The following is a 55385-nucleotide window of genomic DNA, read 5'->3' on the forward strand; positions in this document are numbered from 1 at the left end:
GACAGTTGGTCGACCATGCCGTTGAAGACCGAGGCGATCTCGCCGAGCAGGCCGTCGGCGTCCTCGGGCAGGCGGGTGCGGAAGTCGCCGTCCCGGACCGCTGTCAGCCCGCCGAGCAGCTGACGCAGCCGAAGCTCGTCGACCTCGGCGCCCCCGGACGTCGTACGGGAGCCGCCGGTCATCGCTTCGCTCATGTCACCCTCGTTGTCCTGCGGAATTGTGCGGACTGTCCTGTGGTGACCTCGCGAACGGCTTCGGTCGGGAGACCGGGATCGAGGTCATGAACGGGACAATCACGGTCGATGTCCATCCGGATTCTAGAGCCGGTGCTCGTGGCGTTCAGCCCCGTGTTCCCGGGTGATCCGGGAGGTCACGAGGACTCGCGCAGGCCGTCCCGCCGCTGCGCGCCCATCGCGGCGACGGCCTCCCCGACGTCGGCGTGGACGATCAGGGAGGACCACACGCCGGTCACCCGCAACACGCGGGCGGGCAGCTCCTGCACGGCGGCCAGGCGCAGCACGCCGCCCTGGTCGAGCACGGCTGCGTTGAGCCGTAACAACACGTGCAGGCCGCGGCTGTCCATGAAGGTCAGCCCGGCCAGGTCGAGCACCATCCCCGCCCCGGGACGCCGTTGCCGCTCGGCGTAGGACTCCAGTCGCGGCGAGTTGCTGGAGTCCAGCTCGCCCGCCACGGTCACCAGTACGCCGCCGGGCAGGTCGTGGCAGCTCAACGTCAGGGGTGTCATGCCGCCTCCGCGCGCTGGACCACGCGCGCACCCGCCGGTCGCGGCCGGCGGACGGCGTCATGCATGACGAGCCGGCGGGATCGGCTCAGCCACATGACCGCCGTCGTGCACCGGAGCAGGTCTTCCGCGCCGTGGCGGCGGTGTGCCCGGTGCCGGCCCGCGATCGCCCGGCCTGGAACCCTGGCCTCGCCGTGCGCGCGTGATGCTGCTCCGGCAGGGGCTCAATCGCGATCAACTCCTCCTGCGCCGCGGCGATCCGTGCTCGCCCCCCACCCTTTCCCCCGGAGCGGTGGCCGGGCAGCACGCCGGACGAAGGATTCGCCGCACCCCTGTCCACGGAACGAAACCGGCGCCGGACGGGCGAGGGGGATCAGCCGCGTCGTGGCGCCGCCGGGGCGTGCAGGGTGTCGCCGGGAGCGCGGCCGAAGGCGGCCCGGTAGAGCTGGGCGAACCGGCCGGGATGGAAGAAGCCCCAGCGGGCGGCGACGGCGGTGACCGTGGTCGCGCCGGGATCGGCCTCCCTCAGCTCGGCGTGCGCGTGTGCCAGGCGGGCCTGGCGCAGGTAGCCCAGCGGGGTGGTGTCGAGGTGCCGGCGGAAGGCGTACTGGAGGGCGCGGGGGCTGACCCGGGCGGCGGTGGCGATCTCGTCGAGGCCGATCGGCAGGTGGGCGTGGTCGTCGATGAAGGCCGTCGCGCGGCGCAGCGCCTGGGGACGGGCCTCGCCGGGGGCGGCGGCGTCGTCGGCGTTGGTGGGCAGGGCGGTGAGCACGCTGGCGGCCAGGAGCTGGCCGGCGGTGGAGACGACGAGCGGCTCGGCGGCCAGCTCGGGATCGGTGAGGACGTCGTCGCGCAGGTAGGCGAGCGTACGGCGCAGATGGCGGCCCGCGGAGGCGGAGACCGGGCGGCTTCCCACCAGCCGCACCGGCTCGGCCCTGCGGCCGGGAAGGGTGCCGGCCACCTGCTGCAGCAGGGCGGCGTCGAACATGACGATGTCGTAGCGGGAGCGGCGGATCTCGCCGGTGTAGGGCAGGTCGGGCGGGGCGAACAAGACCGTGTCGCCCGGGCCGAAGATGTCCTCGTCCTGGCCGGCTATCTGGTGGGCGATGCTGCCCGACTCGACCGCGCACAGGCACACCTTGCCGAGCGGGTTGACGTCGTAGCGCATGGCGTACTCGAGGTGGAGCTGGTCGACGCTGACCGAGCCCATGACCTGGCGCGAGATCCAGGTGCGCGGGCTCTTCACGTCGGCGCCGATGCGCATCTTGGCGTACGCCTTGCTGAGGAACTCCTCGGTCTCGCCGATGTCACGGCTGTCGAAGACCTCTGGCTCCATCTGACCCTCCCACTTCTCCCATCCGATTCGGGAGCCCGCACCTGCCGAGCTCCGCGCAAATCCTCTCAGGTCGGTACGACAGTGGCCTAGACATCGGCGGAAGCAGGCCCTCGACCAGGCACGATCGCGTTTGGTATACCATTTTCGGGTGACTTCCTGGACTATCGCCAACGTGCGCCCTTGGGGCGCCGCGCCCGTGGACCTGACCATCGACGGAACCGAGATCACCGGCGTGCGCCCGGCCGGTACGGCCCGGCCCGACAGCGAGAGCGTCGACGGCCGCGGCCTGCTCGCCCTGCCGGGATTCGTCAACGCGCACGCCCACGTCGACAAGAGCTGGTGGGGGCAGCCCTGGGTGTCGTACGGCGGCGAGCCGACCACGCAGGGCCGGATCGCCCACGAACGCGCCGAACGCGACCGCTACGGCATCCCGGGCGTGGACGGGACGGTGGCGGTGCTGCGCGAGTACCTGCGCCACGGGACCACCGCCACCCGCACGCACGTGGACGTCGACCTCGGCCTCGGCCTGCGGGGCATCGAGGTCGTCCGCGAGGCCGCGGACCGGCTGGACGGGGCGATCGACGTCGAGATCGTGGCCTTCCCGCAGGATGGCGTGATCCGCCGGCCGGGCGTGCTCGACCTGCTCGACCGGGCCGCGCAGGCGGGTGCGACCAGCATCGGCGGCCTCGACCCCGCCGGCATCGACCGCGACCCGGTGGCCCAGCTCGACGGCCTGTTCGAGATCGCCGAGCGGCGCGGCGTCGGCCTGGACATCCACCTGCACGACGGCGGCGAACTGGGGGCCTTCCAGTACGAGCTGATCATCGACCGCACGCTCAGGACGGGCCTCCAGGGCCGGGTGACCGTCTCCCACGGCTTCGCCCTCGGGGAACTGGCCCCGGACCGGCAGCGCGCCCTGCTCGACGACGGCGGCGAGGCCGGCATCTCCTGGGCGACGGTCGCGCCCGTGCGCACGGCGCCCCTTCCCTGGCGGGGCATGGCCGAGCGCGGGATCGGCATCGGCCTCGGCACCGACGGGATCCGCGACCTGTGGTCCCCGTTCGGGGACGGCGACCTGCTGCGCATCGCCCTCGGGTTCGCCCGCCTGCACGGGCTGCGCACCGACGAGGAGCTCACCGCCGCCGTCGAGCTGGCCACGACCAAGGCGGCGCCGTTCGTGCACCGGGAGCGGCACGACCTGGTTCCGGGGGCGCGGGCCGATCTCGTGCTCATCGACGCCCAGAACGTGCCGGACGCGCTCGTACGGGTGCCGCCGCGGGCCCTCGTGGTCGCCGGTGGCCGGGTCGTCGCCCGCGACGGCGAAGTCCTCCTGAACGCCTGACCCGCAGGACGGGCTCGGGACGACCCCGGTTCAGGGGCGGGCGGCGGGCTCGTGGCGGGTCGCGTGTTCGCGGGTGAGGCGGTCGCTGGTCTCCACGTGCCGGGCGACGAGTTCGCCGACGCGGGCCGCGTCGCGGTCGGCGATCGCCTCGTAGAGCTCCCGGTGCTCGTCGGCGACGAGCCGGAGGTCGTCGTGCCGCCCCAGCAGCCAGCGCATCCGGCTGCGCAGGACCTGCCCCAGCTCGATCAGCAGGTCGTTGCCCGCGATCACGGTGGCCGTCTCGTGGAAGTCGGCCGCCGCCCGCCGGGCGCGTACGGCGTCGCCGGCCCGCGCCGCCCGCAGCTCCGCGTCGAGGTCGGCGCGCAGCCGGCGCAGGCCCTCCGCGTCGTGCCGCCGCGCCGCGAGCTGGAACGTCACGGCCTCGAACGCCGAGCGCACCTCGATGAGGTCGGCGACGTCGCGGGCGGTGAACTCGCGCACCACGGCCCAGGTGCGGGGCCGCAACGTCACCAGCCCCTCGGCGGCCAGGGTGGCCAGCGCGTCGCGGACGGGCACCCGGCTCACGCCGAGCTCGGTGGCGAGATCGCGTTCGACGAGCTTGCTGCCCGGCGGGCGGACGCCGTCGAGGATGTCGTCGCGCAACCGCCGGATGACGCGTACGGACTCGGGCTCGAACCCGCCTCCTGCCACCATGACCTCAGTCTCCCACCGGGCCCGGCTCCCTCGCGTCGAGGTGCCGGGCCTGCTGCTGGAGGTGGGACAGCATGACCTTGCCCGCGGGCGTCAGGGCACGGGCCTCGGGCAGGGTGGCGCCCACCGAGCGGCGTACCGAGGGCAGGGGCACCTGGAGTTCGAGGAGCTGGGGGTCGGTCCTGACGAACAGCGCGGGCAGCGCGGCGATCATGTCCGTGCCGAGCAGCAGGGAGCGGATCGTCAGGATGGACGTGCACTCGGTGCGGTCGGGCGGCAGCGGCAGCCCGTCGCGGTGGAACACCTGCTCCAGCTCCCGCCGCAGCGAGGTCTGCTCCAGAGGCAGGATCCACGGGTAGTCCAGCAGGTCGGCCAGTACGCGGGCCTGCCCGCCCGGGTGCCCGGCGCGGGCCACCAGCAGCACGGGCTCGTTGTAGAGCGGGATCTGGCGCAGGTCGGGGCGGTCCTCGATCGGGTTGAGCCGGCCGAGGATCAGGTCGAGGTCGCCGCCGGTCAGCTGGGGCACCAGCGAGTCGAACGTGCCCTCCTTGACGATCACGGTGATGCCGGGCCGCTCGGCCTTGAGCGCGGCGATCGAGCGGGGGAGCAGCACGTTCGTGGCGGCCAGCAGGGTGCCGACGGTGACGGTCCCGGCGGTGCCGTCGGCGAGGCCGGCGATGCGCTCGCCCGCGCGGCGCAGCTCGGCCTGTACGGCGCGGGCGTGGTCGATGAAGGCCTCACCGAAGAGGGTGGGGGTGACGCCGCGCGACCCGCGGGTGAACAGCTCCACGCCGAGGATCTGCTCCACCTCCCGCAGCCCCCGGGTGACGGCGGGCTGAGCCAGGTGGAGGTGCTCGGCGGCGCGCAGGACGCCGCCCTGCTCGGCGATGGTGGTCACGAGCACGAGGTGTCGCAGCTTGAGCCGGCCGTTCAGCAGGTCCAGCGGGCGAGATATCACGAAAACATCATATGACCAGGACGTACGTGCGCTATTTCGCTATATCGGCGGTGACCGGCTGGTCGCCCAGGCGTTCGGCGTCGTTGCGGGGGATCAGCAGCGCGGCGACCAGGCTGATGACCGTCACCACGGTCAGGTAGGCGGTGATCGACAGCGAGGTCCCGGTCGAGGCGAACAGCGAGGCCGCCACCAGCGGCGTGATGCCGCCGCCCAGCAGCGAGGCGAGCTGGTAGGCCACCGACGTGCCGGAGTAGCGGATCGCGACCGGGAAGAAGCTGGCGGTCAGCGTGCCCTGCGGCGCGTGCGTCATGGCCAGCACCGCGCCCATCACCAGCATGAACACCACGATGAGCGGCTTGTTGCCGGTGTTGACGACCGGCAGGATCGCCAGGGCGCCGGCCAGCAGCACCACCGAGCCCCAGGTGAAGACGGCACGCAGGCCGTGCCGGTCGCCGAGGTGGGCCCACAACGGCGCGGTGACCAGCCAGACGGCGGCGCCGCCGATCACGCAGCTCAGCAGGAACGTCCGCGACAGGCCGGCCGCGGACTCGCCGTAGCCGAGGATGTAGACCATGAAGATGTAGGCCAGCGCGCTGTTGCCGATGATCACGCCGATCGTGTGCACCACCTCGCGCCAGTGGTCGCGCAGCACCACCGCGATCGGCAGCTTGACCGGCTTGCGCCGTTCGACCAGGCCGGCGTACTCGGGGCTCTCCTCGATGCGCAGCCGCAGGTACAGGCCGACCGCCACCAGCACGATGCTGAGCAGGAACGGCACCCGCCAGCCCCAGGCCATGAAGCTCTCCTCGCCGAGCAGCGAGGACGTGCCGAGGAAGACGGCGTTGGCGCAGAGCATGCCCGCCGGGGTGCCCATCATCGGGAACGCCCCGAACAGGCCGCGCCGGCCCTTCGGCGCGTGCTCCATCGTCAGCACCACCGCGCCGCCGAGCTCGCCGCCCAGCCCGATGCCCTGGGCGATCCGCATCACCACGAGCAGCACCGCGGCCCAGATGCCGAGGCTGGAGTACGTCGGCAGCACGCCGATCAGCGTCGTGCCGATCCCCATGATGAGCAGCGAGACGACGAGCGTGTTGCGCCGCCCGATCCGGTCGCCGAAGTGGCCGAACACGATGCCGCCGAGCGGACGGGCGAGGAATCCCACGGTCATGGTGCCGAAGGAGGCGATGGATCCGGCGACCGGGTCCAGGGCGGGGAAGAACTGCTTGTTGAAGACGAGGGCCGCGGCGGTGCCGTAGAGGAAGAAGTCGTACCACTCGATGGCGGTGCCGATGAAGGCGGCCCGCGAGACGCGGCGGGCTGCCAGGCGGCGATCTGTGTCCATCACTCTGTGCCTTCCAAATGGGGGTACGGAAGAGGATGCACGCAGGGGGTATGCCAGAACGAATACCTGTTCGGTCGAGTTGTATAGCAAAACTGATATATGACGAAATTCAGATAGCTGGGCGATATTTCGGTATTGGACTGTTATGTCCGGAGATCAGCAGAATGGCGGTCATGAAGCCCGCGCACTACGTCAACGGCGTCTTCACGACGGCGGGGACGGACTTCCCACTCATCTCGCCCGTCGACGGACGCATCGTCGGGACCGTCCCCGAGGCGTCCCGCGAGACCGTCGACGAGGCGGTCCGGGCCGCCCGCGCCGCCCTCGACGGCCCGTGGGGAGCCACCGGCGTCGAGGAGCGGTGCGCGTACCTGCGCCGGATCGCCGACGGGATCGAGGCCAGGTTCGAGGAGTTCGTCGCGGCCGAGGCCGCCGACACCGGCAAACCGCGCGAACTGGCCGCCACGGTCGACATCCCGCGCGCCGCCGGCAACTTCCGCGCTTACGCCGACCTCGCCTACGGCCGGCCCGAGCGCGCCTACCCCACCAGCGTCCCGGCCTGGAGCGGCAGCGGGCAGGCGCTCAACTACACCGTGCGCCGCCCGCTCGGCGTGGTCGCCGTCATCTCGCCGTGGAACCTGCCGCTGCTGCTGCTCACCTGGAAGGTCGCGCCCGCCCTGGCCGCGGGCAACGCCGTCGTCGCCAAGCCGTCGGAGGAGACCCCCTCGACCGCGACGCTGCTGGCCGAGGTGATCGACGCGGCGGGCCTGCCGGCCGGCGCGTTCAACCTGGTCCACGGCCACGGCGCGGGAGCGGCCGGCGAGCACCTGACCGCCCACCCCGGCGTGGACGCCATCGCCTTCACCGGCGCCTCGGCCACCGGCAGCGCCATCATGCGCAACGCCGCCGCGCACGTCACCCCGGTCTCGTTCGAGCTGGGCGGCAAGAACCCGGCCCTGGTCTTCGCCGACGCCGACCTGGAGGAGGCCGTCGAGGGCACGATCCGGTCCAGCTTCACCCACTCCGGCCAGATCTGCCTGTGCACCGAACGGGTCTACGTCCAGCGCCCGATCTTCGAGGAGTTCACGCGGGCGCTGGCCGAGCGGGCGAGGGGCCTGCGCGACTACGGGCCGATGATCTCCGCGCAGCACCGCGACAAGGTGTTGTCCTACTACCGGCTCGCCGTCGAGGAAGGCGCGACCGTGCTGGCCGGGGGCGGCGTGCCGGAGTTCGGCGACGATCGCGACGGCGGCTTCCACGTCGAGCCGACCGTGATCACCGGCCTGTCGCCGCAGGCCAGGACCGTGCGCGAGGAGGTCTTCGGCCCGATCTGCCACGTGGCCCCCTTCGACGACGAGGACGAGGCCGTCCGGCTGGCCAACGACAGCCCGTACGGACTGGCCGCCACGGTCTGGACCACGGACCTGTCGCGCGCCCACCGCGTCGCGCCGCGCGTCCAGGCCGGGATCGTCTGGGTCAACTGCTGGAACCTGCGCGACCTGCGCACCCCGTTCGGCGGCGTGAAGGCCTCCGGCATCGGGCGCGAGGGCGGCGAGTACTCGCTCGACTTCTTCTCCGAGCCCGTCAACGTGTGCGTCAAGATATGAGGACCGAAGTGACAGACAACCATCGCGCCGCCGCCGCGCGGCTGCTGGAGGCGTACGCGTCCGGCCGCCCGTGCGAGCCGGTCCGCGACCTGGTCGACGGCCTGGAGGCGGCCTACGCGGTGCAGAACCTGCTCACCGAGCGCTGGCTCGGCGAGGGCAGGCGGATCACCGGCCGCAAGATCGGGCTGACCAGCGAGGCCGTGCAGCGGCAGCTCGGCGTCGGCTCCCCGGACTTCGGCGTGCTGTTCGCCGACATGGCCGTGCCCGACGGCGCGGAGATCCCGGCCGGCGCGGTGCTCCAGCCGCGCGCCGAGGCCGAGGTCGCGCTCGTGCTCGACCGCGACCTGCCGCACGAGCGGCACACGGTCGCCGACGTGATCGCCGCGACGGCGTTCGCGCTGCCCGCGATCGAGGTGGTCGGCAGCCGCATCCGCGACTGGGACATCACGCTGGCCGACACCGTCGCCGACAACGCCTCGGCCGGCCTGTACGTGCTCGGCAACCGCCCGGTCTCCCTGCGCGACCTGGACCTGCGGCTGGCCGGGATGGTCATCGAACGCCGCGGCGAGCAGGTCTCGACCGGCGTCGGCGCGGCCTGCCTGGGCCACCCGCTGCACGCCGCGGTCTGGCTGGCCGACACGCTGGCCGCGCTCGGCCGCCCGCTCCGGGCGGGCGACACCGTGCTGACCGGCGCGCTCGGCCCCGTCGTACCGGTACGGCCGGGCGACGTGCTGGAGGCCCGGATCGACGGGCTCGGCGACGTCCGCGCCGCCTTCGCCCAGGACACCCCCGAGGAGAACCGGTGAACGCGCTCGCCGAACGCCTGGACGAGGCCACCCTGACCGGCCGCGCCATCCCCCGCCTGACCGACGCCGCCGACCTCGACGTGCCCGCCGCGTACGAGGTGCAGCGCGCCCTGATCGAGCGGCGGCTGGCCCGCGGCGAACGGATCATCGGCGTCAAGATGGGCTTCACCAGCCGCGCGAAGATGATCCAGATGGGCGTGGACGACGTCATCTGGGGCCTGCTCACCGACGCCATGCTCGTCGAGTCCCGGCTCGACACGAGCGGGCTGATCCATCCGCGGATCGAGCCGGAGATCGCGTTCCTGCTGGACCGCCCGGTGCGCACGCCCGCCGACGTGGCCACGGCCGTCGGCGGCGTCGCGGTCGGGTACGAGGTGCTCGACTCCCGCTACGAGGGGTTCAGCTTCACCCTGCCCGGCGTCATCGCCGACAACGCCTCGGCCAGCGGGTTCGGCCTCGGCCCCTGGCGCCGTCCGCAGGACGCCGGCGACCTCGGCAACGTCGGCCTGGTCATGGAGATCGACGGCCGCCAGGTCGCCGGCGGCTCGTCGGCGGCCATCCTCGGCCACCCGCTGCGCGCGCTGACCGCCGCCGCCCGGCTGACCAGGGCCGCCGGCATCGAGATGGAGGCCGGCTGGATCGTCCTGGCCGGAGCGGCCACGGCGGCCGTGCCACTGCCCGCCGGGGCGCACGTGCGCGTCGCCGCCGCCGGGCTCGGACACGTGGAGGTGACCACCCGATGAGCGAGCCGAGCGACGCGCTGCTGGTCGAGGGCAAGGCCCGGCCCCGCGGCAGGTTCCCGCACGTCAAGCGGGCCGGCGACTTCGTGTTCGTGTCCGGCACCAGCTCGCGCCGCCCCGACGGCTCCTTCGCCGGGGCGAGCGCCGACGAGCTGGGCACCACCAGCCTCGACATCCGCGAGCAGACCAGGGCGGTGATCGAGAACATCGCCGACCTGCTGGCCGCCGCCGGAGGCGGCCTGGCGGACGTGGTGAACGTGACCACGTACCTGGTCAACATGAACGACTTCGGCGGCTACAACGAGGTCTACGGCACGTACTTCGACGAGAGCGGCCCCGCCCGCACCACCGTCGCCGTCCACCAGCTCCCGCACCCGCACCTGCTGATCGAGATCTCCTGCATCGCCCTCATCCCGCAAAGGAGCCCGGCATGATCCCCCCCTTCAACCTGAACAAGTGGATCGACGAGCACCAGGACCTGCTCAAGCCGCCGGTCGGCAACGCGCAGATCTGGAAGGACGCCGACCTCATGGTGACGATCGTGGGCGGCCCCAACCAGCGCACCGACTTCCACGACGACCCGATCGAGGAGTTCTTCTACCAGCTCAGGGGCGGCATGGTGCTGCGGGTCATGGAGGAGGAGGGCAAGCCTCCCGTGGACGTGCAGATCGGCGAGGGCGACGTCTTCCTGCTGCCGCCGCACGTACGGCACTCGCCGCAGCGGCCGGTGCCCGGCTCGATCGGCCTGGTCGTGGAGTTCGCCCGGCCGCAGGGCGCCCTGGACGCCTTCGAGTGGTACTGCGTCAACTGCCATCACCTGGTCCACCGCGCCGAGATGCAGCTCCAGTCGATCGTCGACGACCTGCCGCCGGTCTTCCGCGCCTTCCACGAGGGCGACCGCACCTGCCCCCACTGCGGCGCCGAGCACCCCGGCAAGGACTGGCCGGAGCATCTGCGGCCGGTGGTCCGGTGACCATGATCGACGTGCACGCGCACGTCTTCCCGCGGATCACCCGCGAGGAGGCGCGCATCCTCACCGGCGCCGGTGAGCCGTGGTTGCGCGACGGCATGATGATGAGCGGCGAGGACGACTACCGCCCGGTCACGCCGGAGTTGTGGGACGCCGGGGCCCGCGTGGCCGCGATGGACCGTACCGGCGTGGACGTGCAGGCCGTCTCCTCGACCCCGCTGCTGTTCGGCTACGCGGCCGACCCGGCCCGCGCGGCCGAGTGGTGCGACCTGGTCAACGACCGCGTGCTCGCCCACTGCGCGCAGGCCCCCGAACGGCTGCTGCCGCTGTGCCAGGTGCCGCTCCAGGACGCCGCCCTGGCGGCCAGGACCGTCACCGAGGCCAAGGCGGCCGGGCACCGCGGCGTGCACATCGGCAACCACGTCGGCCTTCGCAACCTGGACGACCCCGACATCGTCGCCTTCCTCGCGCACTGCGCCGAGCAGGACATGCCGGTGCTCGTCCACCCCTGGGACATGCTCGGCGCCGACCGCATGCGCGACCACATGATGCCGTGGCTGGTCGGCATGGCGGCCGAGACCCATCTCGGCATCCTGTCGCTGATGTTGTCGGGGGCGTTCGAGCGGCTGCCGAGCTCGCTTCGGTTGTGCTTCTGCCACGGCGGCGGCAGCTTCGCCTACCTGCTCGGCCGGGCCGACAACGCCTGGCACCACCGCGACATCGTCCGCGAGCACTCGCCGAGGCCGCCGTCGGCCTACACCGACCGCTTCTTCGTGGACTCGGCCGTGTTCGACCCGCGTGCCCTGCGGCTGCTGGTCGAGGTGATGGGGGCCGAGCGGGTCATGCTCGGCACCGACTTCCCGTTCCCGCTGGGGGAGCAGGACCCGGGCGCGGTCGTACGCGCCTGCCCGGAGCTGGACGACGAGGGCCGCGCGGCCGTCCTCGGCGGCAACGCCGCCGCGTTCCTGAGGCTCGCGGGATGACGCTCGCGCACACGCCGCTCGGGGTGCTGCGCGGCGTGCGCGCCGGTGGGGTGAGCACGTTCAAGGGGGTGCGGTACGCCGCGCCCGCCCGCCGTCTCGCCGCGCCGGAGCCCGCGCGCCCCTGGCGCGGCGTCGCCGACGCGCTCACGCCCGGCCCGCCCGCCCCGCAGCGGCCCGGCCGCATGGCCTGGGTGCCGGGCCTGGAGATCGACCCGGCCGCGTCGGCCGAGGACTGCCTGTTCCTCAACGTCTGGACGCCCTCCTGCGAGGGCCGCCGCCCGGTGCTGGTGTTCCTGCACGGCGGCGCGTTCGTCTTCGGCTCCGGCGCCCAGGCGATGTACGACGGCACCGCGCTCGCCCGCGACCACGGCCTGGTCGTGATCACCGTCAACTACCGGCTCGGCCTGCCCGGCTTCTGGCACGGCGACGGCGTCCCGGCCAACCTGGCCCTGCGCGACCAGATCGCCGCCCTGGAATGGGTACGCGACACCGCCGCGGCCTTCGGCGGCGACCCGCAGAACGTCACCCTGGCCGGTCACTCGGCGGGCGGCACCTGCGTGCTGGCCCTGATGACGTGCGCGCCCGGCCTGTTCGCCAGGGCGGCGGCGATGAGCCCCGTCCCGTACGGGTTCCGCACGCCCGCCGAGGCCACGGCCTGGACCGCGGCGGCGCGCTCGGCGCTCGGCGCGGACCCGTTCGAGGTGCCGCTCGCGGACCTGCTGGCCGCCGAGGAGGCCGCCGTACGCGCGTGCGCCCCGGCCGGCGGCCTGCTGCCCGCGGCGCCCGTCGTGGACGGCGACCTGCTGGCCGTCCATCCGGTGGAGGCGATCCGGTCTGGCGCCGCCGCGCCGGTCCCGCTGCTGCTGACGACGACGGCCGAGGAGACCCGCCTGTTCACCGCGATCGGCCAGGACGGCCTGGACACCGGCACGCTCTTCACCGGTCCGGCGCGGGAGCTCGCCGACGCCCACCACGGCCCCGCCGAGCACCGGGTCTGCGGACATCGCTCCCCGATGAGCCACGGCGGCATCGAGCTGGGCGCCTGCCACCTGGTGGACGTCCCGCTCTACCTCGGCACCCACGGCACACCGCTGACCGGTACGGGCCCGCAGGTCGAGGCGCTGGCCCGCTCCATGAGCACCGGGTTCGCCCGTTTCGTGACGGAGGGGTGAGCCGGGTGGTCTCAGGGGGCGGTCAGCGGGTGGCCGGGCAGCGGGGTGGACAGGATCATCGTGCTGGACGGCGGGCCGTACACCGCCAGGCGGTCGATCAGGTCCTCGAAGGCCACCATGGAGACGGCCACGATCCGCAGGATGCTGCAGACGTCGCCGGTCACCCGGTGGATCTCGCGGACCTCCGGCCAGGCCGCCAGCTCGGGATCGCGCAGCACACAGCGCGGGCCGTAGCAGGACATGCGGATGAACGCCGAGACCGGCCAGCCGGCCTGGACCGGGTCGACCGTCGCGTGGTAGCCGGTGATCACGCCCGACTCCTCCATCTTGCGTACGCGGTCGGCCACGGCGGGCGCGGACAGGTGGATCCGGCGCGAGAGCTCCTTGAGCGAGAGCCGGGCGTTGTCCTGGAGTTCACGTAGCAGCTCCCAGTCCGTCTCGTCCACGATCGCACCTTCCATTCGTAAAGCACATTTCACGATATAGCCCCAAATATACGGCTATATGGCGATATAGCCTTCCAAATGGCATTCCTTCTCCATCCTCCCGACGCCATCATGGGATGGCCGGCTACGAGAGGGGCAAAGCGCGTGGACGCTACGCGACAGTCATCCGCACTGCGGCCGACCACGGCGGAGGAACGCGCCGAGAGAGCCAGGACCACCGGCGGGGCCCCGACCCTGGAATTCGGGACCCGCACGCCCTACGACGCCTACGTACGCACCGACGTGCTGCACGGGTTGCAGCACCCGCTGAGCGACGACGCGGGCGAGATGTCGTTCCTGATGATCACCCAGGTGATGGAGCTGTACTTCAAGCTCATCGCGTTCGAACTGCGCAACGCGCAGGAACGCCTGCGGGCCGACGACGTGTGGGGCGCGCTGGACCCGCTGCGCCGCACGGCGCTGCACCTGGAGGGCCTGAACGCGAGCTGGCGCGGGCTGCGCTGGATGACCCCGGCCGACTTCAACCGCTTCCGGGACGAGCTCGGCGAGGCCAGCGGCCTGCAGTCGGCGATGTACCGGCACGTGGAGTTCCTGCTGGGGCTGAAGAACCCGGCCCTGCTGCGCCCCTTCAAGCGCCAGGACCGGACCCACGACGACCTGCTGCGGACCCTGGAGGCGCCGAGCCTCTGGGACGACGCCGTCGCCCTGCTCGCCCGGCACGGCCACGACCTGCCGCGCGAGCTGCTGGACCGCGACTTCGCCGTCGAGCACGAGCCGCATCCGGCCGTGGAACGCGCCTGGGTGGAGGTGTACCGGGACACGGGTCCCGGCAACGGGACGCGGCTGCTCGGCGAGGTGCTGACCGACGTGGCCGAGCAGTTCGGCGACTGGCGTCACCAGCACGTCACGGCGGTCCGCCGGGCCATGGGCGCCAAGCCCGGCAGCGGCGGCTCCAACGGCCTGGCCTGGCTGGAACGCAGCATGGCTCGGGTGGTCTTCCCCGAGCTGTGGTCCGCCAGAACCCACATGTGAAAGGGGAGGCACCCATGTCCGAGTCCTGGAAGCCCGCCGAGGAGGAGGCCCTCCGGCGCGACCGCGACGACCCCGGCCACCGCGAGCTCTTCCTGATCCCGCCCGCCGCCGGCGGCGGCCACCCCGAGAGTGCCTACTTCGCCGGCAACTCCCTCGGCCTCCAGCCCCGGGCGACACGGGCGGAGCTGGCCGAGGACCTGGAGGCATGGGAACGGCTCGGCGTGGAAGGACATCTGGAGGGCGCGCGTCCCTGGCTGCCTTACCACGAGCGGCTCACCGGACCGGCCGCCCGGCTGGTCGGGGCGCTGCCCGAGGAGACCGTGGTGATGAACTCGCTGACCGTCAACCTGCACCTGCTGATGGTGTCGTTCTACCGGCCGCGCGGCGCGCGCACCCGGATCGTCATCGAGGACACCGCGTTCCCCTCCGACAGCTACGCCGTGCGCAGCCAGGCCCGCCTGCACGGCCTCGACCCGGACGAGACCGTGGTCCGGCTGGCCGGCGGCCGGGAGGTGCTCGACTTCCTGGCCCGCGAGGGCGACACGGTCGCGCTGGTCCTGCTGGGCGGCGTCAACTACCTGACCGGCGAGCTCCTGGACATCCCCGCCGTCACGGCGGCCGGACGGGCGAGCGGCGCGGCCGTCGGCTGGGACCTGGCCCACGCCGCCGGGAACGTGCCGCTCAAGCTGCACGAATGGGGGCCGGACTTCGCCGCCTGGTGCTCCTACAAGTACCTCAACGCCGGGCCCGGCGCCCTCGGCGGCGTGTTCGTCCACCAGCGGCACCTGGGCGACCCGGCGCTGCCGCGCCTGGAGGGCTGGTGGAGCACCGAGCAGGCGACCCGGTTCGAGATGGCGCCGGTCTCCCGGCCGCCGGCCACCGCCGACGCCTGGCAGATCTCCAACCCGCCGATCTACGCGATGGGCCCGGTGCGCACCTCGCTCGGCGTCTTCGACGAGATCGGGATGACCGCCCTGAGGGCCCGCAGCGTACGGCTCACCGGCTACCTGGAGAGCCTGCTCGACCGGATCACCCCCACCAGGCCGCTCACCGTGATCACGCCGCGCGACCCCGAACGCCGGGGCTGCCAGCTCTCCCTGCGCGTCGGCCGCGGCGGCGCCGCGGAGCTGACCCGGCGGCTGCGCCACGAGCACGGGGTCGTCGCCGACGCCCGCGAGCCGGACGTCGTCCGCCTCGCCCCGACACCCCTGTACTCGACCTACCACGACTGCTGGCGCGCGGCCGTCGCGCTGGCCGAGTGCGTCGCGGAGGAACGATGAACGTCACCGTGGTCGGCGCCGGCCTCACCGGCTGCCTGCTCGCCTGCTACCTGGCCCGGCACGGCCTCGACGTCACCGTGTACGAGCGGCGGCCCGACCCGCGCGCCGGGCTCGCCGAGCGCGGCGGGTCGATCAACCTGGCCATCTCCGAACGCGGCCTGGACGCGCTGCGCCGGATCGGCCTGGAGGAGAAGATCATGGCCGACGCGCTGCCCATGCGCGGCCGGATGATCCACCCGGTGGATGGGCCGCTCGACTTCCAGCCGTACAGCCATGACGGGGTGCGTTCGATCAACTCGATCAGCCGGGGCGCGCTCAACGACACGCTGCTGGACGCCGCCGAGTCCGCGCCCGGCGTCAAGATCCTGTTCGGCCACCGGCTGACCGGTCTCGACCCGGCGACCGGGGCGATGGCGTTCGAGACCCCGGACGGCCCGGTCCGGGCCCGCGCCGACGTGGTGCTCGGGGCCGATGGCGCCGGCTCCGCCGTACGGGGGGAGCTGCTGGCGCACCGGGGCATCGAGGAGAGCCTGGACTTCCTGGACCACGGCTACAAGGAGCTGACGATCCCGGCCGTGGACGGCGAGTTCGCGCTGGACCCGCACGCCCTGCACATCTGGCCGCGCGGCACCTCCATGATGATCGCGCTGCCCAATCCCGACCGCTCCTTCACCTGCACGATGTTCTGGCCGACCGGCGGCACGTCGAGCTTCGCCTCGCTGAGCACCCCGGCGGCGATCGAACGCCACTTCCGCACCCACTACCCGGACGTGCCCCCCCTCGCGCCCGGTCTGGTACGGGAGTACCAGGACAACCCGGTCGGCCGGCTCGGCACCGTCCGGTGCTCGCCGTGGCAGACGGACGGCAGGGTCGGCCTGATCGGCGACGCGGCGCACGCCATCGTGCCCTTCTACGGCCAGGGCGCCAACTGCGGCTTCGAGGACGTGACCGTGCTGGACCGGTGCCTGGAGGAGAGCGGCGGCGACTGGGCCCGCGCCCTGCCGCTGTTCGAGCGGCGGCGCAAGGAGAACACCGACGCGATCGCCGAGATGGCGCTGGCCAACTTCGTCGAGATGCGCGACAAGGTCGCCTCCCCGGTCCACCGGCTGGTCAAGAGCGTCGAGCACCGGCTCGAACGGGCGCTGCCCGGCCGCTACATGTCGCGGTACGAGCTGGTGTCGTTCTCGACGGTGCCGTACGTGGAGGTCAGGCGGCGGGTGCGCCGGCAGCACCTGGCGCTCGCCGCGGCCGGTGCCACGCTGCTCGCGGCGGGCGCGGCCGCGATCGCCGCGCTCTCCTCCCGCCGATCGCGGGGGCGGTGACCGTGGAGGACCGCAGCGTACTGACCCGTCCGGCGCCGGGGCCCGTCCGCACCCTGCGCTACGGCGCGGACGTCGACCAGGTGATCGACCTCTGGCCGGCCGACGGGCCCGTGGTGGCGCTGGTCCACGGCGGCTTCTGGCGCCCCGAGTACGACCGGACGCACCTTCGCCCGATGGCCAACGCGCTGAATCAGGCGGGCTGGAGCGTGGCCTCGGTCGAGTACCGCCGCAGGCCCGGCGACCCGGCGGCGGCGGTCGAGGACGTCCGGGCCGCCCTCGGCGTGGCCGGGCCGTCGGTGGTCGTCGGCCATTCGGCCGGCGGTCATCTCGCGCTGTGCGCTCCCGTCCCCGGGGCCGCCGTCCTGGCCCTGGCCCCGGTCGCCGACCTGCGGCTCGCGGCGCGGCTGGGGCTCGACGACGGCGCGGTGACCGACTTCCTCGGCGGGCCCGCGGAGGGGCGTCCCGGCCTCGACCCGGTACGGCGGCCCGATCCGCAGGGCCCGGTGGTGATCGTGCACGGCACCGCCGACGGACGTGTGCCCCTCGGCGTGTCGGAGTCGTACGTGGCCGCGCACCCGGCGGTCTCGCTGGTACGCGTCCCGGGGGCCGACCACTACGGGCTCATCGACCCGGAGAGCTCGGCCTGGCTGCCGGTGCTGCGCGAACTGGCCGCCCTCCTGCCCGGCTGACCTACGAGCCCGTCCCGGCGGACTCGGCCGCGAGCAGCGCCGCCGGCCACCGTGGCCGGGCGGTCGGTCGGCGTCCGGTCGGCTACGCGGGGGTCGGCCCAGTGGGGCAGCTCGGTCATCAGGTGCAGGGCGCCGAAGCGGTCGGCGTAGTCGACGCTGCCGCCGCCGACGCCGTACGTCGCGGCGAGCTCGGCGCCCCGCGGGGTCATGTAGGCGGCCGGGCCGATCTGGACGGCGCCCGGCACCTCCGGCGGGCCCATGTGCAGGGGCAGGCCCTCGGCGGCGGCGATGGCGGTCAGGCGGGCGGCGAGGGCGGGGTCGTTCCGGCTGAGGTAGTAGAAGGCGCCCTGGAGCTCGCCGTTGTGCAGGGAGTAGACGAAGGTGGGCCTGACCTCGTCCATCAGCCGCATCAGCGCCTCGGTCTCCGGCAGGGTGCGGTCGAAGAAGTGGTCCTCGCCGGTCAGCGGGAAGGTCCATTCGACCTGGTCGGCCTCGGCGGGGCGGTAGAAGTGCCCGGCGTAGGCGCGGCGGTCGCTCGGGCGGGCGTACCAGCCCTCGTTGAGCCGGGCGCCGTCGGGGTCGACGCACGGGACGAGGTGCCGGCGATAGCCGAAGCCCTCGCGCAGCTCGGCGTCCTCGACGAGCTGCCGCAGCAGCGCGCTGACGGTGAGCGCGCCGATGGGCTCGTCTGCGCCGGGACCGGCGGGCTGGCCCTGTGGCACTCCTCCCCGTGGCAGGTCGTGGCCGCGGTGACGGTCATCGGGCTGGGCGCCTCCGTCGGCCTCACCGCCGGGCTCAACGCGGTGGCCTCCGACGTGCCCGGCGACCGCGCGGCCGGGGTCAGCGGCGTGGTCTTCGTCGCCAAGAGCGTCGGCGCTGCTGGGCCTGCTGGCCGTCGGCGCCGCCTTCGTGATCCCCGCCGCTGTGCGGAAGGCGCAAGCCGGGCCCGAGCTTTCTGCCCCGGCGACGAAGCGCGCCCGTACGGCCGGGTGAAAGCCTGTGACGATGACGAACGTCTACATCTCCATCGACATGGAAGGCGTGGCGGGCATCGCCACCATGGACCAGGTCGTCCGCGGCGGCCACGGCTATCCGCGGTCGCAGCGCCTGATGACCGCCGAGGCCAACGCCGCCATCGAGGGCGCGTTCGCGGCCGGGGCCGACCGCGTCCTGGTCAACGACAGCCACGGGACCATGGACAACCTGCTGCACGACGAGCTCGACCCGCGGGCCCGGCTGATCTTCGGCACCCCCAAGCTCGACTGCATGGCCGAGGGCATCTCGGCCGAGCACGACGTGGCCCTGTTCCTCGGCTACCACGCCGCCGCCGGGTCACCGGGCGTGCTCGCCCACACCTACTCCTCGCACTTCTACGAGGTGCGGCTCAACGGCGCGATCGTCTCCGAGGCCGAGGTCAACGCCCTTCAGGCGGCCGCCGTCGGCGTCCCGATCGGGCTGCTGACCGGCGACGACGTGATCTGCGGCGTCGCCGGGAAGGCGTTCCCCGGGGTGCGCACGGTCGCGGTCAAGATCGCCCACGGGCACACCTCGGCCGACAGCCTCTCGCCGGCCGAGGCGCGGCGGCTGATCGGGGAGGCCGCGGCGGAGACCGTGCGCTCGGCCGGGGAGCTGCGGCCGCTGGACCTGCCGGACGTGCTGGAGCTGGAGATCGACATGCCCACCACGCCCGCCGCCGAGCTGGGCGAGCTGGTCCCGGGCGTACGCCGGATCGCCGACAAGACGCTCGCGGCCACCTTCGCCACCCCCAGGGAGGTGCTCGGATGCGTGACGACCTGCTACCACCTGGCCGCCGACGCGATGATCACCAGAATGGCGCTGTACGGCAGACCAACCCGCTAGCCCTCAGGTTTGCCGCACCGGACAAGCCTAAACAACCCGGACATCCAGATACTGGAACGATGGATCTTGAGCAGGTAGACCGCGCCCTCGCCACCCTCCCCGGCCTCCACTCCGGAGGTCCGGGCCTGGCGGTCGGCGTCTACGCGGACGGCAAGGTGCTGCACACCGCGGCCAGGGGCGTGGCCACCGTCGAGTTCGGCGTCCCGATCGATTCCCGTACCCGCTTCGACATCGCCTCCATCAGCAAGCAGTTCACCGCCGCGTGCCTGCTGCTGCTGGAGCGCGACGGCAGGCTGAGCCTGTCGGACGACGTCCGCGCGCACGTCCCCGAGCTGCGGCTCGGCGTGCCCGTCACGATCGACCAGTGCCTGCGGCACACCGGCGGCCTGCCCGAGTGGTACGGCCTCCAGGCCGTCACCGGCGTCCCGTTCCACCTGCTGGACGAGGAACGGCTGATGAGGATCGTGACGGGCGTGCGCCGGACCATGTTCGAACCCGGCACCCGCTTCTCCTACTCCAACACCGGCTACGTCCTGGCCGCCGTCGTGGTCAGGCGCCTCACCGGCCGGTCGCTGGCCGACTTCGCCCGCGACCGGCTGTTCGGCCCGCTCGGCATGGACGACACCGTCTTCCGCGACGACGCCTCCGTCCCGCTGCCGCGGATGGCCTACGGCTACAACGGCGCCGGCGCGCGGGCCGACACGCTGGAGAGCGCGGTCGGCGACGGCGGCGTGGTGACCGGCGTCGCCGACCTCGCCCCCTGGCTCGGTTTCCTGGCCGACGGCCGGGTGCTGGGCGACGACGTACGCGCCGCGCTGCTGGAGCGGACCGTGCTCGCCGACGGCACCGTCCTGCGGTACGCGCGCGGCATCTGCCACCTGTCCGTCGGCGACCTCAGCGCGTACGGCCACGCCGGCGGCATGCACGGCTACGTCGGTAACCTGCTCCACCTGCCGGAACCCGGCGTCGGCGTGGCCGTGCTGACCAACCACAGCGGCCTGGACCCGGTCGGCCTCAGCATCCGCCTGGCCCGCGCCCTCACCGGCCAGGACCCGGCCCCCCGGCCCGCCCCCGCCCGCCCGGCCACGGCCGAGGCGGCACGGGCCGCGCTGCTCGGACACTGGCACGACCCGGCGAGCGAGGCCACGATCACGCTCGGGCCCGCCGCCGACGGCAGGATCTCGCTGACCGGCGGCGCCGACTTCGAGCTCGCCCTCGGCGACGACGGCCGCTGGCACGGGCAGGTGGACGCCGAACGGGTCTGGCTCGTGCCGGAGCACGGACGGCTGCTGATCGGCCACGACGGCTCGATCCGGTGGCCGGACGCGTACGAGCCGTGCGAGGCGCCGGTCGAGGGCCCCGCCCCCGAGGGCGCCTGGCTCAACGACGAGGTGGGCGTGCTCGCCGTGCAGGAGGAGGGCGTGCTGCGCGTCGGCCTGACCTTCCAGGCGCCCGTCACGCCCGCGCCCGCCGGGACGTGGCGGGCCGGCCCGTTCACCCTGCGCCTCGACGCGGACGGCGACCTGCTGCTCAGCGGCGGCGGCCTGCTCGGCCTGCGCTTCGCCGCCCGGCCCGGCGGCACCGCGCCCGTAGGCATCCCGCCCGGCCTGGTCTAGGGAGCGTGTTGGCCTCCAGGACGAGCTTGGGCACGCAGAGTTTGGCTGCCGGGTCAGTGAACGAGGGAGGTCGGGCTTCTAGCGTCCGACTATCCCCCCGCTCATTCTCCGAGGTGGTTCCATGACATCCGCAACCGCGCTCGCCAGGCTCGCCACGGGCGCCCTGCTCCTGCTGGCGACGGGCTGCGCCGGAGCCGCCGGCTCCGGCGCGGCCCCCGACACGCTCCGCTGGGCGATGGGGACCGCCCCCAGCAGCCTCGACATCGCCCACGGCTTCAACGACGCCTCCACGACCGTGCAGTTCGCCGTCCTCGACACGATGGTGGGGCTCGGCCCGGACGGCCAGGTCGTCCCGCGCATCGCCGCCTCCTGGACCCACCCCGACCCGCGGACCTACGTCTTCACCCTGCGCGAGGGCCCGAGGTTCAGCGACGGCACGCCGGTCACCGCCGAGGACGCCGCCTACTCCCTGACCCGGCACCTGGACCCGGCCGTGACCTCGCAGGCCGCCAGCTACGTCACGCAGGTCAAGAAGGTCGAGGTCACCGGCCCGCGCACGGTGAAGGTCACCCTCGGCAAACCCAGCCCCACCTTCCTGGCCACCGCCGCGCTGGCCTGGCAGATCGTGCCGAGGAAACTGGCCGCCGCGCACCCGAAGGACCTCGGCTCGCCCGAGGTCGGCACGCTCGGCTCCGGCCCGTTCAAGGTCACGAAGTTCTCCCTCGCCTCCGGCGTCACGCTGGAACGCAACGACCTGTACTGGGGCCCCAAACCGGAGCTGCGCCGGATCGAGATCAAGGCGATCGGCGACGCGGAGACGCTGCGCCTGGCGATCTCCTCCGGCGAGGTGGACGGCACCAACGACATCCCGGCCAGCGAGGTGCGCAAGTGGAGCGCCCTGCCCGGCGTCACGACCTCCTTCTACCCGGCCGACAACATCGCCTACCTGTCCCTGGGCGTCCGCGAGGGCCCGCTCAAGGACGTGCACGCGCGCCGCGCCGTCGCCCACGCCCTCGACCGCGGCGCGCTGGCCACGCTCATGACCAACGGCCACGGCGGCGTCGCCGACCTGATGCTCCCCAAACCCCAGATCCTCGCCCTGTACGGCGACAACCCCCCGAAACTGCGCGCCTACCCCCACGACGTGAACGCCGCCAAGGCCGAGCTGGCCAAGTCGGCCCACCCCGGCGGCTTCACCCTGACCGCGCCGTACGACAGCGGCAGCGACGACGTCAAGGCGCTCCAGGCCATCGCCGCCGACCTGGCCGCGATCGGCGTCAAGCTCGAACTCCAGCCGCTGCCCACCGAGCAGTACCGGCAGCGCATGTTCAGCCACCAGGACACCCCGCTGCAGCTCGTCGACCTGCTCTACGGCACCCCCGACCCGGGCGAGGTGCTGCCCGACCTGGTCAGCCGCGCCTCGGCCGGCCCCCAGGGCTTCAACTTCAGCGGTTACGGCTCCCCCGAGACCGACGTCCGGCTCGACGACCTCGGCCGGTACGAGGGCGCGGACCGGGCCGCCGCCGTCACCGAGGTGCTGGCCGAGATCGCCGACCAGGTGCCGTACGTGCCGCTCTACACCAAGGAGGCCGCCGTGGCGCTGCGCAAGCGCTTCACCGGCGAGTTCGGCACCTGGACCGTCGACGTCTTCAGCACCATCCGCCCGGCGGCCGGTGCCTGATGGCCTTCGTCGCCCGCCGCCTGGCCGCCGCGCTGCTCCTGCTCGGCGTGCTGTCCGTGCTCACCTTCGCGCTGCTGGCGCTGGCCCCCGGCGACCCTGAGCAGGTCCTGCTCGGGCCGCGGCCCTCCACCGCCGAGTCGCGCGCCGCCGTCCGCGCGGAGTACCACCTCGACGACCCGGTGCCCGTCCGCTACGCCGCCTGGCTCGGGGCCGCCGTGCGCGGCGACTTCGGCGCCTCCCTCTACAGCCGCGAACCCGTCACCGGCGTCATCGCCGACCGCCTGCCCGTCACCGCCGGCCTGGCCGGTTACGCGATCGTCCTCACCCTGGCCGTCGGCCTGCCCGCCGGGCTGACCGCCGCCATGCGCAGAGGCGGCCCGCTCGACCGGGGCATCACGCTGTCGGCGCTGGTCGCCCTCGCGATCCCGCCGTTCGCGATGAGCATCCTGCTGCTGTACGGCTTCGCCGTCACACTCGGCTGGTTCCCCGTCTTCGGCGCGGGCGAGACGTTCGCCGAGCGGGTGGCGCACCTGACGCTGCCGGCGATCGCGCTGGCCACCGGGCAGGTGGCGGTCGTCATCAGGCAGATGCGGGCCGCCGCGCTCGACCTGGCCGGGCAGGACTTCATGACGTTCGCCCGGGCGCGCGGGGTCGGCCGTGTCCGCTACTGGATCGGCTACGCGCTGCGCAACACCGCGCTGCCCGTCCTCACCGTCGGCGGCCTGCTGCTGGCCGCCAACCTCACCGGCGCGCTGTTCGTCGAACGGGCCTTCGGGCTGCACGGCGTCGGCGAACTGCTCGTCAGCGCCGTCGGGCAGAAGGACCTGCCCGTCGTCCAGGCGCTCGTCCTGATGGGAGGCGCCGTGGTGGTCGCCGTCAACCTGCTGATCGATCTGGCCTACCTCGCGGTCGACCCGCGGGTGCGTCACGGGGCGGTGGCCGCGTGAGCGTCGTACCGGGGACCGTGCGGCTCGGCGGGCGGGCGCGACGGCTGCGCCGGGCCCGTCCGGGGCCGGTGACGCTGCTGTCGGGCGGCGTGCTCGCCCTGATGGCGGCCGCCGCCCTGCTCGGTACGTGGATCGCGCCCTACGACCCGGCCGCGCAGGACCTCGCGCTCGGCGCCACGATGCCGGGCTGGGCACACTGGGCCGGCACCGACGAGCTGGGCCGGGACGTGTTGTCGCGCTGCCTGGCCGGAGCCCGCTCGGCGCTGCTGTGGCCGGTCGTCGTCGCGCTGTGCACGTGCGCGATGAGCACCTCGCTCGGCCTGCTGGCCGGTTACCGGCGCGGCTGGATCGACGCCGTCATGATGCGCGTGGTCGACCTGCTCATCGCGATGCCGGGCCTGCTCATGCTGATCGTCCTGGTGGGCGTGCTCGGCGGCGGCATCGGCTGGGCGGTGCTGGCGATCGCGGTGCTGTTCACCCCCGGCGACATCCGCGTCGTACGCAGCCTCACCATGGCGCAGCGCGAGCTGGCCTACGCCGAGGCGGCCCGTACGCTCGGGCTCGGCCGCGCCCGGATCATGTTCAGGCACCTGCTGCCCAACATCGCGCCGACGGTCGTGGCGGGCGCGCTGCTCAGCTTCGTCGCCGCCCTGGTCGCGCTGTCCGGACTGTCCTTCCTGGGCATCGGCCTGCCCGCCGGCACGCCCGACTGGGGACTGATGATCGAGGAGAACCGCGGCCTGCTCGACCTCAACCCGTGGGCCGCCGTGGTCCCCGCCGCGCTGGTCACCGTCGCCGCCACCGCCGCCACCCTGCTGGGCGACCAGCTCTTCGAGAGGCTCTCCGATGCTTGAGACACGCGGCCTGAGAGTCGTCGGCGACCGGGTCCTGGTGGACGGCGTCGACCTGACGGTCGCCGCGGGCGAGACCGTCGGCCTGGTCGGCGAGTCCGGCAGCGGCAAGTCGCTGACCGCCCGCGCCCTCGTCGGCCTGCTGCCGCGCGGCCTGCGCGCCGAGGGCTCGGTCGAGGTCGGCGGCACGCAGCTCGCCGGCGCCTCCGAACGGCTGCTGCGCGGCGTGCGCGGGCGGCGCATCTCACTGCTCATGCAGGACCCCTTCGCCATGCTCAACCCGCTGCGCACGGCCGGCGCGCACATCGCCGAGACCCTGCGCGGCCGCACGCCCCGGCAGGAGATCGCCCGCCGGCTGGCCGAGGTCGGCATCGACGACCCCGCCGTGGCCGGGCGCTACCCGTTCCAGCTGTCGGGCGGCATGCGGCAGCGCGTCGCCCTGGCCGCCGCGCTGGCCGGCGACCCCGACCTGCTCGTCGCCGACGAGCCCACCACCGCGCTCGACGCGACCACCCAGCACGAGATCCTGGCGCTGCTGCGCCGGGTGCAGGGGGCGCGGGGCATGGGCGTGCTGCTCATCACCCACGACCTGCGTGTGGCCTTCGCCGCCTGCGACCGGGTCGCCGTGATGTACGCCGGGCGCGTCGTCGAGCAGGGCCCCGGCGCCGAGCTGGCCGCGGCGCCGGCGCACCCGTACACGTCGGGGCTGCTGGGCGCGCTGCCGTCGGTCGAGCACACGCTGGAGCGGCTGGCGGGCATCCCGGGCGGCGTGCCGAGGGCGGACGCGGTGGCGGAGGTCTGCGCGTTCGCCGCCCGCTGCGACCGGGCCACCGCCGTCTGCACCGAGGCCAGGCCGCCGCTGCGCGCCATCGGCCGCGACCGGCTGACCGCCTGCGTCCACGACACCGCCGGGAGCGCCCGCCCGGCGCGGCCCGCCACCGCGCGGCCCGCCGCCCCCGCCGGCGGCGAGCCGCTGCTGCTCGTCGAGGGCCTGCGCAAACGGTACGGCGCCCACACCGCGCTCGGCGGCGTCAGCCTGCACGTGGGCGCGGGCGAGACCGTCGGCCTGGTGGGGGAGTCGGGCTCGGGCAAGACCACGCTGGCCCGCTCGGTGCTCGGCCTGCTCACCCCCGACGGCGGCCGGATCCGGCTCGGCGGCCTCGACGTCACCGACCGCGCCGCCATGGACCCGCGCGACCGCGCCCGGGTGCACCGGCTCGTCCAGTGCGTCTTCCAGGACCCCTCCACCTCGCTCAACCCCGCGATGACCGTCGGCGCGACGCTGGCCGAGGCGATCGCCAGGGCCGAGCCGGACGACCGGACCGGCGTGGCCGAGCTGCTGGAACTGGTCGGCCTGCCCGCCGCGTACGCGACCCGCCGCCCCAAGGCGCTGTCCGGCGGCGAACGCCAGCGCGTCGCCATCGCCAGGGCCCTGGCCGTCCGGCCCGCGCTGCTGATCTGCGACGAACCGGTCGCCTCCCTGGACGTGTCCGTCCAGGCGCACGTGCTGGAACTGCTGCGCGGCATCGGAAGGGAGCTGGGCACCGGGATGTTGTTCATCACCCACGACCTGGCCGTCGTCCGCCAGGTCGCCGCCAGGACCGTGGTGCTGCTGAAGGGCACGATCGTGGAGGAGGGGACCACCTCGGCGGTCCTGGACGCCCCCGCCCACGACTACACCAGGCGCCTGGTCGCCGCCGTCCCATGACATGACCGACCGAACCTCGTACCGGGAAAGGCACAACCGCATGCACGACCTCATCCTGCGCGGCGGGACCCTGCACGACGGGTTCGGCTCGCCCGGCCGCACCGCGGACGTGGCGATCGGCGGCGGGCGGGTCACCGCGACCGGCCGCGACCTCGGGCGCGCGGCCCGCGTGGTGGACGTCGACGGCCTGGTCGTCGCGCCCGGCTTCGTCGACCCGCACAGCCACTCCGACACCGTGCCGTTCATGGCGGGGGCGCAGCCGTTCAAGTTGTGGCAGGGCGTCACCACCGAGATCGTCGGCAACTGCGGTTTCTCCTGCGGGCCGGCCACGCCGGAGTCGGCGGGCTTCACGCCGGAGGTCCTCAGCGAGCACACGTTCGCCACCTTCGGCGGCTACCTCGACGCCGTGGAACGCGAGGGCACCACCAACAACCTGGCCGTGCTCGTCGGCCACAACACGCTGCGCACGGCCGCCTGCGGCATGGACGCCGCGCTGCGCCCCGGCGCGCTGGCGCGGATGACCGAGCTGGCCGAGGAGGCGTTCGCGGCGGGCGCGTGCGGGCTGTCCAGCGGCCTGGAGTACGTGCCGGGCGCCTACGCGGCCACCGGCGAGCTGATCGCGCTGGCCCGCGCCGCCCGGCGCCGGAACCTCGTCTACGCCACCCACCTGCGCAGCGAGAGCGAGGGGCTGGCCGACGCCCTGGACGAGGCCCTGGAGGTGGCGACGGCGGCCGGGATACGGCTCCAGGTCTCCCACTGCAAGGCGTCGGGCCGGGCCGTGCACGGCTCCTCGGCGATGTTGCTGGACAAGCTGGCCGCCGCCCGGGTCAGGGGAGTGGACGTACGGGCCGACGTCTACCCGTACCGGGCATTCTGCACCGGGCTGGTCGCGCTGCTGCCGCCCGCGGCCTGCGAGGGCGGCGAGGCGGAGCTGGTCAGGAGGCTGGCCGACCCGGACGCCCGGCGGGCGCTGCGCGCGCTGGCCGAGGACCCCCGGCGCACGACCGGCGTCGGACTGTGGCGGGAGGCGCACCCCGAGGACGTGCACCTCCTGCGGCACGCCTCCGCCGCCGTGACCGGCCGCCGGCTCGCCGACGTGCTGGACGGCCGCGACCCCTGGGACGCGCTGTGCGACCTGCTCATCGCCGACCCGCACGCCGACGGCGTCTTCCACACGATGCACGACGACGACGTGACGCGGATCATGCGGCATCCCCTCGTGTCGATCGGCTCCGACGGCGGCCCGCCCGGCGGCCCGAACCATCCCCGCACGTACGGCACCTTCCCCACCTTCCTCGGCGCGTACGTGCGCGAGCGCGGGATCGTGCCGATGGCCGAGGCGATCCGCAAGGCCGGCTCGGCCACCGCGGCCCAGTTCGGCCTGGCCGACCGGGGCTGGCTGGGGCGGGGAGCGGTCGCCGACGTGTGTGTGTTCGACCCCGAGGCCATCCGCCACGACGGCACCTACGACGAGCCCGCGACGCGCCCGGCGGGCGTCGTCCACGTGCTCCTGGGCGGCCGAATGGTGATCGACGGCGGCGAGTTCACCGGCGGCCGGCACGGACGCCTCCTGCGCGGGGGGCAGGCGTGAGCGCCCAGGGCCGGGTGACGCTCGGCGTGCTGCTCGACAGCCTCGGCGCGGAGGCGGTGACCGCGCTGTGCCTGCCGTCCGGCCGCCAGGCCATGGTGGGCGCGCCCGTCATCCACGGCTCCGACGAGCCGATGACCGCGTTCGCCGGGGCGCTGCTGCTGGCCACCGGCCGGCCGGAGCCGTCCCTGCTGGAGGACGCGGCCGGGGCGGGCGCGAGCGCGGTCGTCGTACGGGCCGGGCTCGGCAACGCCGCCGCGCTGACCGAGGCGGCGCGGGACGCGGGCGTGGCGCTGCTGGCCGCCGCGCCCGGCCTGGCCTGGGGCCAGCTCTACGCGCTGGTCGACGCCCTGCTCGCGCTCGTCGCCCCGGCGGCCGACCTGGGCGGCGGCGTCCAGGCGGGCGACCTGTTCGCGCTGGCCAACCAGGTGGCCCAGCGCGTCGGCGGCGCGGTGGCCATCGAGGACCTGGCCATGCGCGTGCTCGCCTACTCCACGATCGGCGGCCAGCCCATCGACGAGCTGCGCAGGGAGGGCATCCTCGGCCGGCGCGTCCCCGAGCACCCGACGAACGCCGAGGAGTACGCCGCCGTCCTGCGCTGCGAGCAGGCCGTGTGGAGCTACCAGCCGCGCGAGTACCTGCCGAGACTGGCGATCGCGGTCCGCGCCAGGGGCGAGGCGCTCGGCACGATCTGGGCCATCCAGGCCGAGGAGCCGCTCGCGCCGGACGCCCCCGCCGTGCTCGCCGAGGCGGCCAGGACCGCCGCCCCGCACCTGGCCCGCATCAGCCTGGCCGCCGACAAGGCCCGCCGGACCAGGGACGAGTGGCTGGGCTGGCTGCTGCGCGGCGTCGGCCACGTCGGCGAGCTGGCCGCCTCCTTCGGCCTGCACCCGGAGGAACCGGTCACCGTCGTGGCGGTCGGCACCCGGGAGGTCGGCGGCCGTACCGACGCCTTCGCCGCCACGCACGCCGCCGACCTCCTGCGCACCGCCTACGCCGCCTACCGCATCAGGGCCGCCGTCGGCGCCGTGGACGGCCGGACGTACGCGGTCGTCGCCGCCGGGGCCGGCACGCCGCTGCTGCGGCGCATCACCGCCGACACCCTCACGCAGATCACCGACCGGCTCGGCGGCCGGTGGCGGGCCGGCGTCGGCAGGACCGCGCCCACGGTCGCCCAGGCCCCCGCCAGCGCCCGCCAGGCCGACGACGCGCTGCGCGCGATGTGCGGGCCGTTCGGCGGCGGCGAGGTCGGCCTGCACGAGGAGCTGGCAGCGGCACTGTTCCTGCTGGACGCGGGGGCCTCGATGCGGGCCAGCCCCGCCCCGGCGGGCGAGCCGCTGTCGCTGGTGGCCGAGCACGACGCCGGGCACGGCACCGACTACGTCCACAGCCTGCGCGTCTGGCTGGTCGCCCACTACGACGTGCCGAGGGCGGCCGAGACGTTGTCGCTGCACCCCAACACGCTCAGGTACCGGCTGCGCCGCATCGGCGAGCTGATCCCGCTCGACGACCCCGACGTCAGGCTCGTCCTGGGCCTTCAGCTCCGGCTGGCCGAGATCCGGGCGTCCGGCACAAACAGCGGCGGCTGAAGTTCGGCTTGCACGCCAACGCCCCGGCGGCGGCCCGGCGGAATGCTGGTGCCCATGGCCGAACTCCGCATCCTCCACGGCACGTCCCAGTTCCAGGCCGCCGACCGGCTGCTGCGCCGCATCTGGAACACCAGGGCGGGCGACGACCCGCCGGTGGCCGTCGACCTCATGTGCGCCCTGGCGCACACCGGCGGTTACGTCGGCGGCGCCTTCCTCGACGGCGAGCTCGTCGCCGCCGCGTCCGGGTTCCTCGCCGAGGGGGGCAGCCTGCACTCCCACGTCGTGGGCGTGGCCCCCGAGGCGCAGGGCCGGGGGATCGGCCAGGCGATCAAGGCGCACCAGCGCGAGTGGGCCGCCGAACGCGGCCTGAACTCCATCTCCTGGACCTTCGACCCGCTCGTACGCCGCAACGCCTTCTTCAACCTGGCCAGGCTCGGCGCGCGGGCCGAGCGGTACGTGCCCGACTTCTACGGGCCGATGAACGACGGCATCAACGGCGGCGACGTCACCGACCGCCTGTTCGCTCACTGGCCGGTACACCCGGCCGCGACCGCGACCGGGCCCCTGGGGGACGGGGACGCCGAGGTGATCCTCGACGAGCGCGGGACGCCGCGCGAGCCGGGCGGCGCGGCCGTACTGCGCTGCGCCACGCCCGCCGACGCCGAGCGGCTGCGGCGCGAGCGGCCGGAGGAGGCCGCGCGGTGGCGGGCCGCCCAGCGCGCCGCCCTGGGCGGCGCGCTCGCCTGCGGCTACCGGATCACCGCCTTCACCAAGGACGGCTGGTACGTGCTGGAGCGTGCGGCATGAGGATCGCCGAAGCCGAGCTGCGCACGGTCGCCCTGCCGCTCCTCACCCCGTTCCGCACCTCGCTCGGCACGCAGACCGTGCGCAGGGCGCTGCTGGTACGGGTGCGCGGGACCGAGGGGGAGGAGGGCTGGGGCGAGTGCGTGGCCGAGGACGAGCCCACCTACAGCCCCGAGTACCTGGAGGGCGCGGCCGACCTCATCCGCCGTTTCCTGCTGCCCGCCCTGTTCGCGCTGCCCGGCCTCGACCCGGCCGGCGTCGCGCCCGCGCTGGCGCACCTGCGCGGGCATCCGATGGCCAAGGCCGCCGTCGAGACCGCCGTCCTGGACGCCGTGCTCAAGGCCCGCGGCCTGTCGCTGGCCGCCTACCTGGGCGGCGTACGGCGCAGCGTGCGCGTGGGCGTGTCGGTCGGCATCGCCACCGGCCTCGACGCCCTGCTCGACACGGTGGACCGGCACGTCAGCGCCGGTTACGCGCGGATCAAGCTCAAGATCGAACCCGGCTGGGACCTGGAGCCGGTCCGGGTCGTACGCGAGACGTTCGGCGCCGGCCTGATGCTCACCGCCGACGCCAACACCGCCTACACCCCCGCCGACGCCCGCCATCTGGCCCGCCTCGACGCCTACGACCTGACCCTGCTGGAGCAGCCCTTCGCCCCCGACGACCTGGACGGGCACGCCCGCCTCGCCGCCCGGATGGACACCCCGATCTGCCTGGACGAGTCGATCACCTCGGCCCGCGCCGCCACGGCCGCGATCAGGGCGCGGGCCTGTTCCATCGTCAACATCAAGCCCGGCCGGGTCGGCGGCTACCTGGAGGCCCGCCGCATCCACGACCTGGCCCTGGCCGCCGACGTGCCGGTGTGGTGCGGCGGGATGCTGGAGACCGGGCTCGGCCGGATGGCGAACCTGGCGCTGGCCAGCCTGCCCGGCTTCACGCTGCCCGGCGACATCTCGGCGACGGCCCGCTACTACGAGCGGGACATCACCGCGCCCGTCGTCCTGGACGGCGACTCCATCGCGGTCCCCGAGGGCCCCGGCATCGGCGTCACGCCGGACCCGGCCGCCCTGGAAGCCTTCACCTGCGGCACCCCGGAACGCCTGACCCCCGACACCCCCTGACCACCGCGTCCACCGGCCCCGGCAGCGCCGGGGCCGGTCGCGGTGTGAGCTCAGTCGCGCCGCTCGTCCACCCCGGCGTCCGCGTGGTCCCGGGCGGTCACCATGCGGCTGACGGCCTCGGCGACCCGGTCCGGCGACGTGGCGAAGTTGAACCGGACGAACCCGCGCCCCTCCGCCCCGAACCTCGGCCCCGACCCCACGCCGACCCTGCCCCGCCGCAGGAACACCTGCGCGGGGTCGTCGCCCAGGCCCAGCGCGCGGCAGTCGAGCCAGGCCGTGTAGCCCGCGCGCGGCAGGTGGTAGCCGACGCCGGGGAGCTGGTCGGCGAGCTGGGCGGCCAGCAGGCGACGGTTGCCGTCCAGGGCGGCGAGCAGGTTCCCGAGCCAGGCGTCGCCGTGGGCGAAGGCGGCCTCGGCGGCGAGCACGCCCATCAGCCCGGCCACCTCGCTGACCTCCTGAGGAACGGCCGCCACGTCGGCGTACGCCGCCGGCCCCGGCACCACCAGGGCGGCCTTGAGCCCGGCGATGTTGAACGCCTTGGAGGCCGAGACGACCGCGACGGACCGCGCCGCGGCCGGGTTGTCGAGGGACGGGAACGGGACGTGCCGCGCGCCGGGGTAGGTGAGCGGCGCGAGGATCTCGTCCGTGACGACCCGCACGTCGTAGCGCTCGGCCAGCGCCGCCACCGCCGTCAGCTCCTCCCGGGTGAAAACCAGGCCGGTGGGGTTGTGCGGGTTGCAGAGCACGTACGCCCGCGCGCCGGACGCGAAGTCGTGCTCCAGCCGGTCCAGGTCGAGCCGGTGCCCGTCCGGCCCGGAGGCCAGCGGGCTGGGGATCACCCGGCGGCCGGCGCGGTCGATCCAGTACGAGGCCGGCGGGTGTCCGGGGGTGTTGACGACGACGCCGTCGCCGGGCTCGGAGACGATCTGGAGGATCTCCACGATGCCGGACATGACATCCGGGACCAGCCGGATGGCGCCGGCGTCGGGCTGCCAGCCGTAGTGCCGGTCGGCGAAGCCCGCGTACGCCTCGGGAAGCCGCCCGGGGAGCACGTAACCGGTGTCGCCGCGCTCGACGGCGGCGGTCAGCGCGGCGGCGACCGGCTCGGCGCGCGGGGTGTCCATCTCCGCGATGCGCATGGGCAGGACGTCCGGCGGGAACTCACGCCACTTCACGCTGCGCCGCCGGAGCAGCTCGTCGGTGGTGTAGGCGGTGAGGAGGCCGTGCGGGTCCGTGGTCAACAGCACCTTCCTTACAAATGGCCTTGAACCATAGACGGGTAGGGTATCCAGGCGGTAAGTGGCGATTTCACGGGGGTCGCCTCCGCCCGGCGGACACCGTGCCGGACCCGCGCGGCGTCGGCCGGGGTCAGTGCTTGTGGGCCTCTTCCAGGGGCGTGCCCGCCAGGCGCGCCTCGACCACGCAGGCGAAGGTGGAGCAGTCGAAGATGTCCTCGTGCGGGCAGGCCAGGCTGTGCGCGATGGCCGTACGCGCCGCCTGGGCCCGCGCGATGAGCTGGTCGAGCTCGGCGACCTTGCGCCGGTGGAGCTCCCGCCAGCCGTCACCGGCCGCCGTACGCGCCGCGATGAATGCCTTGACCTCGCGCAACGTGAACCCGACGTCGCGCAGCAACAAGATCGCGCCGACCAGCCCGGCCGCGGACGGCGGATAACGCCGCTGACCCGAGACGCGGTCCGGCTCCGGAAGCAGACCGAGCTCTTCCCAGTAGCGCAGCGCGGAGGCGGCGACACCGGTACGTCCGGCCAGCTCGCCGATCGTCAACTGCTCATCCATATGACCTCAAGCCTACGTGAACCTCCGCCCGCCGCCCCGGGCGGAGCCGGACGTTGACACCGGCACGCCCTTCTCCTAACCTCTTCTTCGGAGAAGATAAATCTCCAAAGAAGCAAATGCTCGAAAGAAGGGTAACGACATGAGCAGCATCCCCGCCGCCGCCGCCGCCGCCGCCGCCATCACCGCCGTGCTCGACCGGCTCGCCGACGCCTGGAGCCGTGGCGACGGGGACGCCTACGGCGCCCTGTTCACCCCGGACGCCACCTACGTCACGTACGTCGGCACCCTCTACATCGGCGCCAAGGAGATCGGCGACGCCCACCAGGCGCTGTTCGACAGTTTCGTCAAGGGCACCAGGCTGGCCAGTGAGACCGTCGGCATCCGCCTCGCCGGCCCCGACACCGCCCTCGTCGTCACCCGTGGCGACACCTACAAGGGCAGGCCGGGCAAGCTTCACAAGATCCAGACGTACACGCTGGTCCGGCAGGCGGACGGCGACTGGAAGATCGCCGCCTTCCAGAACACCAAGCACCAGGCGGTCATGGAGGCCATCTCCTTCAGGTTCCAGCCCGCCAGCAAGCCCGCCGCCCACGCCCTCTAGCGGCGTCGTGCGACGTCCGGGATCCATGAGCCGTGGAAGCCCGCCGGGACGGCGCGGGGCAGGTCGACCGCCGCGACCGGTGCCGCCGCCAGGTTCGAGGCGTCGAGCACCAGGAGGCGGGAGGCGCTGCCGTCGTGCCGGGTGGTGATGGACAGGAGCCAGCCGTCGTCCTCCCCACGCGGGCCGGGGACGGCCGGGACGAACACCGCCTCGCCGATGTACGTCCCCGGCTCCAGCCGGTGGCTGCCGGCGCCGCCGCCGACGAGGTCGTACTTGACGATCGCGGAGTCGTCGCTGGTGTAGAGGTAGCGCGCGGCGCGGCCGACGCGGTCGTCGTCGAGCGTCGGGAACTCCACGGCGCGCTCGTCGAGCGCCTGCTCCCGTACGGTGCCGGTGGCCGGGTCGAGAATCCAGCGGTGCAGGCGGGCCGAGCCCTCGAAGGAGGCGGACGCGGCCGGATCGCCGCTGCCGCCCGCCATGCGCCAGACGGCCGTGAAGTCGGCGCGGCCGTAGCGGACGGCGTCGAGCACGATGCGCCCGGAGGCGTCCTCGTGGGCGTTGCCGACGTGGAAGACGTAGCAGGGCTCGACGTCGAACCAGCGCACCGGCGCGCCGGGCCGGTCGTGGCGCATCACGCCCAGGCGGGCGCCGTAGCCGTCGTCCCACTGGTACGGCATGGTCCGGCCGGCCAGGTGGGGCTGGAAGGTGACGGGCAGGTCGAGCCAGACGACGTGGTGCTCGGTGATGGCGAAGTCGTGCATCATCGTGCCGCCTGGGACCGCGACCTCGCGACTGTGCACCAGCTCTCCCGAGGCGTCCAGGCGGTGGTAGGTGAGGTAGGGCGGGCGTACGCCGTAGCCGAAGAAGTGCAGCTCGCCGGTCGCCGGATCCTGCTTGGGGTGGGCGGTCATGGCGGTGGTCAGCCGCCCGCCGAAGTCGAGGGGACCGTCCGTGCCCAGGTCGGGGCTGATCCGGTACGGCAGCCCGTTCTCCACCAGCGCGAGGACGCGCCCGGCGTGCTCGATCACGTGCGTGTTCGCCGACACCGCCGTGAGGTCGCGGCCGCCGTCGGGCCGCGCGTACGGCAGCCCGGCGAGCCTGCCGGTACGGACCCAGCGGTTGCGGTACCACTCGGCGCGGCCGTCGCGCAGCCGTATGCCGTGCAGCATGCCGTGCCCGTTGAACCAGTGGCCCGGTCGCTCGCCGGGCAGGGGGTTGGGGCCGTTGCGGACGTAACGGCCGGTCAGCTCCGGCGGCAGCGCCCCCGACACGGGCAGGTCGTGGGCGTCGATCTCATCGGGCACGGGTGCCATGTAGGACATGTCAGCTCCTTCGTCGCGTGAGGCACCGAAGTCTTTACCTATCCAACTGGATATGTCAATTTGGAGAGGTAAGGTGAGCGCATGGCACTGCGATACGCCCTGCTCGGCCTGCTCTCGGAGGGGCCGGCGAGCGGATACGACCTGGCCAAGGCGTTCGAGGGCGAGCTGGGAAGTTATGCCTGGCAGGCCGGTTACAACCGGATCTATCCGGAGCTGGCCCGCCTCACCGAGGAAGGGCTGATCGAGCCCGCCGGCGAGGGGGTGCGGGGGCGCCGCGCGTACGGCGTCACCGACGCGGGGCGCGCCGAGCTGCGCGCGTGGCTGCTGGCGCCCCGCAAGGGCGGCGCGGTCCGCAACGAGCCGGTGTTGCGGCTCTTCCTGCTGTCCGCCCTCGACCCCGAGGACGCCCGCACGGTGCTGCGCGAGATCGCCGACAACAGCGAGCGGCAGCTCGCCGAGCTCGGCCCGGCGATGGCGGTGGACACGCCGGTCTCACCCGGCGGACGGCTCCCGTTCGGCTGGCTCGCCGCCGGTTACGGGCTGCGCCAGTACCGGGCCGCCCACGACTGGGCCACCTGGGCGCTCGGCGAACTCGACAAACTTGGCGAACTTGACAAACTCGGCAAGCCCGGCAAACCGGGGCGGCGACACCCGGAGGCGGACTCGTGACCCCGGGCGCGGCGACGCCGCCCAGCCCTGCGGGTCCCGCCCGGCGCCCGCTGCTCTTCCTCGACGTCGACGGGCCGCTCATCCCGTTCGGCCCGGTCCCGGGCGGGCATCCGACCTTCCGTACGGCCTCCGCGAACCCGCTCCTGGCCAGGGTCGACCCCGCGCACGGGCCCCGGCTGAAGGCGCTGCCGTGCGACCTGGTCTGGGCCACGACCTGGATGGACGACGCCAACGACTGCGTCGCCCCGCTCCACGGCCTGCCGCGCCTGCCGGTGGCGACCTGGCCGGAACCGTCCGAACTCGACGAGCGGACGTGGCTGCGCGGAAGCGGGACGGCCGCCGAGGACGTCCGACGCTGAAAGGCCTCGGTTACCGCGGGCCCTCAGCCGGCGGGGGCTCGGTGACGGCGAACGCGCCCGCGGACGCGGCGAGCACGGCCGTCCTGGCCGCCTGGTCAGGCAGGTCCGGGTCGGGCGGCGTACGCAACAACACCAGGTGGTGGTAGAGCGGCGCGACGGCGGCGACCAGCAGCCGTCGCGCGTCGGTGTGCGGCGGGAGTTCGCCGCGCTCGACGGCCCGCCGGACGATGACCTCGCAGCGGGTGTAGCGGTCCTCCCAGAGCCGCCGCACGCCGCGCGCCGCCTCCTCCGAACGGAACGACGCGGCGATCAGCGCCGCCGCCATCGACGGCTGCTCGGTCAGGGCCGCCTGGTTCTCGTGGTTGAGCGCCGAGAGGTCGCCGAGCAGGGAACCGGTGTCCTCGGGCTGCCAGTCGTCGTCGCCCGTCGCCTCCAGGACGTCGGCGAGCAGGCCGCCGACGTCCCGCCAGCGCCGGTAGACCGTCGCGCGGTGGACGCCCGCGCGGGCCGCGACGGCGTCGAGGGTCAGCCCGTCGAAGCCGTGCTCCGCGAGCTCGGCGCGGACCGCGTCGAGAACTTGCGCTCGAATGCGACCGGTACGGCCACCCGGGCGGCTGCGCCGGGCCGGCGACGGACTCGCGGACGTCATGGCTCCCTTTCCGGTTTGCTACGCGGACAGCATCATGACACCATCTTAATGTAGAAGTTGTCGCATTAACGGCGGTTCACGAAGGGAAACGCTCCATGAACGCCCACGTCCCCGCCGACCCCACCGTCGTGCACCCCATGCCCGGCCAGCCGCGGGTCGTGCTGCTCCGGCCGCTGGTCACGTCCCCGCTGATCGAGGTGGGGGAGTACTCCTACTACGACGACCCGGACGATCCGACCGCGTTCGAGACCCGCAACGTGCTCTACCACTACGGCCCGGAGAAGCTGGTCATCGGCAGGTTCTGCGCCCTGGGCACCGGGGTGCGGTTCATCATGAACGGCGCCAACCACCGCATGGACGGCCCCTCGACCTTCCCCTTCCCCACCATGGGCGGCTCCTGGGCCGAGCACTTCGACCTGCTCACCGGCCTGCCCAACCGCGGTGACACCGTCGTCGGCAACGACGTCTGGTTCGGCTACGGCGCGACGGTCATGCCCGGCGTACGGATCGGGCACGGCGCGATCATCGGCGCCGGGTCCGTCGTCACCTCCGACGTGCCCGACTACGGGATCGTCGGCGGCAACCCGGCCCGCCTGATCCGCCTGCGCCACAGCAAGGAGGACGTCGCCCGGCTGCTCGCGGTGGCCTGGTGGGACTGGCCCGCCGAGCACATCACCGAACACGTGCGCACGATCATGTCGGGCAGCGTCGCCGACCTGGAGGCCGCCGCCCCGGGCGCGTGACGCGCCGCCCGCGCCCGTTCCGCCGTCAGACCTGAAACGAGTGATCCACCATGTCCCGCCGCGCCCACATCGCCATGATCGGCATCCCCGCCGTGAGCCACGTCCTGCCGAGCCTTGAGATCGTCCGCGAGCTGGTGGGCCGCGGCCACCGGGTGACGTACGCCAACGACCCGGCGGTCGGCGACCTGATCACGGGCACCGGCGCCGAGCTGGTCCCGTGCACGTCCACGTTGCCGGTCGCCGACAACAACTGGCCCGACGACCCCATCGCGGCGATGAGCCTCTTCCTCGACGACGCCGTGCAGGCCCTCCCGCAGTTGCGCGCCGCCTACGACGACGACCCCGCCGACCTCTACCTGTACGACATCGGGGCCTACGCCGCGCGGGCCCTGGCCGAGACGCAGGGCCGCCCGCTGCTGCAACTGTCACCGACGTTCGTGGCCTGGAAGGGCTACCACGAGGAGGTGGCGGCGCAGCTGTGGCAACTGCCGGGGGCCGACGCCTACCGGGACAGGTTCGCCCGCTGGCTCACGGACTCCGGGGCCGCCACCACCGACGTGGACGCCTTCTCCGGCCTGCCGCCGCGGGCGCTGGCCCTGATCCCGCGGGCCATGCAACCGCACGCCGACCAGGTCGACACCGCCGTCGTGACCTTCGTCGGCCCCTGCCACGACCCGCGCGGGCCGCAGGGCGGCTGGACCCGTCCCGCCGGGGCGGAGAAGGTCCTGCTGGTGTCCCTGGGGTCGGCGTACACGCGGCAGCCGGAGTTCTACCGCCAGTGCCTGGCGGCCTTCGGTGACCTGCCCGGCTGGCACGTCGTCCTGCAGATCGGCAAGTACACCGAGGTGGCGGAGCTGGGCGAGATCCCGTCCAACGTCGAGGTGCGCTCCTGGGTGCCGCAGCGGGCGATCCTCGACCAGGCCGACGCGTTCGTCACCCACGCCGGCATGGGCGGCTGCTGCGAGGGCCTGCTGGCCGGGGTGCCGATGATCGCCGTACCGCAGGCCGCCGAGCAGTTCGCCAACGCCGACCGGCTGGTGGAGCTGGGCATGGCCCGCCGCCTCGACACCGCCGACGCGACGGCCGAGCCCCTGCGCGCCGCCCTGGCCGAGCTGACCGCCGACCCGGAGGTGGCCCGCCGCCTGGCGCGCCTCCAGGCCGAGGCACGGGCCGAGGGGGGCACCGTCCGCGCGGCCGGCCTCGTCGAGGGCCTGCTGCCCTGAGGGACGGCGCGGGACACGGCTGTTCGTGGTAGGTACTCACGGCATGGAGTTCTTCTGCTATCACCGTGACCGGCCCGGCTCCGGGGCGCTGCGTACCGAGCTGGGCGAGGCCCACTGGGCCTACATGGACCGGTTCGAGGCGGAGCTGATCGCCCGCGGCCCGACGTTCGACCGCGACGGCGGCGATGATGACGGCACGGCCACCGGCAGCGTGCACATCGTCGACCTGCCGGACCTCGCCACCGCGCGGGCGTTCGTCTTCGACGAGCCCAACTACCAGGCCGGGGTCTACCGGGACGTGATGTTGCGCCGGTGGCGCAACGTGCTGGGCCGCACCATGTGGGAGTTCCCCGGCGGACGCAAGGGCGGCAACCGGTACCTGGTGCTGGGCCTGGCCGCCGGGCAGCCCGCCGACCTCGTCCCGCCGGCCGGCGGGGACGAGCTGATCGCGTACGGGCCGCTGCTGTCCGACGACGGCGCCGCCTGGCTCGGTACGGCGGCGCTGGTCCGCGCGCCGGACCCCGACGCGGCGCGCGCCGTCCTGACCACGGACCGGTACGCCGCCGTCGAGGTGCACGACTGGCAGTTCGGCGGCCGAAGGTGACGACCGGCCTGTCATGACGACCGGCCTGTCATGACAGGCCGGCCTCCCGTGACGACGTGGGCCGTCAGACGGCCTCGGGGGGCTCGGCGCGGCCGAACGCCGCAGGGTCCCGGCGGGCCTCCACCGCGGCGACCGCCTGCCTCACATGACCGTGGATCCGCACGAGCTCCACGGTGCCGGTGATCTGCAGCAGCCGCGCCACCGAAGGCCGCAGCCCCGCCAGATGCACGTCCGCGCCATGGGCACGGGCCAGCGTGGCGGCGGCGAGCAGGACGGACAGGCCGGAGCTGTCCAGGAACGCCAGCCGGCTCACGTCGATGATCAGGTGCTCGTCCAGGCCGCGGCGAACCCGGTCGAGGTAGGTCTCCAGGTGGCCGGAGGAGGCGGCGTCCACCTCGCCGGCGATCGTGACCAGTGTGATCCCCGGCAGGTGGCTGCTGGCCAGGTGCATCACAACCGCTCCGCGTCGTCCGAACGCCGGTCGGCCTGGGCGTCCCGGACCGCCATGACGGCTTCGTCCACGTCGGCGTGGATGTTCAGCGCGTCCCACACCCCCGTGATCTGCAGGATCCGGGCCGGGATGTCCCGTACGGCGGCCAGGTGCAGGGTCCCGCCCTGGTCGCGGACGTCGTCGTGGGCGCGCAACAGGACGTGCAGGCCGCTGCTGTCCATGAAGGCCAGCCCGCTCAGGTCGAGGATCAGGGAGTGGCCGGGCCGGTGGGCGTCGCGGATGGTGGACGCCAGGCGGTGGGTGTTGGTGGCGTCGAGCTCTCCGGAGACCGTGACCAGGACGCCACCCCGGACCGGCCGGCAGGTCATGTCGAGCAGCGACATGGCGGCCTGGACGTGGCGCTCGGCGCGACGGCAAGGTACGTCTGGGTGACGGACATCGGTGATCCCCAAGTGGGCCTGGCCGGTCGGGACGGCATCGAGCCGCCTCAGATCCAAGGTTAGGGGCGAAGCGGGTTACAGGAAAGAGTTTTCGTCATAGGATCTTCACGTGACGATTGTCCGCCGCCCCGCGGGTCCGGGACGCCCAGGCAGAGAAGGCGCCGAAGACCGTGCCCGCATCTGATGACCATCCGGCGACCTGGACGTTCCTGACCCATCACGCCCGCGTGCTGGTGGAGATCGCCCGCGATCCCGACGTACGGCTGCGTGACATCGCCGCCAGCATCGGCATCACCGAGCGCGCGGTGCAGAACATCGTCTCCGACCTCTACCACGACGGCTACCTGACCCGGGAGCGGATCGGCCGCCGCAACCGCTACAGCCTCGACCTCGACCGGCAGTTCCGCCATCCGACCGAGGCGGGGCTGCCGGTCCGTCTGCTGATCGAGCTGCTCATCGCCCGCGACCGGCCCGGCCGGGACGACTGATCCCGGCTCGGGCGTCCGTCCGTCAGAGGGCGCGGCGCGGACCCGCCTGGGCGCGGACGGCGGCGGTCGCGGCGCTCAGTTCCTGCGCGTCCTTGATGGTGCGGTTCTCCTCGTACGTGACCCCGGGCGGCGGGGCGTCGTCGCCGAGCGGGTCGGCGTCCCAGAAGTTGCCCCGGTAGACGACGTTCTCCAGCGGCGGGCCCACGTGCAGCACCGCCGTGTTGTCGGCGCGCGCGACGACGTTCTCCTCCACCCGCACCCAGGAGGCGCCGTAGTCGGTGTAGAGCCCGAAGTTGTACGGCGTGCGGGTGTCCTCGATGACGTTGCCCAGCACCAGCGCCCCGTCGTCGTGGGAACCGCCCTGCGGCCCCGACACGTACACGCCGCCGCCGTCGGCCAGCACCTGCATGGTGTCGACGGTCCGGTTGCGTACGATCCGGGTGCCATCGCCGGGCCCGGCGGTGATCCCGCAGTGCGGCACGTCCCTGACCTCGTTGTGCGCGATGACACACCCGGACGTCCCCATCACCGCGATCCCCGGCGATCCCGGATATTCGAGCCCGACGCCGCGCACCAGGTTGTCCTCGATCGCCGTGCCCCGGCTGCCCGTCACCACGACGGCCCCCGCCGAGAGCGTGTCGAAGTCGCAGCCGCGCACGACGTGCCCCTCGCCGCCGGACACCCCCAGCCCGAACGCCCCCAGCCTGGTGAACCGGCACCCCTCGATCACCACGTCCGAGCAGTCGTCGAACGTGACGCAGGCGGGAATCGTCACGGAAGCCGTGGGATACGTCACGGACGCCCCCTCGCCCAGCTCCGCCACGCCGACGCCGCCGCCCTCGTAGAAGCCGCTGCCGTGATAGTGCACGAAGCCCTCGGGACGGCTCGGGCGCAACCAGGTCGCCTCGGCGAACGTCAGCCCGCGGAAGGTCACCCGCCGCGCGCCGGACCCGCGTACCAGGGTCTCCAGCGCCGGGGCGACCACCCGCGTACGCGCCGGGTCCTCGCCGGGAAGGGGCAGGTAGCGCAGCACGTGACGGCCCGGCCGTGAGCGGTCGAGCACGAACGTGCCCGGCTCGCGCAGGAAGCTCGGGTCGTTCTCGATCCTGGTGGGCAGGCCGGGCCCGGCGGAGGTGGTGCCCTCCCAGGTGGAGTTGTACAGCTCGGCGGCCCATCCGAAGGCGGGCGTCGCCATGGTGATCACGGTCCGGTCGCCGTCTTGGGCGACGTCCGCGACGGGCAGGCGGCACTCGGTCCACGGGTACACGCCGCGGTGGACGAACTCCACGTCGCGCGGGCTGGTCCAGGCCAGCGGCGCGGCGCTGTCGGTGACGTAGCCGGTGGCGGTCGCGGCCGGGGACGAACCGGGCAGCCCCTCGAGCCCGGCCCGGGCGGCGCGGCGGCCGTCCACGTAGAGCTGGCGGGTCTCCAGGTCGCCGACGTCGGCCAGCCAGACGCCGTCGCTCACCTGCCAGCCGGTGATCGTCCGGCCGCCGCTCAGGACGGCGTCCTCCTGGTCGGGGGTGCCGTGGCCGTACGCCTGGTAGACGGTGCCCGAGTCGGCCTCGGTGAGCTCCAGAGGCTCGCCCAGCACGTGGACGCCGCCCCTGAGGTGGACGACGGACTCCCCGCCGGACTCCCCGGCGGCCTCACGAGCGGCCTCGCGGGCGCGTTCGAGGGTGGCGAAGGGGCGTTCGAGGGAGCCGGGCCAGGAGTCGTCCCCGCCGGGTGCGACATGGAAGTGGAACACAGGTATCCCCTTTGCTGTTTATGGCGTACACGGAGTAATACACCATAAACGAGGGAGGTGCCAATGGCGCGAGGTGTGGCGGGGGACCCGGACCACGGGATCGAGCTGCTGTGGCGGGACGCGGAACGGGAGCCGCGGCCCGGCCTCAGCCTGGGCCGGATCGTGCGGGCCGCGGTCGAGCTGGCCGACGCCGAGGGCCTGGAAGGGTTGTCGATGCGCAAGGTCGCCGACCGGCTGGGCTTCACGACCATGTCCCTCTACCGCCACGTACCCGGCCGCGACCAGCTCGTGGACCTGATGCGCGACGAAGTGCTGGGCGAAGCCCTCGCCACCGCCCCGGACGCCGCCCCGGACGCCGGCGGTGGCTGGCGGGGGCGGCTGGAGGAGGCGGCCTGGCGGGCGTGGGAGCTCCGCATGCGCCACCCGTGGCTGGCCGAGGTGCGCGGCTCCCGCCACCTGCCGGGCCCGAACGCGGTCGCCCACTACGACCACATGCTCGGCGCGCTGACCGGCACCGCGCTGCGGCCGTCCGAGGTGGTCGCGGTGGTCGGCCTGCTCGGCCGGTTCGTGGACGCCGAGGCGCTGCTCCGGGCCGAGACCCGGCGCGAGGAAGGCCGCAGCGGCGTGTCCGAGCAGGAGTGGTGGGGCGCCCGCGACTCCCTGTACGAACGCCTCGACCGCTATCCCGCCCTCTCGCGCCTGTGGGAGACGGGCGGCTGGGACGAGCCGGAGGACTCCTTCACGTTCGGCCTGCGCCGCCTCCTGGACGGCGTCGAGGTGCTGATCCGGGGGCGTGACGAAAGTCGTGACGAAAGATGCCCCGAGTGCGGCACACCACTGGAAACCGCCCCCTCGGGCCGCCCCCGCGTCTACTGCTCACGAGCCTGCCAACAACGCGCCTACCGCAAGCGCAGATCGGCGGACTGACCCAACCCGGCGCCCGCCCCGGGGCCGACGACTCCGACGGCCCCGGTCCGACGGCCCCGGATCGGGGCTCGCCGTTCGCCGGGCTGCCGGGCAACGGGGTGGCTGAGGGCGGGAGTCGTGGCGGGCGGGTGATGGGCGCGGGAGCCGTGGCGAGGTCGCTAAGCTGCGCGTATGGCGCGGATCCTCCTCCTCCACTCGATGTACGGCCTGCGGCCCGCCGTCCACCAGGCCGCCGACCGGCTCCGTGCGGCGGGGCACGAGGTGCACGTCCCCGACCTGTACGACGGCCGCGTCGTGGACACGCCCGAAGCCGGGATCGCCATCAAGGAGGAGATCGGCCGCGAGGAACTGCTGCGGCGGGCCATAGCCGCGGCCGCCCCGCTGTCCGCCGACGGCCTGGTCTACGCCGGCTTCTCGCTCGGCGCCGCCGTCGCCCAGAACCTCGCCCTCGGCGACGAGCGCGCCCGGGGCCTGCTGCTCATGCACGGCACCTCCGACATGGCCGAGGACGTCTCCGCCGACGACCTGCCGGTCCAGCTCCACGTGGCCGACCCCGACTTCTACGAGCCCGCCGACTGGCTGAACGCCTGGTACCTGCGGATGCGCCGGGCACGGGCCGACGTGGAGGTCTTCCGCTACCCGGGCGTCGGCCACCTGTTCACCGACCCCGACCTGCCCGACCACGACGCCGAGGCCGCCGAACGCGCCTGGGCCGTGGCCCTCGACTTTCTCGCCGACCTCTGACAGGACCTCTCCCACGTCCGTCCCACGTCCGTCCCACGTCCGTCCCAGGACGGTCCCGCGACGTGGCCCACTCTCGGCGACGACCTTCCCTGCGGTACCCGGCTGTGCTTGTCTTAGCTGTGGTGGCCGCTGAAGGGTGGTATCTCGGAGAGATGAAGCGCGATGACCCCCGCTCCATCGACGCCATGCGCGCCACGTCCCAGTTCGCCGCTCTCGAACCGATCTGGGCTGGAATCAGCTCCACCATGCAGTTGCGGGCCCTGCTGGTGTTCGGGGCGCTGTTCAACGAGCGGGTCTACGTCCACGACACGCAGCTCGTGGACAACCCCCGGGTCGTGGGCGACTTCAGCAGGTCCGACCTGCGGGAGAACAACTTCTACCGGCTGCTCAGGCACCTCATCGCGGCGGGGGTCGTGGCGGTCGGGCTGCGTTCCCACAACTACCTCTACCGGGAGGACCGCCTCGATGCGTGCGACTCCCTGGCCGAGGTGCTGGAGAGCTGGAAGCGGAACAGCCCGGACGGCAAGGGCTGGGTCATCTCGCCGATCTCGGTCGCCCGCAACGAGATGATCGAGGAGCTCGACGGGATTCTCACCGGCGACGGTCCCGTCGTCGTCCGCTACGACTACGTCAGCGCCAAGGACGACTTCATGCGGCAGGTCCGCGACGCGGCGAACTCGCCCGACTCGGTGCTGACCGCCCTGCTGTCGGCACAGCCGATCGAGCTGCGAAGACGGTACGACGAGATCCTGGCCAGGCCACGCTTCTCGCACACGCCGATCTTCGCCCTGCTCCACGAATCCGGGCTGCCGGTCAGCAGCGAACTGATCCAGATCCACGGCCTCTTCGACGAGACCGCGCACGCACGCGCGTTCAACGCGAGGATCATGGGATCCGACTGGAACTCCGAGGACGGCACAGGGCTCGCCGAGGCCGTCCTCACCGACGGGCGGCTCGAGCGCGGGCAGCCAGGTGCTCGCCTCGACCCGGAGGAGCTCGTCGAGACGGCCTACCGCATGGTCGAGGGCCCGCCGCCCGACCTGCTCGCCATGCTCCGCTTCGAGGAGATCGTCGAGCTGCGCGAACAGGCCAGGGAGCTGTTCGAGATCCAGTCCTACCTGGAGGTCTCCGACGCCCGCGACGTGGACGACGCGCTGGCCGCGGCCCTGGCCGACTGCGCCGCCGACTACTGGCAGCGTGTCTGCGACCACATCCGGGCGACGCGGCCCCACCTGACCGTCCGGCCCACGCGCCTCGGCATCTTCCTGCGCGGGAAGATGCCCCGGCTCGCCAAGGTCGCCGAACGGTTCGCGGTGAGCGGCCTGTCCACGCTCACCGAGGTGGCGATCAACGCGGTGCCGCTGGTCGGGGGCATGATGGGCGAGGAGACGAAGACCAGCGTGCTGCGGCGCGCCAACATCGAGTTCGTGTTCTTCGCGGACTCCGCACGCATGCGGGACCTCAGGAACTTCTACCCGCACCGGAACTGGATCTCCTCCGACGCGAGATCGATCACGAGCCGGTGAGCGCGGCACACTTCCCCGGGAGCTCCGATGTCGACAACACCCGCCCTCCTGCGCCGCGACGGATTCACCTGGGCGCTCAGGCCGTCCAGCGGTGACCGGGTCGGACCGGGGCCGCACGAGCAGGACATCTGGCGGCTCATGCGGTCCTTCGCCGCGCCGGGTTCCGCGTTCCTCGACGTCGGCGCCCACGTCGGCCACTACGCCCTCCGCATGGCCAGGGACTTCACGAAGGTCATCGCCATCGAGCCGAACCCGGTCGCCCTGCACGGCCTGACCCTGAACCTGCGGCTCAACGACGTCGGCAACGTCGACGTCCACCCCGTGGCCGCGCACGCGTCCCGGGCGCGGCTGCGGCTCTGGGATCCCTACGACGTCACCGCGGGCCCCTGCACGCGCACGCTGGCTCCCGGCGAGCCGGCGACCGTCCCCGCCGACTGCGACACCTCCATGCTCCACTCCGGCCAGGACGGGTACGGCGCCTTCCTCGGCGAGGTGCACGCCCTGCCGATCGACGACGTGGCGGCCCGCTCGCCGGAACGGATCGGGCTCGTCAAGATGGACGTCGAGGGGCACGAGGGAAAGGCGCTGGCGGGCGCGTACGAGACGATCGCCCGCCACCGGCCGGCCCTCCTGATCGAGATGCACGACTCCATGTACGGCGAGGGCATAAGGGCGGAGGTGATCGAGCAGCTCACCCGGCACGACTACACGTGGTGCGACTTCTCGCTCTACCAGCGGTCGAAGATGACGCGGTCGGACATGTGCCCCTACATCTACGCCGAGCCGGCCGGAGTGCGGCGGCTGCGGGACGTCCTCGACTTCGCCGACCGGGCGAACGAGGACGCGGCCTCACGCTGGGTGACGACGCCTTGAGACGGTGAGGACCACGAGGCTCATCTCCTCGGGACGTATCCAGCACAAGGCATCGAAGTCGCCCATCTCCGCCTTCAGCAGCCCCGCCTCCTTGTCGAGCGTCCGCAGCGCGCCCGATTCCAGGTCGGTGGACACGTACTCCAGCCAGTCGAGGACGAACGCGGCGGCCGTCGGGTCGCAGGCGTGCAGGGAACGCAGCTCGCGTACGGCGGGCGACGCGAGCTGGATCTCGTGATAGCCCTTCATGACGCGAGCTCGCGGCGCAGGTCGCTGAGCCGCGTCGTCTCCATGCCGGCGCCGAGCTCCGCGATCAGCCGCAGGCCCCGCAGGCGGTCGGCGGCGTCGCCGGCCTCATGGAGCGCGTCGACACCGGCGGCGGCCACCTCGAAGGGAACGACGGCGGCCACCAGACGGCCGGAGTCCTCCAGCAGGACGACCTCTCCCGCCGCCGCCTGCTCGACGGCCTCCTGGAGGGCGGCGGCGGTGGCGGGGATCCGCAACGTGCGCTTTCTCATTCGCGGATGGCTCTCCGTTCACGGGCCTTGCGGTTCCTCCAGCTTAAGGCCTGTACCCGGACTTCAGAGCTCCGAAGCGGTCGCGGCCGGCCCGCGCACGAACCCGTCCGGTCCGGGTAGGGACACGGGATGAGGTTCGGGGACTGGGAGGTGCGACCGCTGGGCGGCTGGGCGGGCTGCCTGGTGATGATCCTGATCTCGCTGTTGTTGTCGATCGTGTTGACGGTCGTGGTCAACAGGCTGCTCTGACCGCCCCGCCCGGGGTTCAGGTCAGCGGGGTGACGTCGAGCCGCCCGCCGTCGCAGACCGGGCCGGCCGCGAACGGCACGTTCACGTACGACTGCTCGTCCGGCGGGATGACCAGCAGGCGGGACGGGCTCGGGCAGTTCTTCTCGTCGCCGGTCTCGATGACCGTCCAGTGGAGCGACGTACGGGCGGTGGCGCCCGGTTTGACCGTCACCTGGCGCTTGGGGCCGGTGGTCCGGCGGACGCGGGTGCGGAGGGTGTCGCCCTGCTTGTCGATCATGATCAGGCCGGGATGGCCGTAGAGCGTGCAGGCGGTGCGCGAGCGGTTGGTGAACACCAGCGGCGCGTTCCGGTTGCCGGCGCCGGCGTCGACCGCGCCCAGGCGTACCTGGAGCTGGGCGGCCGTGCAGCGGGGGGCGGCGGCGGACTCGCCGGCCAGCGCCGGCGCGGCCCCGCCCGCCAGCAGCAGCCCGGCCACGATCGTGGCGGTGGTGAAGCGTCTCATGTCTTGTTGGACGCCGGGAACGCGGCGAAAGTTATGACCGGCCCGCCGCGCTCGCCGGGCGGGACCGGTCCGGGGGGCCGATACGGCCAGTACGGAGGGGGTCCGATGGACCCCCTCCGCCCCGGCCCTCACTTACCCCCCGGGATTACGGGGCAGCGGCCGGATCGTCATCCGATCGGCTGCCACAGAGCCGGCACGATGTTGGGCGTCCAGTCCGGCTGCGAGGTGTGGGCGATCACGCAGCGGTAGCGGGCACCCTGGTAGGTGACCTCGTCGCCGACGTTGTAGCTGTGCCACTCCTGCCATTCGTCCCCGCCGCCGCCACCGTTCACCGTCAGCGAGAACGAGGTGCCGTGGCTGACGGCGCCGTTCGCGTTGAGGGTGATCGTGTACGTCTGCGCCGGCGTGGTGGACGACGTGGCGACCGTCACCGTGGACGACTCGCCCGAGTTGATGGACGACGGGCTGAACGTCACGGTCGCGCCCGGCGGGACGCCGTCGGCCGCCAGCGTGAGCGGGATAGGCCGGCCGGTGGTGACCTGCGTGCTCAGCGTGGTGGTCGCCGACCCGCCCGCCGGTCCGGTCGCCGACGACGGGCTGACGGCGACGGTGAAGTCGCCCGTCGACGTGCCGCCCGTGACCGTGAGCGCGTAGCTGGCGGTCTGCGTCTGCGACGTGCCCGTGGCCGTCACCGTGATCGGGTACGTGCCGTTCTTGGTCGTCGAGGCCACGGTGAAGGTCAGCCTGGACGACTGGCCCGACTGGACGGTGGCTGGGTCGAAGGCCACGGTGACGCCGTTCGGCAGCTTGGCGGCCGACAGCGTGACCTGCTGCGGCTGCCCGCCGGTCGTCGCCGTGTTCACCGTGGAGGTCGCGGTGCCCCCGTCCGTCGCGGTGCCCGCCTCCGGGTCGAGCCGGACGGAGAAGGAGTCGGGGTCACCCGGCCGGGTGACAGTCAGGGTGTAGGTCGCGGTCTGCGTCTGGGCCGTGCCCTGCGCGGTCACCTGGATCGGGTACGTGCCCGCCGGGACACTGGCGGCCGTGCCGATCGTCAGCGCCGACGACTGGCCCGACTGGATGGTGGCCGGGTTGAAGCTCGCCGTCACGCCGGCCGGGAGTGTCCCGGTCCGGAGCTGGATCTGCTGGGGGTTGCCGCTCGTGGTCGTGGTGGTCAGGGTCGAGTTGGTGCTGGCGCCCGCGTCGACCGAGCCCGACGCCGGGCTGAGCGCCACCGAGAACTGGTCGGGGATCGGCCGGTTGACGGTGAGCGAGTAGTTCTGCGTCTGCGTCTGGGCCGTGCCCTGGGCGATCACCTGGACGGTGTACGCGCCCGGAGCCGCGCTCGCCGCCACGTTGAGGGTCAGCGTGGACGACTGGCCCGACTGGATGGTGGCCGGGTTGAAGCTCGCCGTCACGCCGGCCGGGAGCGTCCCGGTCCGGAGCTGGATCTGCTGGGCGTTGCCGCCGGTCGTCACCGTGCTCAGGGTGGTCGTGGCGCTGCCGCCCGGGTCGGCCGCGCCGGAGCCGGGGCTGACCTGGAGCGAGAAGGTGTCGGGGTTGGCGACGCAGGTCGGGTCGCTGGTGCCCCGGACGCTCACGGCCTCCCAGGCGGCCTTGACCGCGTTGAACTCGACGCAGCTGTTCGGGAACAGCGCCTTGGCGGCGTTGAGCGAGGCCACGCGCGCCTTGGCGTGGGTCCACGGCTGGGTCTTGGCCAGCAGCGTGCTCATGAAGATCTTGCCGGCCTTCTGGATGCCGATGCCGGTCACCGATGCCGGTCCGCCCTGGCAGATCGGGCTGCTCGGCTTGCCGCCGCCGGGGTTGTTGCCCTCGGCCAGCAGGTAGAACCAGTGGTTCTGCGGCCCGGCCGCCTTGTGCACCTCGGTGTTGGGGATCGTGGAGCTGTAGCAGTTGGGGTCGCCGACCTGGGACGGGTTGTACATGTACCGGATCGGGCCGCTCCCGACGAGGTTGACCTCTTCACCCACCTCGTAGTCCGGCGGGTCGTTCGGGTTGTTGGCGAAGGCCTCGGTCAGCGCGCCGAAGATGTCGCCCGTGGACTCGTTCAGGCCGCCGACCTCGTTGTTGCCGGTGTCGCCGCCCGGGGTGTTGGTGAAGACGGAGTGGCCGAACTCGTGGCCGACGACGTCCATCGGGGTGGCCTGCTGGTTGCCCGCCTGGTTGTGGCCGAAGGTGGTGTACGAGCCGTTCCAGAAGGCGTTGACGTCGCTGAGGCCGACCCGGATGGGGAAGGACCTGCCGGTGCCGCTGTGGCCGTTGCGGCCCAGCCAGTCACGCAGCATGTCCCACTCGCGCTGGGCGGCGTACAGGGCGTCCACGCAGGCCGTCTCCAGGTCGGTGCCCGACCCGTTGCCCCACGAGTCGGTGCTCTTGGTGTACGCCGAGCCGTTCTGGCCGCCGCACTGGAGCCCCGGCCTGGTGCTGTCCACCATCCGGAACGAGCCGCTGGAGCCGCTGGTGTCGATCGTCACCGTGCCGTTGTAGTAGCTGCGGCCGGTGCCCTCGCGCACCTTGTCGAACTTGTCGATCACCGAGCCGGTCCGCGCGTCCACGAACACGTCGAGGATGCTGGGCCTGCCGGTGGCGGTCCGCCCGCTGACCTGGAGCCGCCAGGCCAGCTTGGGGGTGGCGGTGGTGGCGTGCACGACCAGCTTCGCCGAGGTCGCGTCGTCCACGTCGGGCAGCAGGGCCCGGGCGGTCGCCGCCGCCTGCGCGGCCGTCGTGGACGGCTTCGTGGCGACCTTGATCTGCGCGGTCTGGCCGGTGACCACCTGCTGGATCACCTGTCCGGCCCGGTCGGTGCCGACGACGACCTCGCCGCCGAAGACGGGCAGGCCCTTGTAGGTGCGCTCGTAGGTCAGATATTGCAGGCCGTAGGTTCCGGCGGTGTTGGCCGACAGAGTGAAGGCGTCGCCGGAGCCCTTGTGAAGGCGTCCGGCGCCGGCGGCGAGTGCCGCGTCGGCGTTCAGTTTCGCGCGGTCGCGCGACTTGGGGTCCGCGGGGGCGAATGCCGGGGGATCGGCCTTCGCGACGGTGGCCGCCGCGGTGGATAAGCGAGCCGCCGACGCGGCGCCGGCGGCGCCCGTCATCGAGGCGGTCGTCAGGGCCGCGGCGGCCAGCGCGGCGATCGTGCCCGACTTGAACGTGCTGTTCACTCTGGGTGACTCCTCTCACATGTCCCCGGGGGTGTGGGGATCAAGGAGCCCGTTTGGCCTGGGCTTGATTAAAGTTGTCACCCAGAGTCGTCAGGCGAACAGCTCACACTTTTCCATAACGCCACGGTATGCCTCACGCACCGGGAGATCCCGGTTCACAGATCCTTGATCTTCATCATATGGATGCTGATATCCTCCGAAAAAGGGCGGGCTCGAAGGGGCGGTGGGGCGCACGATGGCCGAGACCAGAGGAGTCCTGCTGCCCGCCTACGTGGCGGCGGACGAGTCCGCGTCGATGGGCCCGTACCACCACGACCTGTCCGGCGGTCTGGCCTCGCTCTGCAACGGGTTACGCGCGGAGCCGATGATCGCGGCGAAGGTGCGCCTGGCGATCCTCGGCTTCTCCGACGACGTACGGGAGCGCCAGGGGCTCAGCGACATGCGCATGGTCGACCGGCTGCCGCAGCTCGCCGTCCGCGGCGCCACCAATTACGGCGCGGTCTTCGCCGACCTGCTCGGCCGCATCCCCCATGACGTACGGATGCTCAAGAACGACGGCTACAAGGTGCACCGCCCGGTGGTGTTCTTCCTCAGCGACGGCCAGCCCACCGACGGCCGCCACTGGCAAGGGCCCCACCAGCGGCTCGTCGACCGGGAGACGCTGCCCGTCGCGCCCAACATCATCGCCTGCGGCGTCGGCGAGGCGCGGGCCGAGACGATGTTGCAGGTGGCCACCCGCCGCGAGTTCGCCTTCGTGGCGCTGCCCAGCGCCGACATCGGCACGGCGATCGCGGAGTTCTTCCACGCGCTGACGGCCAGCCTGGTCGCCTCCGGCCGGGCCATGGCCGACGGCGCCCCACAGCTCGTGGTCAACCGGCCCGACCAGTTCCGGCTGGCGATCGACGAGGTTTGAGGACGGGCCCGGACACGGGAGGGGACGTGCGGCAGACACCGGAGCAGACGGGCGGGACCCGCGCATGGGATCGGGTCGTCGTCGGCGTGCCCGGCCCGGAGTTCGAACCGGCGCCGCCGCGCCCGCTCGGGGGCACGTGCCCCGACACCGAGTGCGACGGGTGGTCCACCCCTGAGGTGACGCTGCGGTCGGCCTCCGTACGGGGCGAGCGCCACCGCTACTACCGCCAGCCCCGCCAGGACGCCACCTGCGCCGTGGTCCACGAGGCCACCGGCACCGTGGCGTTCGCCGTGGCCGACGGGCTGTCCGGCGCGTCGGCCTCGACGGTCGGGGCGTCCGAGGCGTCCCGGGCGGCGGTGTGGGCGCTCCACGCGCAGCTCGACGAGGGCCGTCCGGCGCCCGACCTGGCCGCGGTCCTGCGGTACGCGGCCGAGACCCTGCACCGGCAGGCGGCCGCGATGCTCCGGCGCGAACCGGACGTGTCCCAGGTCGAGGACCTGCTCGCCACCACGCTCGTCACCGGCACGGCCCGCCCCGGCCCGCACGGCGTCGAGGTCTCCCTGATCCGGGTCGGCGATTCGGGCGCCTGGACGCTCGACCCGGCCGGGCCCCGGTACCGCCCGCTGTTCGTCCCGAAGACGGAAGGGGACGTGGTCCCCACCTCGGTCACCGCCCTGCCCAGGGTGCCGGAACGGCCGGAGCGGTGGTCGGGCGCGCTCGCGCCGGGCCAGGTGCTGCTGGTGGGCACCGACGGGTTCGGCGACCCGCTCGGCGACGGGGACGGCCGGGTCGGCGCGCTGTTCGCCGAGCACCTGGCCGCGCCGCCGTCCGCGTCGTGGCTGGCGCACCTGCTCGACTTCTCCCGCGAGACCTTCGACGACGACCGCACCCTGCTGGCCCTGTGGCCGCGGAACGAGACCCGGTGAGCCGTACGGACCGGGCCGCCCTCACCCTCGGCCGGCGGCTCGGGCAGGGCGGCCAGGGGACGGTCCACGAGGTGCCCGGCCGCCGGATCAACGGCCAGTGGGACGTCGCCTACAAGGAGTACGACCCCGGCGTCCTGCCTCACCTCGACGTCGCCGCCCTCACCGCGATGGCCGGGCTGATCGGCCGGCTCCCGGGCTGGGACGCGGCCTGGTTGTGCGACAAGACCGCCTGGCCCGCCGAGGTCGTCGAGTCCGAGGGCGAGGTCACCGGCTTCCTCATGCGCTCGGTGCCCCACCGCTTCTCCTTCGACCTGCGGACGTTGTCGGGAAGCGTACGCAGGCCGGCCACGATGGAGTTCCTGCTCAACGACGACGCCTACGTCGGCGGCGTCGGCCTGCGCGTCAGCGACCGCGACCGCCTGCTCGTGCTGGCCGACGTCGCCGACACGCTGGCCCGCCTGCACACGATGGACATCGTCGTCGGCGACCTGTCGCCCAAGAACCTGCTGTTCGCCACGGAGGGCTCCCCGGAGTGCTTCCTCATCGACTGCGACGCGATGCGGCTGGCCGGCGCGGAGGCGTTACCGCAGGTGGAGACGCCCGACTGGCAGCTGCCCGCCGACGAGCCGAAGGGCACGCCGTACGGCGACGCCTACAAGTTCGCGCTGCTGGCCGTCCGGGTCTTCGCCCGCGACCAGACCTCCGCCGACCCCGGCCGGCTGGCCGCCGTCAGCCCGGCGCTGGCCGCCCTCGCGGCGGCGGGCCTCCACGGGCCGCCGGACCAGCGGCCGCTTCCGGGTCGCTGGGCCGGGGAGTTGCGGCAGGCGGCCGGGTCGGCCTCGACCGCGCCCACTCTCGTACCGCCGCCCGTTCCGGGACCGCCGCCGCCGGGTCCTCCCGGCCCCGGCATGGCGCCGCGGCCCGCCGCCGGACTCAGCACGGGGATGAAGTTCGGCCTGGGGGCCGGCGCCGGGGTGATCGGCGTGGTGCTCGTCGTCCTCGGGGCGGTGGCCCTGGTCTCGGCGGTCAAGCGCCTGGACGGGGAGAGCCGCCTGAGCGCGGAGTCCTCCGGTACGCCGTCCGACGTCTCCACACCCTGGCCGTCGGTGTCCTCCGCGACGCCGGAGCCGTCGCAGGAACCCTCGCAGACGCCCACGTTCGAGCCTCCCACCGAGGAGCCGTTCGACCCGGGCGACCTCGACCGGCAGGACAGCGACCCGACCCCGATCACGCCGGGCGCGCTGCTGCCCCACTCCTTCACCAGCGCCAAGGGCGTGCGCTACACCCTGCGGTCGAGCGGGGTGGACAAGTGCCCGGACGCCTACCACGCCAGTAACGTCCGCGCCGTCCTACGCAAGGCGCACTGCGGGAAGATGGTCAAGGGCTCGTACGTCAACCCGAACGCCCCGGCGAACAAGCGCATCATGGTGTCGGTGTGGGTCGTGCCGCTGAAGAACGACGGCCGGGCCGACACCGCGTACGCGCGGCTCGACGACGCCTACGCCGACGCCTGGGGCATCGTGTGCCCGCGCAAGGGGCCGGGCTCCGGGCTGTGCCACTCGACGAGCTGGAGCAGGGCCCAGACCTGGGGGTGGGTCGGCTACACCCACCGCTACCTGCTGCACACCATGGCCGTCTACACCAATCGCGCCAACGCCACCAGCACGCGGCCCTGGCTCAAGGACGCCTCCAAAGCGGCGTTCAAGGCGATCGGGCCCATGGTCTACCACGACACGAACTGACCCCGCTCAGTCGCGCCGGTTCAGCGCCGAGTGCCGGCGCCCGTAGGCGAAGTAGATCACCAGCCCGATCGCGAACCACACGACGAACCTGAGCCAGGTCAGCGGCTCCAGGAAGGTGATCAGCCAGATGGAGAAGAGCACCCCGATGGCCGGCACCACCGGCATGCCCGGCAGGCGGAAGCCGCGCGGCAGGTCGGGCCGCCGGTAACGCAGCACGATCACCGCCGCGCACACCACCACGAACGCCAGCAGGATGCCGATGTTGGTCAGCTCGGCCGCCTCCCTGATCGGCAGGAAACCGGCGATGAGCGCCGAGCCGACGCCGACGATCCAGGTCACCCTGACCGGCACATGCCGTACGGGGTGGAGCTTGGCGAACCAGGCCGGCAACAACCCGTCGCGGCTCATCGAGAACCACACGCGGGTGACACCGAGCATGAAGGTGAACATGACGGTCAAAATGCCGACGATGGCCCCGACCGCGATGACGGTGGCCAGCCCGGACAGCCCGACGGACGCGAACGCCGAGGAGAAGCCGCTCTCGGGGTCGATCTCCTGGTAGTTCTGCATGCCGGTGAGCACGAGGCAGGCCAGCACGTACAGGACCATCGAGATGGCCAGCGAGTAGAGGATGGCCTTGGGCATGTGCCGCCGGGCGTCCTTCGACTCCTCGGCCGCCGTGCTCATGGCGTCGTAGCCGAAGACGGCGAAGAACACGGTGGCGGCGCCGGTCACCGCGCCGCCGAACCCGAAGGGGAAGAACGGCGTGTAGTTGGCGCCGTCGATGTAGAAGAAGCCCACCACGATCACCAGCAGCACCACCGCCACCTTGATCGCGACGACGAACGTCTCGAACCGGGCGGCCGACCGCATCCCGAGGTTGAGCAGGAACGCGATGAACAGGCACAGGATCACCGCGAACAGGTCGACGACGTGCCCCGGCCCGGTGCCGGGCGCGCCGAGCATCCAGGCGGGCA

The 55385-nt window shown here is 73.3% G+C and carries 56 protein-coding genes (1 of these 56 running past the window's edge); 36 read left to right on the plus strand and 20 right to left on the minus strand.

The genetic code is table 11. The features are described from left to right. From DMB42_RS26505 to DMB42_RS26515, 3 genes are all read right to left on the minus strand, one after another. On the minus strand, window positions 1-194 hold a 194-nt coding region (locus DMB42_RS26505), incomplete at its 3' end, for a HAMP domain-containing protein (protein WP_148109014.1). Window positions 195-370: 176 nt separating this feature from the next. Further along, complete coding sequence (locus tag DMB42_RS26510) at window positions 371-745, minus strand: STAS domain-containing protein (protein ID WP_125637754.1); 375 nt, start codon at window positions 743-745, stop codon at window positions 371-373. 370 nt (window positions 746-1115) lie between these two features. Continuing rightward, a complete protein-coding gene (locus tag DMB42_RS26515) occupies window positions 1116-2078 on the minus strand; it encodes an AraC family transcriptional regulator (RefSeq protein WP_125637755.1) in 963 nt (320 codons plus the stop codon). Window positions 2079-2226: 148 nt separating this feature from the next. On the opposite strand from DMB42_RS26515, the gene DMB42_RS26520 reads away from it, so the two are divergent. Continuing rightward, complete coding sequence (locus DMB42_RS26520; protein WP_125637756.1) at window positions 2227-3420, plus strand: amidohydrolase; 1194 nt, start codon at window positions 2227-2229, stop codon at window positions 3418-3420. Between the two features lie 30 nt (window positions 3421-3450). Here the strand turns inward: DMB42_RS26520 and DMB42_RS26525 are convergent, their stop codons facing one another. From DMB42_RS26525 to DMB42_RS26535, 3 genes are read right to left on the minus strand one after another with little or no spacing between them, the layout of a single operon-like run. Then, window positions 3451-4113 (minus strand): GntR family transcriptional regulator, encoded by a 663-nt coding sequence (locus DMB42_RS26525; protein WP_125637757.1) that lies wholly within the window; start codon window positions 4111-4113, stop codon window positions 3451-3453. Between the two features lie 4 nt (window positions 4114-4117). Then, window positions 4118-5068 (minus strand): LysR substrate-binding domain-containing protein, encoded by a 951-nt coding sequence (locus tag DMB42_RS26530; protein ID WP_260477961.1) that lies wholly within the window; start codon window positions 5066-5068, stop codon window positions 4118-4120. 31 nt (window positions 5069-5099) lie between these two features. Then, on the minus strand, window positions 5100-6410 hold the full coding sequence (locus tag DMB42_RS26535; RefSeq protein ID WP_125637758.1) for an MFS transporter: 1311 nt from the start codon (window positions 6408-6410) through the stop codon (window positions 5100-5102). 173 nt (window positions 6411-6583) lie between these two features. Here DMB42_RS26535 and DMB42_RS26540 point away from each other — a divergent pair, with 173 nt between their 5' ends. Genes DMB42_RS26540 through DMB42_RS26570 form a run of 7 tightly spaced genes read left to right on the plus strand, consistent with a single transcriptional unit; the run spans window position 6584 to window position 12688 of the window. Next, window positions 6584-8017 carry a 2-hydroxymuconic semialdehyde dehydrogenase gene (locus DMB42_RS26540; RefSeq protein ID WP_221762350.1) on the plus strand — a complete coding sequence of 478 codons (1434 nt, stop codon included), beginning with the start codon at window positions 6584-6586 and terminating at the stop codon, window positions 8015-8017. Window positions 8018-8025: 8 nt separating this feature from the next. After that, window positions 8026-8823 carry a 2-keto-4-pentenoate hydratase gene (locus DMB42_RS26545; protein ID WP_260477962.1) on the plus strand — a complete coding sequence of 266 codons (798 nt, stop codon included), beginning with the start codon at window positions 8026-8028 and terminating at the stop codon, window positions 8821-8823. Next, window positions 8820-9566, plus strand: coding sequence for a 2-keto-4-pentenoate hydratase (locus DMB42_RS26550; protein WP_125637761.1), 747 nt, complete (start codon window positions 8820-8822; stop codon window positions 9564-9566). Before DMB42_RS26545 ends, DMB42_RS26550 begins: the two co-directional genes overlap by 4 nt. Then, window positions 9563-9997, plus strand: a complete 435-nt coding sequence (locus DMB42_RS26555; RefSeq protein WP_125637762.1) for a RidA family protein — start codon at window positions 9563-9565, stop codon at window positions 9995-9997. The genes DMB42_RS26550 and DMB42_RS26555 overlap by 4 nt, the downstream gene beginning before the upstream one ends. Further along, window positions 9994-10536, plus strand: a complete 543-nt coding sequence (locus DMB42_RS26560) for a 3-hydroxyanthranilate 3,4-dioxygenase (protein ID WP_125637763.1) — start codon at window positions 9994-9996, stop codon at window positions 10534-10536. The genes DMB42_RS26555 and DMB42_RS26560 overlap by 4 nt, the downstream gene beginning before the upstream one ends. Before the next feature lie 2 nt (window positions 10537-10538). Continuing rightward, window positions 10539-11516, plus strand: coding sequence for an amidohydrolase family protein (locus DMB42_RS26565; protein ID WP_185844906.1), 978 nt, complete (start codon window positions 10539-10541; stop codon window positions 11514-11516). Continuing rightward, on the plus strand, window positions 11513-12688 hold the full coding sequence (locus tag DMB42_RS26570; RefSeq protein WP_125637765.1) for a carboxylesterase family protein: 1176 nt from the start codon (window positions 11513-11515) through the stop codon (window positions 12686-12688). Before DMB42_RS26565 ends, DMB42_RS26570 begins: the two co-directional genes overlap by 4 nt. Before the next feature lie 11 nt (window positions 12689-12699). On the opposite strand, the gene DMB42_RS26575 is transcribed toward DMB42_RS26570, so the two are convergent. Further along, complete coding sequence (locus tag DMB42_RS26575; protein WP_221762351.1) at window positions 12700-13149, minus strand: Lrp/AsnC family transcriptional regulator; 450 nt, start codon at window positions 13147-13149, stop codon at window positions 12700-12702. A 129-nt stretch (window positions 13150-13278) separates the two neighbouring features. On the opposite strand from DMB42_RS26575, the gene DMB42_RS26580 reads away from it, so the two are divergent. The 4 genes from DMB42_RS26580 to DMB42_RS26595 are packed head-to-tail and all read left to right on the plus strand — an operon-like array spanning window position 13279 to window position 17457. Next, complete coding sequence (locus DMB42_RS26580) at window positions 13279-14166, plus strand: tryptophan 2,3-dioxygenase (RefSeq protein WP_260477963.1); 888 nt, start codon at window positions 13279-13281, stop codon at window positions 14164-14166. A gap of 14 nt (window positions 14167-14180) precedes the next feature. Then, window positions 14181-15446, plus strand: coding sequence for a kynureninase (gene kynU, locus DMB42_RS26585; protein WP_125637767.1), 1266 nt, complete (start codon window positions 14181-14183; stop codon window positions 15444-15446). Beyond that, window positions 15443-16768 (plus strand): NAD(P)/FAD-dependent oxidoreductase, encoded by a 1326-nt coding sequence (locus DMB42_RS26590; RefSeq protein WP_125637768.1) that lies wholly within the window; start codon window positions 15443-15445, stop codon window positions 16766-16768. The genes kynU and DMB42_RS26590 overlap by 4 nt, the downstream gene beginning before the upstream one ends. After that, on the plus strand, window positions 16765-17457 hold the full coding sequence (locus DMB42_RS26595; protein WP_125637769.1) for an alpha/beta hydrolase: 693 nt from the start codon (window positions 16765-16767) through the stop codon (window positions 17455-17457). Before DMB42_RS26590 ends, DMB42_RS26595 begins: the two co-directional genes overlap by 4 nt. Here the strand turns inward: DMB42_RS26595 and DMB42_RS26600 are convergent. Next, window positions 17382-18179 carry a hypothetical protein gene (locus DMB42_RS26600; RefSeq protein WP_185844874.1) on the minus strand — a complete coding sequence of 266 codons (798 nt, stop codon included), beginning with the start codon at window positions 18177-18179 and terminating at the stop codon, window positions 17382-17384. The two genes, DMB42_RS26595 and DMB42_RS26600, sit on opposite strands and share 76 nt — an antisense overlap. A 283-nt stretch (window positions 18180-18462) precedes the next feature. On the opposite strand from DMB42_RS26600, the gene DMB42_RS26605 reads away from it, so the two are divergent. The 10 genes from DMB42_RS26605 to menC all read left to right on the plus strand — a co-directional run bounded on the left by DMB42_RS26605 (window position 18463) and on the right by menC (window position 31222). Next, window positions 18463-19317, plus strand: coding sequence for a M55 family metallopeptidase (locus DMB42_RS26605; RefSeq protein WP_125637770.1), 855 nt, complete (start codon window positions 18463-18465; stop codon window positions 19315-19317). Between the two features lie 59 nt (window positions 19318-19376). Then, entirely contained in the window at window positions 19377-20933 is a 1557-nt protein-coding gene (locus DMB42_RS56050; RefSeq protein ID WP_185844875.1) for a serine hydrolase, read from the plus strand. Window positions 20934-21054: 121 nt separating this feature from the next. Next, on the plus strand, window positions 21055-22614 hold the full coding sequence (locus DMB42_RS26615; protein ID WP_125637772.1) for an ABC transporter substrate-binding protein: 1560 nt from the start codon (window positions 21055-21057) through the stop codon (window positions 22612-22614). After that, window positions 22614-23561, plus strand: coding sequence for an ABC transporter permease (locus DMB42_RS26620; protein WP_125637773.1), 948 nt, complete (start codon window positions 22614-22616; stop codon window positions 23559-23561). The genes DMB42_RS26615 and DMB42_RS26620 overlap by 1 nt, the downstream gene beginning before the upstream one ends. Then, window positions 23558-24415: an ABC transporter permease gene (locus DMB42_RS26625; RefSeq protein WP_229824424.1), complete on the plus strand. Its 858-nt coding sequence runs from the start codon at window positions 23558-23560 to the stop codon at window positions 24413-24415. The genes DMB42_RS26620 and DMB42_RS26625 overlap by 4 nt, the downstream gene beginning before the upstream one ends. Next, complete coding sequence (locus tag DMB42_RS26630) at window positions 24408-26120, plus strand: ABC transporter ATP-binding protein (RefSeq protein WP_125637774.1); 1713 nt, start codon at window positions 24408-24410, stop codon at window positions 26118-26120. The genes DMB42_RS26625 and DMB42_RS26630 overlap by 8 nt, the downstream gene beginning before the upstream one ends. 1 nt (window position 26121) lies before the next feature. Further along, window positions 26122-27711: an amidohydrolase family protein gene (locus tag DMB42_RS26635; RefSeq protein ID WP_260477964.1), complete on the plus strand. Its 1590-nt coding sequence runs from the start codon at window positions 26122-26124 to the stop codon at window positions 27709-27711. Next, entirely contained in the window at window positions 27708-29297 is a 1590-nt protein-coding gene (locus DMB42_RS26640; protein ID WP_125637775.1) for a CdaR family transcriptional regulator, read from the plus strand. Before DMB42_RS26635 ends, DMB42_RS26640 begins: the two co-directional genes overlap by 4 nt. A gap of 54 nt (window positions 29298-29351) precedes the next feature. After that, a complete protein-coding gene (locus DMB42_RS26645) occupies window positions 29352-30104 on the plus strand; it encodes a GNAT family N-acetyltransferase (protein WP_125637776.1) in 753 nt (250 codons plus the stop codon). Further along, window positions 30101-31222: an o-succinylbenzoate synthase gene (gene menC / locus DMB42_RS26650; RefSeq protein ID WP_125637777.1), complete on the plus strand. Its 1122-nt coding sequence runs from the start codon at window positions 30101-30103 to the stop codon at window positions 31220-31222. Before DMB42_RS26645 ends, menC begins: the two co-directional genes overlap by 4 nt. 50 nt (window positions 31223-31272) lie before the next feature. Here menC and DMB42_RS26655 read toward each other — a convergent pair whose 3' ends face one another. Together DMB42_RS26655 and DMB42_RS26660 are read right to left on the minus strand one after the other, a co-directional pair. Beyond that, window positions 31273-32463 (minus strand): MalY/PatB family protein, encoded by a 1191-nt coding sequence (locus DMB42_RS26655; RefSeq protein ID WP_260477965.1) that lies wholly within the window; start codon window positions 32461-32463, stop codon window positions 31273-31275. Between the two features lie 127 nt (window positions 32464-32590). Next, window positions 32591-33016: a MerR family transcriptional regulator gene (locus DMB42_RS26660; RefSeq protein WP_125637778.1), complete on the minus strand. Its 426-nt coding sequence runs from the start codon at window positions 33014-33016 to the stop codon at window positions 32591-32593. A gap of 139 nt (window positions 33017-33155) precedes the next feature. Here DMB42_RS26660 and DMB42_RS26665 point away from each other — a divergent pair, with 139 nt between their 5' ends. Further along, window positions 33156-33617, plus strand: coding sequence for an SgcJ/EcaC family oxidoreductase (locus tag DMB42_RS26665; protein ID WP_125637779.1), 462 nt, complete (start codon window positions 33156-33158; stop codon window positions 33615-33617). Here the strand turns inward: DMB42_RS26665 and DMB42_RS26670 are convergent. Next, entirely contained in the window at window positions 33614-34939 is a 1326-nt protein-coding gene (locus DMB42_RS26670) for a carotenoid oxygenase family protein (RefSeq protein ID WP_125637780.1), read from the minus strand. The genes DMB42_RS26665 and DMB42_RS26670 overlap by 4 nt on opposite strands. A gap of 81 nt (window positions 34940-35020) precedes the next feature. On the opposite strand from DMB42_RS26670, the gene DMB42_RS26675 reads away from it, so the two are divergent. Further along, window positions 35021-35608: a PadR family transcriptional regulator gene (locus DMB42_RS26675; RefSeq protein WP_125637781.1), complete on the plus strand. Its 588-nt coding sequence runs from the start codon at window positions 35021-35023 to the stop codon at window positions 35606-35608. Beyond that, on the plus strand, window positions 35605-35967 hold the full coding sequence (locus tag DMB42_RS26680) for a hypothetical protein (RefSeq protein WP_221762352.1): 363 nt from the start codon (window positions 35605-35607) through the stop codon (window positions 35965-35967). The genes DMB42_RS26675 and DMB42_RS26680 overlap by 4 nt, the downstream gene beginning before the upstream one ends. A 10-nt stretch (window positions 35968-35977) precedes the next feature. On the opposite strand, the gene DMB42_RS26685 is transcribed toward DMB42_RS26680, so the two are convergent. After that, window positions 35978-36616: a TetR/AcrR family transcriptional regulator gene (locus tag DMB42_RS26685; protein ID WP_125637782.1), complete on the minus strand. Its 639-nt coding sequence runs from the start codon at window positions 36614-36616 to the stop codon at window positions 35978-35980. 95 nt (window positions 36617-36711) lie between these two features. Between DMB42_RS26685 and DMB42_RS26690 the strand changes: the two genes are divergently transcribed. Genes DMB42_RS26690 through DMB42_RS26700 form a run of 3 tightly spaced genes read left to right on the plus strand, consistent with a single transcriptional unit; the run spans window position 36712 to window position 39186 of the window. Further along, on the plus strand, window positions 36712-37359 hold the full coding sequence (locus DMB42_RS26690; protein ID WP_125637783.1) for a CatB-related O-acetyltransferase: 648 nt from the start codon (window positions 36712-36714) through the stop codon (window positions 37357-37359). A gap of 50 nt (window positions 37360-37409) precedes the next feature. Further along, window positions 37410-38582, plus strand: a complete 1173-nt coding sequence (locus tag DMB42_RS26695; RefSeq protein WP_221762355.1) for a macrolide family glycosyltransferase — start codon at window positions 37410-37412, stop codon at window positions 38580-38582. A gap of 43 nt (window positions 38583-38625) precedes the next feature. Further along, window positions 38626-39186 carry a YciI family protein gene (locus tag DMB42_RS26700; RefSeq protein ID WP_125637784.1) on the plus strand — a complete coding sequence of 187 codons (561 nt, stop codon included), beginning with the start codon at window positions 38626-38628 and terminating at the stop codon, window positions 39184-39186. A 64-nt stretch (window positions 39187-39250) separates the two neighbouring features. Here the strand turns inward: DMB42_RS26700 and DMB42_RS26705 are convergent, their stop codons facing one another. Next, window positions 39251-39637, minus strand: a complete 387-nt coding sequence (locus tag DMB42_RS26705) for an STAS domain-containing protein (protein WP_125637785.1) — start codon at window positions 39635-39637, stop codon at window positions 39251-39253. Continuing rightward, a complete protein-coding gene (locus DMB42_RS26710; RefSeq protein ID WP_125637786.1) occupies window positions 39637-40020 on the minus strand; it encodes an STAS domain-containing protein in 384 nt (127 codons plus the stop codon). The genes DMB42_RS26705 and DMB42_RS26710 overlap by 1 nt, the downstream gene beginning before the upstream one ends. Window positions 40021-40247: 227 nt before the next feature. Here DMB42_RS26710 and DMB42_RS26715 point away from each other — a divergent pair, with 227 nt between their 5' ends. After that, the gene (locus DMB42_RS26715) at window positions 40248-40565 is read left to right on the plus strand and encodes a MarR family transcriptional regulator (RefSeq protein ID WP_125637787.1); all 318 of its coding nucleotides are present in this window, start codon (window positions 40248-40250) and stop codon (window positions 40563-40565) included. Between the two features lie 22 nt (window positions 40566-40587). Here DMB42_RS26715 and DMB42_RS26720 read toward each other — a convergent pair whose 3' ends face one another. After that, complete coding sequence (locus tag DMB42_RS26720) at window positions 40588-42315, minus strand: right-handed parallel beta-helix repeat-containing protein (protein ID WP_125637788.1); 1728 nt, start codon at window positions 42313-42315, stop codon at window positions 40588-40590. Between the two features lie 63 nt (window positions 42316-42378). Between DMB42_RS26720 and DMB42_RS26725 the strand changes: the two genes are divergently transcribed. The 4 genes from DMB42_RS26725 (at window position 42379) to DMB42_RS26740 (ending at window position 46385) form a co-directional block, all read left to right on the plus strand. Continuing rightward, entirely contained in the window at window positions 42379-43242 is an 864-nt protein-coding gene (locus DMB42_RS26725; protein ID WP_125637789.1) for a TetR/AcrR family transcriptional regulator, read from the plus strand. A gap of 171 nt (window positions 43243-43413) precedes the next feature. Next, window positions 43414-43986 carry a dienelactone hydrolase family protein gene (locus tag DMB42_RS26730; RefSeq protein ID WP_125637790.1) on the plus strand — a complete coding sequence of 191 codons (573 nt, stop codon included), beginning with the start codon at window positions 43414-43416 and terminating at the stop codon, window positions 43984-43986. 152 nt (window positions 43987-44138) lie between these two features. Continuing rightward, complete coding sequence (locus tag DMB42_RS26735; protein ID WP_125637791.1) at window positions 44139-45512, plus strand: hypothetical protein; 1374 nt, start codon at window positions 44139-44141, stop codon at window positions 45510-45512. Window positions 45513-45539: 27 nt separating this feature from the next. Beyond that, window positions 45540-46385, plus strand: a complete 846-nt coding sequence (locus DMB42_RS26740; RefSeq protein WP_125637792.1) for an FkbM family methyltransferase — start codon at window positions 45540-45542, stop codon at window positions 46383-46385. Here the strand turns inward: DMB42_RS26740 and DMB42_RS26745 are convergent. The 4 genes from DMB42_RS26745 to DMB42_RS26760 form a co-directional block, all read right to left on the minus strand. After that, entirely contained in the window at window positions 46362-46631 is a 270-nt protein-coding gene (locus DMB42_RS26745) for a type II toxin-antitoxin system RelE/ParE family toxin (protein WP_125637793.1), read from the minus strand. The two genes, DMB42_RS26740 and DMB42_RS26745, sit on opposite strands and share 24 nt — an antisense overlap. Then, window positions 46628-46900: a hypothetical protein gene (locus DMB42_RS26750; RefSeq protein ID WP_125637794.1), complete on the minus strand. Its 273-nt coding sequence runs from the start codon at window positions 46898-46900 to the stop codon at window positions 46628-46630. Before DMB42_RS26750 ends, DMB42_RS26745 begins: the two co-directional genes overlap by 4 nt. Before the next feature lie 265 nt (window positions 46901-47165). Further along, a complete protein-coding gene (locus tag DMB42_RS26755) occupies window positions 47166-47651 on the minus strand; it encodes a DUF4232 domain-containing protein (RefSeq protein ID WP_125637795.1) in 486 nt (161 codons plus the stop codon). Window positions 47652-47818: 167 nt separating this feature from the next. Further along, entirely contained in the window at window positions 47819-50827 is a 3009-nt protein-coding gene (locus DMB42_RS26760; protein ID WP_125637796.1) for a M4 family metallopeptidase, read from the minus strand. Window positions 50828-51062: 235 nt separating this feature from the next. Here DMB42_RS26760 and DMB42_RS26765 point away from each other — a divergent pair, with 235 nt between their 5' ends. The 3 genes from DMB42_RS26765 to DMB42_RS26775 are packed head-to-tail and all read left to right on the plus strand — an operon-like array spanning window position 51063 to window position 54408. Then, the gene (locus DMB42_RS26765) at window positions 51063-51740 is read left to right on the plus strand and encodes a hypothetical protein (RefSeq protein ID WP_125637797.1); all 678 of its coding nucleotides are present in this window, start codon (window positions 51063-51065) and stop codon (window positions 51738-51740) included. A gap of 26 nt (window positions 51741-51766) precedes the next feature. Then, window positions 51767-52666 carry a protein phosphatase 2C domain-containing protein gene (locus DMB42_RS26770; protein ID WP_185844876.1) on the plus strand — a complete coding sequence of 300 codons (900 nt, stop codon included), beginning with the start codon at window positions 51767-51769 and terminating at the stop codon, window positions 52664-52666. After that, the gene (locus DMB42_RS26775; RefSeq protein WP_125637799.1) at window positions 52663-54408 is read left to right on the plus strand and encodes a hypothetical protein; all 1746 of its coding nucleotides are present in this window, start codon (window positions 52663-52665) and stop codon (window positions 54406-54408) included. The genes DMB42_RS26770 and DMB42_RS26775 overlap by 4 nt, the downstream gene beginning before the upstream one ends. Before the next feature lie 6 nt (window positions 54409-54414). Here DMB42_RS26775 and DMB42_RS26780 read toward each other — a convergent pair whose 3' ends face one another. After that, window positions 54415-55385, minus strand: the 3' portion of a protein-coding gene (locus tag DMB42_RS26780) for an amino acid permease (protein ID WP_125637800.1). Its footprint extends 445 nt past the window's final position; only the last 971 of its 1416 coding nucleotides appear in the window; the start codon falls outside the window, past its right edge — the gene reads right to left on this strand; it ends in the stop codon at window positions 54415-54417.

The organism is Nonomuraea sp. WAC 01424 (assembly GCF_003947315.1).
GTDB lineage: Bacteria > Actinomycetota > Actinomycetes > Streptosporangiales > Streptosporangiaceae > Nonomuraea > Nonomuraea spiralis.

Bases quoted from the DNA above. Each gene is read 5' to 3' on its own strand.
- DMB42_RS26510 (WP_125637754.1), bottom strand. From the start codon at position 745: ATGACACCCCTGACGTTGAGCTGCCACGACCTGCCCGGCGGCGTACTG.
- DMB42_RS26515 (WP_125637755.1), bottom strand. From the start codon at position 2,078: ATGGAGCCAGAGGTCTTCGACAGCCGTGACATCGGCGAGACCGAGGAG.
- DMB42_RS26525 (WP_125637757.1), bottom strand. From the start codon at position 4,113: ATGGTGGCAGGAGGCGGGTTCGAGCCCGAGTCCGTACGCGTCATCCGG.
- DMB42_RS26535 (WP_125637758.1), bottom strand. From the start codon at position 6,410: ATGGACACAGATCGCCGCCTGGCAGCCCGCCGCGTCTCGCGGGCCGCC.
- DMB42_RS26540 (WP_221762350.1), top strand. From the start codon at position 6,584: ATGAAGCCCGCGCACTACGTCAACGGCGTCTTCACGACGGCGGGGACG.
- DMB42_RS26555 (WP_125637762.1), top strand. From the start codon at position 9,563: ATGAGCGAGCCGAGCGACGCGCTGCTGGTCGAGGGCAAGGCCCGGCCC.
- DMB42_RS26560 (WP_125637763.1), top strand. From the start codon at position 9,994: ATGATCCCCCCCTTCAACCTGAACAAGTGGATCGACGAGCACCAGGAC.
- DMB42_RS26565 (WP_185844906.1), top strand. From the start codon at position 10,539: ATGATCGACGTGCACGCGCACGTCTTCCCGCGGATCACCCGCGAGGAG.
- DMB42_RS26570 (WP_125637765.1), top strand. From the start codon at position 11,513: ATGACGCTCGCGCACACGCCGCTCGGGGTGCTGCGCGGCGTGCGCGCC.
- DMB42_RS26575 (WP_221762351.1), bottom strand. From the start codon at position 13,149: ATGGAAGGTGCGATCGTGGACGAGACGGACTGGGAGCTGCTACGTGAA.
- kynU (WP_125637767.1), top strand. From the start codon at position 14,181: ATGTCCGAGTCCTGGAAGCCCGCCGAGGAGGAGGCCCTCCGGCGCGAC.
- DMB42_RS26590 (WP_125637768.1), top strand. From the start codon at position 15,443: ATGAACGTCACCGTGGTCGGCGCCGGCCTCACCGGCTGCCTGCTCGCC.
- DMB42_RS26605 (WP_125637770.1), top strand. From the start codon at position 18,463: ATGACGAACGTCTACATCTCCATCGACATGGAAGGCGTGGCGGGCATC.
- DMB42_RS56050 (WP_185844875.1), top strand. From the start codon at position 19,377: ATGGATCTTGAGCAGGTAGACCGCGCCCTCGCCACCCTCCCCGGCCTC.
- DMB42_RS26615 (WP_125637772.1), top strand. From the start codon at position 21,055: ATGACATCCGCAACCGCGCTCGCCAGGCTCGCCACGGGCGCCCTGCTC.
- DMB42_RS26620 (WP_125637773.1), top strand. From the start codon at position 22,614: ATGGCCTTCGTCGCCCGCCGCCTGGCCGCCGCGCTGCTCCTGCTCGGC.
- DMB42_RS26630 (WP_125637774.1), top strand. From the start codon at position 24,408: ATGCTTGAGACACGCGGCCTGAGAGTCGTCGGCGACCGGGTCCTGGTG.
- DMB42_RS26635 (WP_260477964.1), top strand. From the start codon at position 26,122: ATGACCGACCGAACCTCGTACCGGGAAAGGCACAACCGCATGCACGAC.
- DMB42_RS26645 (WP_125637776.1), top strand. From the start codon at position 29,352: ATGGCCGAACTCCGCATCCTCCACGGCACGTCCCAGTTCCAGGCCGCC.
- menC (WP_125637777.1), top strand. From the start codon at position 30,101: ATGAGGATCGCCGAAGCCGAGCTGCGCACGGTCGCCCTGCCGCTCCTC.
- DMB42_RS26660 (WP_125637778.1), bottom strand. From the start codon at position 33,016: ATGGATGAGCAGTTGACGATCGGCGAGCTGGCCGGACGTACCGGTGTC.
- DMB42_RS26665 (WP_125637779.1), top strand. From the start codon at position 33,156: ATGAGCAGCATCCCCGCCGCCGCCGCCGCCGCCGCCGCCATCACCGCC.
- DMB42_RS26670 (WP_125637780.1), bottom strand. From the start codon at position 34,939: ATGTCCTACATGGCACCCGTGCCCGATGAGATCGACGCCCACGACCTG.
- DMB42_RS26675 (WP_125637781.1), top strand. From the start codon at position 35,021: ATGGCACTGCGATACGCCCTGCTCGGCCTGCTCTCGGAGGGGCCGGCG.
- DMB42_RS26685 (WP_125637782.1), bottom strand. From the start codon at position 36,616: ATGACGTCCGCGAGTCCGTCGCCGGCCCGGCGCAGCCGCCCGGGTGGC.
- DMB42_RS26690 (WP_125637783.1), top strand. From the start codon at position 36,712: ATGAACGCCCACGTCCCCGCCGACCCCACCGTCGTGCACCCCATGCCC.
- DMB42_RS26695 (WP_221762355.1), top strand. From the start codon at position 37,410: ATGTCCCGCCGCGCCCACATCGCCATGATCGGCATCCCCGCCGTGAGC.
- DMB42_RS26700 (WP_125637784.1), top strand. From the start codon at position 38,626: ATGGAGTTCTTCTGCTATCACCGTGACCGGCCCGGCTCCGGGGCGCTG.
- DMB42_RS26705 (WP_125637785.1), bottom strand. From the start codon at position 39,637: ATGCACCTGGCCAGCAGCCACCTGCCGGGGATCACACTGGTCACGATC.
- DMB42_RS26710 (WP_125637786.1), bottom strand. From the start codon at position 40,020: ATGTCGCTGCTCGACATGACCTGCCGGCCGGTCCGGGGTGGCGTCCTG.
- DMB42_RS26725 (WP_125637789.1), top strand. From the start codon at position 42,379: ATGGCGCGAGGTGTGGCGGGGGACCCGGACCACGGGATCGAGCTGCTG.
- DMB42_RS26730 (WP_125637790.1), top strand. From the start codon at position 43,414: ATGGCGCGGATCCTCCTCCTCCACTCGATGTACGGCCTGCGGCCCGCC.
- DMB42_RS26735 (WP_125637791.1), top strand. From the start codon at position 44,139: ATGAAGCGCGATGACCCCCGCTCCATCGACGCCATGCGCGCCACGTCC.
- DMB42_RS26740 (WP_125637792.1), top strand. From the start codon at position 45,540: ATGTCGACAACACCCGCCCTCCTGCGCCGCGACGGATTCACCTGGGCG.
- DMB42_RS26745 (WP_125637793.1), bottom strand. From the start codon at position 46,631: ATGAAGGGCTATCACGAGATCCAGCTCGCGTCGCCCGCCGTACGCGAG.
- DMB42_RS26750 (WP_125637794.1), bottom strand. From the start codon at position 46,900: ATGAGAAAGCGCACGTTGCGGATCCCCGCCACCGCCGCCGCCCTCCAG.
- DMB42_RS26755 (WP_125637795.1), bottom strand. From the start codon at position 47,651: ATGAGACGCTTCACCACCGCCACGATCGTGGCCGGGCTGCTGCTGGCG.
- DMB42_RS26765 (WP_125637797.1), top strand. From the start codon at position 51,063: ATGGCCGAGACCAGAGGAGTCCTGCTGCCCGCCTACGTGGCGGCGGAC.